Raw genomic sequence first — 57,671 nt, forward strand, 5'->3', positions numbered from 1 at the left:
GATCAGTTGCAGCCGACTTATGAGCTCTGGACGGTGCGTCGCGAGTCGTGGCTGCCGGCGTTTCCATTGGCCAGACACTATGTGGGTAATCGCGAAGGGGCGGGGAGAACCGAGGAGTAGCCGGGGGCAGGTATCGCGCCTGACCCCGGCCAATAAAATCAGCCGCGAATAAAGGCCAGCAGATCGGCGTTGATCGTCGGCGCCTCGGTAGTCGGCATGCCGTGGGGGAAGCCCGGATAAATCTTCAGCGTGCTGTTTTTCAGCAGTTTGGCCGAGAGCACACCGGAGTCTTCATACGGCACAATCTGGTCGTCATCGCCGTGCATCACCAGCACCGGAATCGAAATGCCTTTCAGGTCTTCGGTGAAGTCGGTCTGAGAGAAAGCAACGATCCCGTCATAATGCGCCTTGGCGCCGCCCATCATGCCCTGACGCCACCAGTTGAGCACGACGGGTTCCGAAGGCTTGGCCCCCGGCCGGTTGTAGCCATAGAACGGACCGGCCGGCACATCGTGATAGAACTGCGCACGATTGGCCGCCAGTTGCGCCTGAAGATCGTCGAATACCGACTTCGGCAGGCCGCCCGGATTGCTTTCGGTTTTCACCATCAGCGGCGGCACGGCACTGATGATTGCGGCTTTGGAAACCCGATCCTCGCCATGCCGGGCGATGTAATGGATGACTTCGCCGCCACCGGTGGAGTGGCCGACATGCACGGCTTTCTGTGTCCCCAGATGATTGACCACCGCCGCCACGTCATCGGCGTAGTGATCCATGTCGTGGCCGTCCCAGACCTGGCTCGAGCGACCGTGACCGCGTCGGTCGTGGGCCACGACCCGGAAACCCTGGGCAAGGAAGAACAGCATCTGCGCATCCCAATCGTCCGCGCTGAGCGGCCAGCCGTGGTGGAAGTGGATCACCTGGGCGTCTTTCGGGCCCCAGTCCTTGTAGAAGATTTCGACGCCATCTTTCGTTGTGACATATCCCATGTTCGCGACTCCAGGAAAGAGTGAAAGGGCAGGTCTTGCGATGACAACCGGGATCAACTGTAGGAGTAAAGTCGGCGCCAGGTTCGATAAACCTCCGAGCGGTAAGGCATGACCGGTGGTCGCGGCGGCTGGTCGTCGGGGCAAAATGCGCTTAGCTGAAAGGGATAAGCCGAGGCGTGCACGGCATCGAGTGCTGTCGCAACGCCCCTTCAGAACACCGTGAGTCTGAGGAAATCCCCGATGCTGACCTTGAACATCAATGGCAAGGATCAGGAGCTCGATGTCCCCGCGGACATGCCGTTGCTCTGGGTTCTGCGCGATGTCGCGCACCTGACCGGCACCAAGTTCGGTTGTGGCATGGCCCAGTGCGGGGCCTGCACCGTGCATGTCGATGGCGCGCCGCTGCGCTCCTGTATCACACCGGCCACCGCCGTCGCCCATGGCCAGAAAATCCTCACCATCGAAGGGCTTTCGACCGATGGTTCGCACCCGGTGCAACAGGCCTGGGCCGAGCTGGACGTGGTGCAGTGCGGTTACTGCCAGTCCGGGCAGATCATGTCCGCCGCCGCGTTGCTGGCGAAGATCCCCAAACCCACCGACAGCGACATCGATCAGGCGCTCTCCGGCAATATCTGCCGCTGCGGCACCTATCCGAGAATCCGCGCGGCGGTCAAACGTGCCGCCGACATCGGCTGAGCGAGGGGAGGTGAGTGATGAACAGTCCTGTATCCCGTCGCGGATTTCTCAAGGGCAGTGCCGTGCTTGGCGGTGGTCTCGTCGTGGCGTTCGTGGTGCCCGGTGGCAACCGGTTTGCCACGGCGGCGGAAAATGAAGGTAAGGCCTTTGCACCGAACGCGTTCCTGCGGATTGCACCGGACAACAGCGTCACCGTGTTGCTCGGCCATTCGGAAATGGGCCAGGGCATCTGGACCGGTCTGACCATGTTGATTGCCGAAGAGCTGGACGCCGACTGGTCGAAAATCCGCGTCGAGCACTCGCCGGCCTCGGCTGCCGATTACGGTATGCCGGCGTTTGGCGGGATGCAGATCACCGGCGGTTCGACCTCGACCTGGATGGAGTTCGACCGTTACCGGCTCGCAGGTGCCACGGCCCGGCAGATGTTGATCGAGGCAGCCGCCAAGCGTTTCAACGTGGCACCCTCGACGATCCACACCGAATCCGGCGTGGTGATTGCCGGTGACAACCGCGCCACTTACGGCGAGCTGGCGGACGCCGCCGGGCAACTGCCGGTGCCGGATCCGAAGTCAATCACCTTCAAGGAGGCCAAGGACTGGAAAGTCATCGGCAAACCCACCAGGCGCCTCGATACCCCGGAGAAAATCACTGGCCGCGCCAAGTTCGGCATGGACGTGCAGTTCGACGGGCTGATGACCGCCATGGTCGCGCGCGCCCCGGTGTTCGGCGCCAGCGTAAAGTCCTTCGAAGGCGCCCAGGCGCTGGCCATTCCCGGCGTGCGCAAAGTGGTGCAGGTGCCGACCGGCGTGGCGGTGATTGCCGATCATTACTGGGCGGCGAAGCTCGGTCGTGATGCATTGAAAGTCGATTGGGATCTTGGCCCGCACGCCGATCTGAGCAGCGAAAAACTACTGGAGAGTTTCCGCAAACTCGCCGCCACACCGGGCATTCCCGCCAGCCAGTCCGGGGATGCCAAGGGCAGTTTTGGCAAGGCGGCGAAGAAAATCGATGTCGAGTACAGCGTGCCTTATCTGGCTCATGCGCCGATGGAACCGCTCAATTGCACGGTGAAGATCACCGCCGACAAATGCGAGATCTGGACCGGCACCCAATTTCAGACGCTGGACCAAATGATCGCCGGCAAGATCACCGGACTCAAACCCGAGCAGGTGGAAATCCACACCGAATTCCTCGGCGGCGGCTTCGGACGGCGGGCCAATCCGACGTCGGATTTTGTCGCCGAAGCGGTGCAAGTAGCGAAGGCTGCCGCGATACCGGTGAAAACCGTGTGGTCGCGGGAGGATGACATTCGCGGCGGGTATTACCGCTCGATGTTCCTGCATCAGGCGCGGATCGGACTCGGCGCCGACGGCATGCCGCAGGCGTGGCAGCACGTGCTGGTCGGGCAGTCGATCATGGCCGGCACCATGCTGGAAAAAACCATGGTCAAGAACGGCGTCGATCAGACCTCGGTCGAGGGCGTGGCCGACAGTCCGTACATCCAGGGGCTGGCGGATCATCAAATTGATCTGCATTCGCCGGCCACCGGGATCAACGTGCTGTGGCTGCGCTCGGTGGGGCATAGCCACACCGCGTTTGTCATGGAGTCGCTGATCGACGAGATGGCCACGGCGGCGGGCAAGGACCCGGTGGAGTACCGGCGAACCTTGCTCAAGGATCACGCCCGGCACCTTGGCGTGCTGAATCTGGCGGTGGAGAAGGCCAACTGGAAAGCGCCGCTGCCGGACGGCCATGCGCTGGGCGTGGCGGTGCACGAGTCGTTCGGCAGCTACGTGGCGCAGGTAGCCGAGGTATCGCAGGACAACCTGAAGATCCGCGTGCATCGGGTGGTGTGTGCGGTGGATTGCGGAATTGCGGTCAACCCGCAGAGCATCGCGGCGCAGATGGAGTCATGCATCACCTTCGGCCTGGGCATGGCGCTGCACAGCAAGCTGACGCTCAAGGACGGCCAGGTCGTGCAGTCCAACTATCACGACTATCAGGTGCTGCGGCTGAACGAGATGCCGGTGGTCGAGGTGCACATTTTGCCGAGCACGGACAAACCCGGCGGGATCGGCGAGGCCGGTGTGCCGCCCACGGCGCCGGCAGTGGCCAACGCGGTGTTCGCCCTGACCGGGCAACGCCTGCGGGAATTGCCGCTGCAACTGTCGGGGGTGTGAGATGAAACGACATCTGTTGTTGGGCACGGTGATTCTGGTCGGTCTGGGCGGTTACGCTTCGGACCTGTTCGCTGACGATCAGGAAGCCCTGAAGGCCTTTGGGACGGTACAGAAAGTATTTCAGAGTCCGCGTTGCCAGAACTGCCACATTCCCGGGGATTCGCCGTTGCAGTTCGACGTCGGCACACCCCACGCGATGAACGTGGTGCGCGGCATGGACGGCAAAGGCGCCGCCGGTTTGCCTTGCGCCACCTGTCATGCCGAGAGCAATCCGCCGGCCAGTTACGGCCCCCACGCGCCACCCGGCGCACCGCACTGGAGCCTGCCGCCGGCCTCGCACAAGATGGCCTGGATCGGCCTGCCACCGGATCGCCTGTGCGCGATGATCAAGGACCGCAGCAGCAACGGCGACCGGGACTTCGCCGCGCTGATCAAGCACGTCAGCGAGGACAAACTGGTGCTCTGGGGCTGGAATCCCGGAGCAGGGCGGCAACCGGTGCCGGTGCCCCACGACATTTTCGTCAGTCAGTTCAAACTCTGGGCGGATGCCGGAGGGCCATGCCCGGTGGCCGGCGGATGAGAAGTTGAGTCATCGCCGAATCGGTCTACGCTAAAGACCATTGATGACAATGGAGTGTACTGATGCTGGTTCCAGGCAAACCCGCCAATGAGGCGGCTCGGGTTCAGGCGCTGTATGGATTGAACCTCCTTGATTCTGCCCCCGAAGAACGTTTCGACCGCCTGACCCGTCTGGCCAGGCGCCTGTTCAATGTACCGATTGCGCTGGTCACGCTGGTGGACAAGGAGCGGCAATGGTTCAAGTCCTGCGTGGGGCTGGACACTACCGAAACGCCACGTTCTGTTTCGTTCTGCGGCCACGCGATTCTCAAGGATGAACTGCTGCTGGTGCCCGATGCCCGCGAGGACGAGCGTTTTCACGACAATCCGTTGGTGACCGGTGATCCGAACATCCGCTTCTACGCCGGTTACCCGCTGACCGTGCCCAACGGCAACAAGATGGGCACCTTGTGCCTGATCGACACCAAACCCCGCGAACTCGACGACGAAGAACGCGAGTTGCTGCGCGATCTCGCCGGCATGGCCGAGCAGGAACTGATGGCCGTGCAGATGGCGAGCATGGACGAGCTGACGCTGCTATCCAACCGCCGTGGATTCAAAATGCTGGCCCAGCATGCGCTGGACGCCTGCGCACGGATGGACAAACCGGCGACGCTGCTGTTTTTCGACCTCAACGATTTCAAGCAGATCAACGATCTTTATGGGCACGCCGAGGGTGACAGTGCGCTCAAGACCTTCGCCGATGTGTTGCGCATTGCCTTTCGCGAAAGCGACGTGGTCGGGCGGTTGGGCGGCGATGAATTCGTGGCGCTGCTGACCGGCTCCAGTCACATAGAAACCACGGCGATCATGGCGCGGCTCAAGGAAATCCTTGAGGAGCGCAATGCGACGTTGCATCGGGGTTACGCGATTCGTTTCAGTGTCGGCCAGATCGAATACGACCCGCGACGGCATGAAACCGTGGACAAGCTGCTGGCGGATGCGGATGGGGCGATGTATGCCCATAAGCAGGCGTTGAAGCGCTGTTAGGGCTGGTCTCATCGTGAGCAGGCTCGCTCCCGATTTCAAAGGGTGGGAGCGAGCTGTCTGTATAGACGTTGCTATTTGGCAAACAACTGCCCGATATCCTTGAACGCCTTGAACTCCAGCGCATTGCCGCAAGGGTCGAACAGAAACATTGTCGCCTGTTCGCCCACCTGACCCTGAAAACGAATCCCCGGCTCGATCACAAATCGCGTGCCCATGGATTTCAGGCGCTCGGCCAGCGCGTGCCATTCCTCCATCCCCAGCACCACACCAAAATGCGGCACCGGCACGTCATGCCCATCCACGGCGTTGGTGTGGGCCGCTTCCTGCGAGGCGTTTTTCGGTGCCAGGTGAATCACCAGTTGATGGCCAAAGAAATTGAAGTCGACCCAGTGCTCGCTGGAACGACCTTCTTCGAGGCCAAACACTTCACGGTAAAAATGCCGGGCGGCGGCGAGGTCGTATACGGGAATGGCCAGATGGAATGGGCTGAGTGGCATGGGGCGGGTCTCGATCAACGGTTGTTGTGAGCTGAGTCTAGCGCTGTGCATTTCGATTGAAAGACGATAGTTTTTGCGCCGAGCTCAAATTTTTTCGATCAATCGAGGTGCCCATGCTGCGTGAACTCAAGACCTTTCTGGCGGTGGCGCAGCACGGCACCTTTGCCGCGGCGGGCCTGCATGTCGGCCTGACGCAATCGGCGGTCAGCGCGCAGATTCGCAATCTGGAACAGACCCTGGGCGTAAGACTGTTCGATCGCACCGGGCGGCAGGCGATCCTCAATCCGGCCGGGCAGCGCGCGGTGCCGATGGCACAGGAAATGCTCGCCACTTTCAGCCGCATGGCGATCAGTGAAGACGCCAGCGAGTTTCGCGGCGAGCTGAGAATCGGTGCCGTGGCCACTGCACAGACCGGATTGTTGCCTCAGGCCTTGCTTCGCTTGCGCCAACAGGCGCCGGGCGTGGAGCCGAAACTGGTTCCGGGTGTGTCGCTGAACCTGCTGAGCCAAGTGGATGCCGGAGAAGTCGATCTGGCGATCATGATCAAGCCACCGTTTGAATTGCCCAAGGAGCTGTCGGCGCAGGTGATTCGCCGCGAGCCATTCGTGCTGATCGTGCCGCCCGGTGTTGAGGGTGACGATCCGCTGCAACTGCTGGCCGAACATCCTCACGTGCGCTATGACCGCAACTCGTTTGGTGGACGGCTGGTGACGCGATTTTTGCGTGAACAGCGGATAGACGTCCACGTAGCGCTGGAGCTGGATGAGCTGGAAGCGATTGTGAAGATGGTCGAGTGCGGGCTCGGGGTTTCGTTGCTGCCAAGAGCCGGATTGTGGCTGGAGCATCCGTTGAAGGTGAGGGTGATCGAATTGGGAGAGCTGAAGTTTTATCGTGAGATGGTGCTGTTGCAGCGTTACAGCCAGCGCAGCCAGCCGATTCAGCAGTTGTTCGCTCGTTGCCTGGAATCGCAGGCATGAAAAAGCCCGCCAATCGGCGGGCTTTTTATCGGCAGCGTGAAGATTACTCTTCGATGTTGCCCATGGCGGTGGTGTTGAAGCCGCCGTCCACGTAGGTGATTTCACCGCTGATGCCGGACGCCAGGTCCGAGCACAGGAAGGCGCCGACGTTGCCGACTTCTTCGATGGTGACGTTGCGACGCAGCGGGGTCTGCGCTTCGTTGGCGGCCAGCATCTTGCGGAAGCTCTTGATGCCGGAAGCGGCCAGGGTGCGGATCGGGCCGGCCGATACGCAGTTGACGCGGGTGCCTTCCGGGCCCAGGGAGCCGGCCAGGTAACGTACGCCGGCTTCCAGCGAAGCCTTGGCCATGCCCATGACGTTGTAGTTCGGCATGGTGCGCTCGGCGCCCAGGTAGGACAGGGTCAGCAGGCTGCCCTTGCGGCCCTTCATCATTTCGCGACCGGCCTTGGCCAGGGCGACGAAGCTGTAGGCGCTGATGTCGTGGGAGATGCGGTAGCCTTCACGGGTGGTGACTTCGGTGAAGTCGCCGTCCAGCTGGTCGCCCGGTGCGAAGCCGACGGAGTGCACGATGCAGTCCAGGCCGTCCCACTTCTTGCTCAGTTCTTCGAAGACCTTGGCGATTTCTTCATCGCTGGCCACGTCGCACGGGAAGCACAGCTCAGGGCTCGAGCCCCAGCCCTGTGCGAACTCTTCAACGCGACCTTTCAGTTTTTCGTTCTGATAAGTGAAGGCAAGCTCAGCGCCCTCGCGATGCATGGCGGCAGCGATGCCGGATGCGATGGACAGCTTGCTGGCGACACCGACGATCAGTACGCGCTTACCGGCGAGAAAACCCATGTGTTGCTCCTCTTTCAGGTTATTGCGCAGTGGCTGGTGCCAGAAAAGCGGCTTCCAGCAACTGCTGTGTATACGGATGTTGGGGGGCGGCAAAGATACTTTGCGCGTCTCCCTGTTCGACCACTTGGCCATGCTTGACCACCATCAACTGGTGGCTCAGCGCTTTGACGACAGCCAGGTCATGGCTGATGAACAAATACGTCAGGTTGTACTTGGCTTGCAGTGAACGCAACAGCTCCACTACTTGCCGCTGTACCGTCCGGTCGAGGGCCGAAGTCGGCTCGTCCAGAAGGATCAGCGCCGGCTTGAGCACCAAAGCCCGGGCAATGGCGATACGCTGCCGCTGCCCACCGGAAAATTCGTGGGGGTAGCGGTGCCGGGTTTCCGGATCCAGACCTACCTCCTTCAATGCCGCAATGATCGCCGCTTCCTGCTCGGCGGCGGTACCCATCTTGTGGATCCGCAGGCCTTCGCCAACGATGTCGCTCACGCACATCCGCGGGCTCAGGCTGCCGAACGGGTCCTGAAACACCACCTGCATCTCCCGGCGCAACGGGCGAACCTCGTTCTGCGTCAGGCAGTCTAGCTGCTTGCCTTCAAAACGGATCGCGCCTTTGCTGCCGATCAACCGCAAGATCGCCAGACCCAGGGTGGATTTGCCGGAACCGCTTTCCCCCACGATCCCCAGAGTCTGACCCTGAGGCAGGCTGAAATTGATGCCGTCCACTGCCTTGACGTGATCCACCGTGCGTTTGAGCAGGCCTTTCTTGATCGGGAACCAGACTTTCAAGTCCTCGACCTGCAACAGCGGCGCGCCGATTTTATTGCTCGCCGGGCCTCCGCTGGGCTCCGCTGCCAGCAGCTCCCGAGTGTACGGATGCTGCGGAGAACGGAACAGCTCTGCGCACGATGCCTGTTCGACGATGCAACCGCGCTGCATGACACATACGCGATGCGCAATTCTTCGCACCAGGTTCAAATCGTGACTGATCAGTAGCAGCGCCATGCCCAATCGAGCCTGCAATTCCTTGAGCAGGTCGAGGATTTTCAGCTGAACGGTCACGTCCAGCGCGGTGGTCGGCTCGTCGGCGATCAGCAGTTCCGGCTCGTTGGCCAGGGCCATGGCGATCATCACCCTCTGGCGCTGGCCGCCGGACAACTCGTGGGGCAGGGCCTTGAGGCGTTTGTGCGGCTCGGGGATGCCGACCATTTCCAGCAGTTCCAGCGTGCGCTTGGTCGCAACCTTGCCGGTGAGGCCCTTGTGGATGCCGAGGATCTCGTTGATCTGCTTTTCGATCGAGTGGAGCGGATTGAGCGAGGTCATCGGTTCCTGGAAGATCATCGCGATCCGGTTGCCACGGATATGACGGATGGTCTTTTCGCTCAGCTCCAGCAGGTTCTGCCCGGAATAGCTGATGCTGCCGGCAGGGTGGCGAGCCAGCGGGTAGGGCAGCAGGCGCAGGATCGAGTGCGCCGTCACCGACTTGCCCGAGCCGGACTCGCCCACCAACGCCAGGGTTTCGCCACGCTTGATGTCGAAGCTGATGCCCTCGACCACCCGATGGGCGCGATCGCCCGTGCCGAATTCGACGGCGAGGTCGCGGATTTCGATCAGATTGTCCTGATTCATGTCACTTCCTCGGGTCGAAGGCATCGCGAGCGGACTCGCCGATAAACACCAGCAAACTCAGCATCAGCGCCAGTACCGCAAACGCGCTCATGCCCAGCCACGGCGCCTGCAGGTTGGATTTACCCTGGGCCACCAGCTCACCCAACGACGGGCTGCCGGCCGGCAAGCCGAAACCGAGGAAATCCAGCGCGGTGAGGGTGCCGATGGCGCCGGTCAGGATGAACGGCATGAAGGTCATGGTCGAGACCATGGCGTTGGGCAGGATGTGGCGGAACATGATCGCGCCGTTCTGCATCCCCAGCGCCCGGGCCGCGCGCACGTATTCGAGGTTGCGCCCGCGCAGGAACTCGGCGCGCACCACGTCCACCAGGCTCATCCACGAGAACAGCAGCATGATCCCCAGCAGCCACCAGAAATTCGGCTGGACGAAACTGGCGAGAATGATCAGCAGGTACAGCACCGGCAAGCCCGACCAGATCTCCAGAAAGCGCTGGCCGGCCAGATCCACCCAGCCGCCATAGAAGCCCTGCAGCGCGCCGGCGATTACGCCGATGATCGAGCTGAGCACGGTCAACGTCAGGGCGAACAACACGGAAATCCGGAAGCCGTAGATCACCCGCGCCAGCACATCGCGGCCCTGATCGTCGGTGCCCAGCAGGTTGACCGTCGACGGTGGGGCAGGGGCCGGGACTTTCAGGTCGTAGTTGATGCTCTGGTAGCTGAACGGAATCGGCGCCCACAGCACCCACGCGTCCTTGGCCTTGAGCAGTTCCTGGATGTACGGGCTCTTGTAGTTGGCTTCCAGCGGGAATTCGCCGCCGAAGGTGGTTTCCGGGTAGCGCTTGATCGCCGGGAAGTACCAGTTGTTGTCGTAGTGCACCACCAGCGGCTTGTCGTTGGCGATCAGTTCGGCGCCGAGGCTCAGACCGAACAGGATCAGAAACAGCCACAGCGACCACCAGCCACGCTTGTTGGCCTTGAACAGTTCGAAGCGTCGGCGATTGAGCGGGGACAGGTTCATCTCAATGCTCCCGGCTGGCGAAGTCGATGCGCGGATCGACCAGGGTGTAGGTGAGGTCGCCGATCAGTTTCACCACCAGCCCCAGCAGGGTGAAGATGAACAGGGTGCCGAACACCACCGGGTAATCGCGGTTGATCGCCGCTTCGAAACTCATCAGGCCGAGGCCGTCGAGGGAGAAAATCACCTCCACCAGCAGCGAGCCGGTGAAGAAGATGCCGATGAACGCCGACGGGAATCCGGCAATCACCAGCAACATCGCGTTGCGAAATACATGACCGTAGAGCACCCGGTGGCGGGTCAGGCCCTTGGCCTTGGCGGTGACCACGTATTGCTTGTTGATCTCGTCGAGAAAGCTGTTCTTGGTCAGCAGGGTCATGGTCGCGAAGTTGCCGATCACCAGCGCCGTCACCGGCAGCGCCAGGTGCCAGAAGTAGTCGAGGACCTTGCCGCCCAGGCTCAACTCGTCAAAGTTGTTCGAGGTCAGCCCGCGTAAAGGAAACCAGTCCAGATAACTGCCGCCGGCAAACACCACGATCAGCAGAATCGCAAAGAGGAACGCCGGGATCGCATAACCGACGATGATCGCCGAACTGGTCCAGACGTCGAAGTGACTGCCGTGCCGCGTGGCCTTGGCGATTCCCAGCGGGATCGACACCAGGTACATGATCAGCGTGCTCCACAGCCCCAGCGAGATCGATACCGGCATCTTTTCCTTGATCAGGTCGATGACCTTGGCGTCGCGGAAGAAACTGTCGCCGAAATCCAGCCGAGCGTAGTTCTTGACCATGATCCACAGCCGTTCGGGCGCCGACTTGTCGAAACCGTACATGTGCTCGATTTCCTTGATCAGCGCCGGGTCCAGGCCTTGCGCGCCGCGATAGGCGGAGCCGGCCACTGACACTTCGGCGCCGCCGCCGGCGATGCGGCTGGTGGCGCCTTCGAAGCCTTCGAGCTTGGCGATCATCTGTTCCACCGGCCCGCCGGGCGCGGCCTGGATGATCACGAAATTGATCAGCAGAATGCCGAACAGGGTCGGGATGATCAGCAACAGTCGCCGAAAAATATACGCCAGCATCTGATTACTCCGCGCCCACAGGGTCGGCTTGCAGTTGGGTTTGCACTTCTACCGCAGGTTTCGTGTCGGGCTTGACCCACCAGGTATTAATGCCGATGTCGTACTTGGGGGAGACTTTCGGATGGCCGATGTGGTTCCAGTAGGCTACGCGCCAGCTCTTGATGTGCCAGTTGGGGATTACGTAGTAACCCCATTGCAGCACGCGGTCCAGCGCCCGGGCGTGGGCCACCAGACTTTTGCGCGAGTCGGCATTGATCAGGCTCTCGACCAGTTGATCGACGATCGGGTCTTTCAGGCCCATGGAGTTGCGGCTGCTCGGTTTGTCGGCGGCGGCGCTCATCCAGAACTCCCGTTGTTCGTTACCCGGTGAGTTGGATTGCGGGAAACTGCCGACGATCATGTCGAAATCCCGCGAACGCACGCGGTTGATGTATTGCGAGACGTCAACGCGGCGGATCACCAGATCAATGCCAAGGTCAGCGAGGTTGCGCTTGAACGGCAGCAGCACCCGCTCGAATTCGGTCTGGGCCAGCAGAAATTCGATGACCACCGGTTTGCCGGTGGTGTCGACCATTTTGTCGTCGACGATCTTCCAGCCGGCCTCTTGCAGCAGTTGATAGGCTTCGCGTTGCTGCAGGCGGATCATGCCGCTGGCATCGGTCTTGGGGTTTTCGAAGGCTTCGCTGAACACCTGCGCCGGGAGTTGGCGGCGAAACGGGTCGAGGATTGCCAGTTGATCGGCGTCCGGCAGGCCGGTGGCGGCCATTTCCGAGTTCTCGAAATAGCTGCGGGTGCGCACGTAGGCGCTATTGAACAGTTGCTTGTTGGTCCATTCGAAGTCGAGCAGCAGACCCAGTGCCTGACGCACCCGCACGTCCTGGAACACCGGGCGGCGCAGGTTGAAGACGAAACCCTGCATGCCGGTCGGGTTGCCGTTGGGGATCAGTTCCTTGACCAGTCGGCCCTCGGTGACCGCGGGGATGTTGTACGCGTTGGCCCAGTTCTTCGCGGTCATTTCCAGCCAGTAGTCGAACTGCCCGGCCTTCAGCGCTTCGAGGGCGACGGTGTTGTCGCGGAAGTAGTCGGTGGTCATCACATCGAAATTGTAGAAGCCGCGATTGACCGGCAGGTCCTTGCCCCAGTAATCCTTGACCCGCTCGTATCGTACCGAGCGCCCGGCCTTCACTTCGGCGACCCTGTACGGGCCGCTGCCCAGCGGGATTTCCAGATTGCCCTTGTTGAAATCGCGACTGGCCCACCAGTGTTTCGGCAGCACCGGCAACTGGCCGAGAATCAGCGGCAGCTCGCGATTGTTGTTGTGCTTGAACTTGAACAGCACCGTGAGCGGATCTTCAGCGACGGCTTCTTCGACGTCGCTGTAGTAGCCGCGAAACATCGGCGAGCCTTCTTTGGTCAGGGTCTCGAAGCTGAACACCACGTCTTCGGCACGCACCGGGTGGCCGTCATGGAAGCGCGCTTCGGGGCGCAGGTAGAACCGCACCCAACTATTGTCCGGGGCCTTTTCGATCTTGCCGGCGATCAGGCCGTATTCGGTGAACGGCTCGTCGAGGCTGTGCCGGGTCAGGGTGTCGTAGATCTGCCCGACATCGTCCGCCGGCACGCCTTTGCTGATGAACGGGTTCAGACTGTCGAAGCCGCCGAAACCGGCCTGGCGGAAAACCCCGCCCTTGGGCGCATTGGGGTCGACGTAATCGAAATGCTTGAAGTCGGCGGGGTATTTCGGCGGCTCGTTGTACAGGGTCACGGCGTGTTGCGGGGCGGCGCAGGCCAGCCCGGCGAACAACAGGCCGCAAGCCTGCACGAGCAGGGTGCGAACGGCGTTCATTGACCTTTCTCCGAAGATTTCAGCCACCACGCGCTCAGGCCCAGGGTGTAGGGCGGCGTGGTGACGAAGGCGAACCGGTTGCGGTACGCCAGACGGTGATAATTGAGGTACCAGTTGGGAATGCTGTAGTGCTGCCAGAGCAGCACGCGGTCCAGCGCCTTGCCGGCGGCGACCTGTTCATCGCGGGTGCGGGCGGCGAGCAGTTGCTCGAGCAGATGGTCGACCACCGGGTTGGCGATGCCCGCGTAATTCTTGCTGCCCTTGACCCCGACCTGGCTCGAGTGGAAGTACTGCCACTGTTCCAGTCCCGGGCTGAGGGTCTGGTTGAGGGTCATGAGGATCATGTCGAAGTCGAACTGATCCAGGCGCTGCTTGTATTGGGCGCGATCTACCGTGCGCAGGCGCGCGTCGATGCCGATGCTGTTGAGGTTCTCGATGTAGGGCTGGAGGATCCGTTCAAGGTTCGGGTTGACCAGCAACAGTTCGAAGCTCAGTGGTTGCCCGGCGGCGTTCTGCAGGCGCTGGCCGTTGAGCTTCCAGCCGGCCTCGGCCAGCAGTGCCAGGGCCTTGCGCATGGTTTCCCGGGGAATGCCGCGCCCGTCGGTCTTTGGCAGCGTGAACGGCTCGGTGAACAGCCGGGCCGGAAGTTGATCCTTGTAGGGCTTGAGCATCAGCCATTCGTGACCGACCGGCAGGCCGCTGGCGCTGAACTCGCTGTTCGGGTAGTAGCTGGTGGTGCGCTGGTAGGCGTCGCTGAACAGCGCGCGGTTGGTCCACTCGAAGTCGAACATCAGGCCCAGGGCTTCGCGGGTCTTGACGTCCGAGAAGGTGGCTCGCCGGGTGTTCATGAACAGGCCCTGGCTCTGGGTCGGGATCTGGTGCGGAATCTGCGCCTTGATCACGTCGCCACGGCGCACGGCCGGGAAGTTGTAACCATTGGCCCAGTTCTTCGCCTGATGCTCGATATAGATGTCGAATTCGCCGGCCTTGAACGCTTCGAAGGCCACGTCGCTGTCGCGATAGAACTCGACTTCCATGCGATCGAAGTTGTACTTGCCGCGATTGACCGGCAAGTCCTTGCCCCAGTAATCCTTGACCCGTTCGAAAATCAGCTGCCGCCCAGGCGTCACCGAGGTGATGCGATAAGGCCCGCTGCCGAGCGGCGGCTCGAAGGTGGTGGCCTTGAAGTCGCGACTCTTCCAGTAATGCTGGGGCAGCACCGGCAACTCGCCCAGACGCAGGATCAGCAGCGGATTGCCCGAGCGTTTCATGATGAAGCGAATGCGCTGCGGGTTGAGGATGTCGACCCGCGACACTTCCTGAAGCGCCGTGCGGTACAGCGGATGACCTTCCTTGAGCAGCGTCCGATAGGAGAACGCCACGTCGTAGGCGGTGATCGGCGTGCCATCGTGGAAGCGCGCTTCCGGGCGCAGGTTGAACACCACCCAGCTGCGATCTTCGCTGTATTCCACCGATTGCGCGATCAGGCCATAGCTGGAGGCCGGCTCATCGCCGGACGGCGAATATTGGCCGGTGCCGACCATCAGCGGCTCGTTCAGCTCGTTGATGCCGTACTGCAGGAAGTTCGGGGTGGTGACCGGGCTGGTGCCCTTGAAGGTGTAAGGATTGAGCGTATCGAAGGTGCCAAACGCCATCACCCGCAACGTACCGCCCTTGGGCGCTTGCGGGTTGACCCAGTCGAAGTGGGTAAATCTGGCCGGGTACTTGAGCGTGCCGAACTGCGCATAACCGTGACTTTCGGTGATTGTCGCGCTAGCGGGGGAGCTCAAGGCCAGGCTGATCAGGAGCAGGAGGAGGGGACGCTTCAAGTCAGATCCGATCCAGGCGGCTTGGGCTTTGTGGGCCGTACAGTAACAGCTTGTATGGACAGGAAAAAGACAGGGGCTTAATGCGCGGTTAATTGTGGGGGGCGCCTGCATCGACAGCAAAAAATGACAGGCAAAAAAGAGCCCCTGAAATTCAGGGGCTCTTTGTCAGTGCGGCTGGTAGACCGTGAGCATCTGCCCAGGCTTGAGCGCCTTGCCGGCGCCCGGGTTCCAGCGCTTGAGATGCTGCATCTCGACGTTGAAACGCTTGGCAACAACATACAGCGTGTCGCCGCGCTGGACCTTGTACTGGGTCTGCTGCTTGCTGTCGTCCTTGGCTTTGCTCTTGGTGTTGGCTGCGATCACGGTGTTGATGCGCCCGCCGGTCTTGCCGGCCGGGGTGCGTTTGGTGGTGTCCTGCATGACCAGGGTCTGGCCGACCTTGAGGTTCTTGCCGGTCAGTTTGTTCCAGCGTTGCAGGTCCTTGACGTCGACCTTGTTGGCTTTGGCGATGGAGCCAAGGTTGTCGCCGCGCTTGACCCGATAGGCACGCTTGAGCTTTGCGACTTCGGTCGGGTCGGCGCCTTCGAAGACCGGCTTCAGCGAACGAGGGCTGATCAGTTCTTCAGGACGCATGGTCTGCAGGCTGGCGGTCAGCAGTTGTGCCTTCGAGGTCGGCACCAGCAGGTGCTGCGGGCCGTCGATGGTGGTGCGCTGCTTGAACGCCGGGTTGAGCTGGAACAGCTCGTCTTCGTCGATGTTGGCCACTGCGGCGACCTTGGACAGGTCCATGCGCTGGTTGATTTCGACGACCTGGAAGTAAGGTTCGTTGGCGATCGGGTTGAGGTTGACCCCGTAGGCTTCCGGCGACAGCACCACTTGCGACAGTGCCAGCAGTTTCGGCACGTAGGCCTGGGTTTCTGCCGGCAGCGGCAGGTTCCAGTAGTCGGTCGGCAGGCCGAGCTTTTCGTTGCGTTCGATGGCGCGGCTGACCGTGCCTTCGCCGGCATTGTAGGCCGCCAGGGCCAGCAGCCAGTCGCCGTTGAACATGTCATGCAGACGGGTCAGGTAATCCATCGCTGCCGTGGTCGAGGCGGTGATGTCGCGACGGCCGTCGTAGAAACGGGTCTGGCGCAGGTTGTAGTAACGCCCGGTGGAAGGGATGAATTGCCAGAGCCCCACCGCGTCGGCCCGGGAATAGGCCATCGGGTTGTAGGCACTTTCAATCACTGGCAGCAGGGCCAGTTCCAGCGGCATGTTGCGTTCTTCGAGGCGCTCGACGATGTAATGAATGTAGAGGCTGCCGCGCTCGCCGGCGTTCTCGAGAAAGGAAGGGTTACTGGCGAACCACAGGCGCTGCTGCTCGATGCGCGGGTTCACGCCCAGGCCTTCCTGAAGCTGAAAACCACCGCGCATGCGTTCCCAGATGTCCTGGGGCACCTGCGGGCTGGGCTTCTCGGACAACCAGATCGGCTTCTGCTTGGCTCGCGCAGCAATGTTCGGCGTATGGGTCGCTTCAGTCTGCGGAGCATGGCTGGAACAGCCCGCCAGCGTGGCGGACACAGCCACCGCGATGGCTTGCGCCAGGCGGGTCAATGCGTCTGAATTGACGGACTTACGTATGGATGACGACATTGGCTGGAAGTAAGTTCCGGGCAAAAATGTCGGGCGATTCTAGAAAGCGCACCCCCTGCGGTCAACCATTCAGCGTTTTTGTACCAAGTGGTGAACGACTTAGAACTTATCTTTCCAAGCCCGCAGAGCCGCAAAAACCTCACTCGGCGCCCGGTTTTGAGCGCCATTCCGTTCGTCCACTTTTTGTGTAACTAATGTTTCACTGGTACGCAGAAACGGGTTTGTGAGCTTTTCCAGGGCAATGGTCGAGGGCAGGGTCATGACCCCGTTTTGCCGTTGCTGGCTGACTTTTTCCAGACGGGCGGCAATGTCCGGGTTGCCCGGCTCCACCGCAGCGGCAAATTTCAGGTTGCTCAGAGTGTATTCGTGGGTGCAGTAGACCAGCGTGTCTTCCGGCAGGGCCGCCAGACGACCGAGCGAATGGTGCATCTGCTCCGGCGTGCCCTCGAACAAACGGCCGCAACCGGCGGCGAACAGGGTATCGCCGCAGAACAGCAGGCCGTGATGGTAATAGGCGATGTGTCCCAGGGTGTGGCCGGGAACGGCGTAGACATCGAAATCCCAGCCGAGCACGCGAACCTTGTCTTTGTCCTTGAGCGCGACGTCCCGTCCCGGAATGCTTTCGCTGGCCGGACCGTAGACAGTCGCGCCCGTGGCCTTTTTAAGCGTCTCGACACCGCCGACATGATCATGGTGATGATGAGTGATCAGAATATCGCCCAGCACCCAGCTCGGATGCGCGGCGAGCCACGCCTGCACGGGGGCGGCATCTCCCGGATCGACCACCGCGCAACGCTGGGTGGCATGATCCTGTAACAACCAGATGTAGTTGTCGGTGAAGGCGGGCAGGGCACTGATCTGTATCATCTTCGGATTCGCCAAGCGGGTAACATTGGCGCATCTTAGAGGTTCCTGGCGTGTTGGAGAATGCAATGATCGATAAAGCGTTCGCTCAGGCCGATCCTGACTGGCTTGCCCTGATCGGAGCGGCCCGTGAATGGCTGTCCGGTCCCCTCGGACAATTTCTGCTCGACGAAGAGCGGCGCATGCTCGAAGACGAGCTCGGCCGGTTCTTCGGCGGCTATCTGGTTCATTACGGGCCGTCCGCCGAAACGCCGCCGTCGGCGCCGCAAGTGCAGCGCAACGTGCGGCTCGGTGCGCCATTGCCCGGCGTCGAGATCGTCTGCGAAGAGCAGGCCTGGCCGTTGAGTGAACACGCCGCCGACGTGGTGGTGTTGCAGCACGGTCTGGATTTCTGCCTGTCGCCCCATGGCCTGCTGCGTGAAGCGGCCAGCAGCGTGCGCCCCGGCGGGCATCTGTTGATTGTCGGGATCAACCCCTGGAGCACCTGGGGCCTGCGCCATGTGTTCGCTCACGATGCGTTGCATCAGGCGCGCTGCATCTCGCCGTCGCGGGTCGCCGACTGGCTCAACCTGCTGGGCTTTGCGCTGGAGAAACGCCGCTTCGGGTGCTATCGTCCGCCGCTCGCGTCACCCAAGTGGCAGGCCCGTCTGGCCGGCTGGGAACGCAAAGCCGGCGACTGGCAACTGGCGGGCGGCGGTTTCTATCTGTTGGTCGCGCGCAAGATCGTGGTCGGCCTGCGTCCGGTGCGTCAGGAACGCCGCGAGCCGATGGGCAAGCTGATTCCGCTGCCCATGGCCAAGGTCAATCGGCGCCGCATCGAACCGTAAACCTTCTTTTATTGTGGCCGGGTCTGTCCCGGCCCGGGCCGTTGTCGATCCGTGATCGGTGAGGCCAGGCATTTTTCTGGATAGATTGGCATGAGCGAAAGCGTCGATAGCGTAGAACTGTTCACTGACGGCGCCTGCAAGGGCAACCCCGGCCCGGGCGGCTGGGGCGCCTTGCTGGTGTGCAAGGGCGTCGAAAAGGAACTGTGGGGCGGCGAAGCCAACACCACCAACAACCGCATGGAACTGCTCGGCGCGATCCGCGGCCTCGAAGCCCTCAAGCGTCCTTGCGAAGTGCTGCTGGTGACCGACTCGCAATACGTGATGAAGGGCATCAATGAGTGGATGGCCAACTGGAAGAAACGCGGCTGGAAAACCGCTGCCAAAGAGCCAGTAAAAAATGCCGACCTGTGGAAAGAGCTGGACGAGCAGGTCAACCGCCACAAGGTCACCTGGAAATGGGTCCGCGGCCACATCGGCCACCACGGCAACGAACGAGCCGACCAGTTGGCCAACCGTGGCGTGGATGAAGTGCGCGGCTACAAGCAGGACTGATCAGAACATCAGAATGGCCTTGGCCAACTGCTGGTCGGTGGCGGACAGTTCTGGCAACAGGCTGCGAATCCGCTGGAATGCCGCTTCCATCTGCGCGCCGCGAATGTCTCCGTCGCTGGCTACGAAGGCCGCCGCATCGTCCTTGGCGGCCAGCACGATCTTGTCGTCCTTGAACGACCCGCTGGTGCCTTTGCTGGAGCTGAGCGTCAGGCTCAGGGTGATGTCGGTGCTGATGACGAAACTGGTGGCGTGCGCTTCAGCCGTCAGCAGGCAGGTGCCGAGTAATAGAAACCGTGCAGTCTTCATGAGGTGTTCGAGTCCGTGAGAAACAGGCCGCGCACGCTAACAAGCCGGTTTGCCCCAGACTTTATGAACATTGCTAATGATTGTTAAAAACTGCATGAGCGCCGATCACCCGGCGGTGCGCGACTCGCGCCACCAGCGTGTTAACATCGCCGCTTTTGCACGATTGACCCGTTGAGAGCTGAACACTGATGGCCACCAGATCCGTTGTACTCGATACCGAAACCACCGGCATGCCGGTGACCGATGGTCACCGGATCATTGAAATCGGTTGCGTCGAGCTGATCGGTCGGCGCCTGACGGGGCGGCACTTTCACGTCTACCTGCAACCGGACCGCGAGAGTGACGAAGGCGCGATCGGCGTTCACGGCATCACCAACGAATTCCTGGTCGGCAAACCGCGTTTCGCCGAAGTGGCCGATGAGTTCTTCGAGTTCATCAACGGCGCGCAACTGATCATCCATAACGCGGCGTTCGACGTTGGCTTCATCAACAACGAATTCGCCCTGATGGGCCAGCAGGATCGCGCGGACATCACGCAGCATTGCACGATCCTCGACACCCTGATGATGGCCCGGGAACGTCACCCGGGTCAGCGCAACAGCCTCGATGCCTTGTGCAAACGCTACGGCGTCGACAACTCCGGCCGTGAGCTGCACGGCGCTTTGCTCGACTCGGAGATTCTCGCCGACGTCTACCTGACCATGACCGGTGGCCAGACCAGCCTGTCGCTGGCCGGCAACGCTTCCGACGGTAACGGCACGGGCGAGGGCGCGGACAACTCCGCCACTGAAATCCGTCGCTTGCCGGCGGATCGCAAGCCGGGGCGGATCATTCGCGCCACCGAAGCGGAACTGGCCGAGCACCAGGTGCGTCTGGAGATCATCGCCAAATCCGCTGGCGCGCCGGCGCTGTGGACGCAGTTGCTGGAAGCCGAAGCCCAGGCTTGAAGATAAAAGGATCGTCCGAAGGCGCTGGCCACGTCCGGACGATCCTTTGTTTTTGGCAGTACTGACAACTGGCCACCCTCGCCACATCCGCTCCGACCCTCTACCCTGAGGACAATGGCAGATCACTCTCCGCCGCCTCAGGACACTGAGCCTCATGTACAAAGATCTGAAGTTCCCGGTGTTGATTGTTCACCGCGACATCAAGGCCGACACGGTTGCCGGCGAACGCATTCGCGGCATTGCCCGTGAGCTTGAACAGGAAGGTTTCAGCATCGTTTCGGCCACGGACTACACCGAGGGCCGGCTGGTGGCGTCGACCCATCATGGTCTGGCGTGCATGTTGATTGCCGCCGAAGACGCCAGCACCAATTCCCATTTGTTACAAAACATGGCCGAACTGATCGGTCTGGCCCGGGTGCGGGCGCCGGATCTGCCGATCTTCGCCCTCGGCGAGCAGGTCACTCTGGAAAACGCCCCGGCCGATGCCATGGCCGAACTGAATCAGTTGCGCGGCATTCTGTACCTGTTCGAAGACACCGTACCGTTTCTGGCCCGGCAGGTGGCACGGGCGGCGCGCAAGTATCTGGATGGACTGCTGCCGCCGTTCTTCAAGGCCTTGGTGCAGCACACCGCCGACTCCAACTATTCCTGGCACACCCCGGGGCATGGCGGCGGGGTGGCCTATCACAAGAGCCCGGTGGGGCAGGCGTTTCACCAGTTCTTCGGCGAAAACACCCTGCGCTCGGACTTGTCCGTGTCGGTGCCGGAACTCGGTTCGCTGCTCGATCACACCGGGCCGCTGGCCGAAGCGGAAGCGCGGGCGGCGCGCAATTTCGGCGCCGATCACACCTTTTTCGTGATCAATGGCACCTCGACGGCCAACAAAATCGTCTGGCATTCGATGGTCGGGCGCGATGATCTCGTGCTGGTGGATCGCAACTGCCACAAGTCGGTGTTGCACGCGATCATCATGACCGGAGCGATTCCGCTGTACCTGTGCCCGGAGCGCAACGAGTTGGGGATCATCGGCCCGATTCCGCTGAGTGAATTCAGCCGCGAATCGATCCAGGCCAAGATCGATGCGAGCCCGCTGACCAAGGGGCGGGAGCCGAAAGTCAAACTCGCCGTGGTCACCAACTCCACGTACGACGGCCTTTGCTACAACGCCGAACTGATCAAGCAGAGCCTGGGCAACAGCGTCGAAGTCCTGCATTTCGACGAGGCCTGGTACGCCTATGCGGCGTTTCACGAATTCTTTGCCGGACGTTACGGCATGGCCACCTCGCGCAGTGCCGACAGCCCGCTGGTGTTCACCACCCATTCCACCCATAAATTATTGGCGGCATTCAGTCAGGCTTCGATGATTCATGTGCAGGACGGCGGCGCTCGGCAGCTGGACCGCGACCGTTTTAACGAAGCGTTCATGATGCACATCTCGACGTCGCCGCAGTACAGCATCATCGCTTCGCTGGACGTGGCCTCGGCGATGATGGAAGGCCCGGCCGGGCGTTCGCTGCTGCAGGAAACCTTCGATGAAGCCCTGAGCTTTCGCCGGGCGCTGGCCAATCTGCGGCAACACATCGACGCCAATGACTGGTGGTTTTCGATCTGGCAGCCGCCGGGTGTCGAGGGCATTGACCGGGTGCAGACCGAAGACTGGCTGCTGAAGCCCGAGGCGGATTGGCACGGTTTCGGCGAGGTCAGCGACGACTATGTGCTGCTCGATCCGATCAAGGTCACCCTGGTGATGCCCGGCCTGACCGCTGGTGGAGCGCTGAGCGACAAGGGGATTCCGGCGGCAGTGGTCAGTCGTTTCCTCTGGGAGCGCGGACTGGTGGTGGAGAAAACCGGGCTCTATTCGTTTTTGGTGCTGTTCTCCATGGGCATCACCAAGGGCAAATGGAGCACGCTGCTGACCGAGCTTTTGGAGTTCAAGCGCAGCTACGACGCCAACGTCAGCCTCGACACCTGCCTGAAGTGTGTCGCCCAGGAAGACCCGGCGCGTTATCGCGGCATGGGTCTGCGCGACCTGTGCGATCAGCTCCACGCCTGCTATCGCGGCAATGCCACCGCCAGACACCTCAAACGCATGTACACCGTGCTGCCGGAAATCGCCATGAAACCGGCCCACGCCTACGATCAACTGGTGCGCGGCGAAGTCGAGGCGGTGCCGATCGATGAGCTGGAGGGCCGGGTCGCGGCGGTGATGCTGGTGCCGTATCCGCCGGGAATTCCGTTGATCATGCCCGGCGAACGCTTCACCGAATCTACCCGGTCGATCATCGATTACCTGAAATTTGCCCGCACGTTCGATGCGAGTTTTCCGGGTTTCGTGGTCGATGTGCACGGACTGCAACACGAAGACGAGGGCAATGGACGGCACTACACCGTCGATTGCGTCAAGGAATGAGGGCGTTTCCCAGTATGCAACCGGTCATGAATCCAAAATACCCCGGGCTGTCGGTGCGCGTTGCCGACGACGGCTTTGCCGCTTACATCTGGGGCAGCGATTTCAGCTTCGAGGTCGCCGCCTATGGCGCCGCCGAAATCGGCAAACCCGTCGCGCAGTGGGGCGTGACGCCCATCGTGCCGTATCGTAAGTGCTACGGCATCGATCCGGAAGAGTTCAGCAGTTTTCGCGATGCCGCCGACAGTGCGATTTTCATGGCGTATCTGGAGGATCAGCCGGTAGGGCATCTGGTGATCAGCACCAACTGGAACGGTTTTGCCCATATCGATGAGCTGGCGGTGCATGCGCCGGCACGGCGCCATGGTGTGGCGAAAGCCTTGCTGGACGTCGCACAGTTCTGGAGTCGCAAGAAAAAGCTGCCGGGGATCATGCTCGAAACCCAGAACAACAACCTCGGTGCCTGTCGCCTGTATGAGCGTTGCGGTTATGTGATTGGCGGCATCGACCATCTGCGTTATCGCGGCATTGATCCGAACACCGCCGAGGTGGCGTTGTTCTGGTATCGATTGTTCGATAATCCGCTGGAAAACCCGATCAGCTCGCCAGCATCGCCTCGGCTTGTTCCGTAACGATACCCAGCAATGTCTGGACTGCCGATGTCGGCGGCGCGTGCTTGAAGGTCAATGCATAGAGGCTGATCGGCACCGCCGGTGACAACGGGCAAGTGTCGATTCCACTGGCCCGGGCACCCAGCGCGGTGAACGGGTCGACGATGGCCAGGCCTTCGCCGGCCTCGACCATGCTGCGCATCATCTGATGGGTCTGCACCCGGGTGTGGATGCTCGGTGCCGGGCGCAAGGCCTGGAGTTTATGTTCCAGCGCCGGGCTCAGGGGGTCCTGGCCTTCGAGGCCGATCATCGCTTGACCGGCCAGGTCCTGCAGGGAAATGTACTTCTGCTTCGGTTGCAGCCAGCCGTGAGGCGCGAGCAATTGCAGCTTGCCCTGGGCCAGCGGCTTGCAATGGATGTCGGGATGTTCGGGATCGTGCAGGCTCAGACCCAGATCGCTCTCGCGCAGCAACAGACTGCGAACGATGTGACGGGTGGGTTCACTGAGCAGCGTGCAGGGCACGTCCGGCAGGCGTCGGCGCAAGGCGGCGAGACTTTGCGGCAACAGCTGCTGGGCCAGCGGCGGGGTGCCGATGATTCGAAGGGGTGGGGCGAGGTATTGCTTGAGGCTGCTGGCCAGTCGTTGCACCGGCTCCAGCGCGTCATAGATGTGGGCGATTTCAACTTGCAGCGCACGAGCTTCGGCCGTGGCCTGAAGCCGCCCGCGCACGCTGGCGAACAGCATGAAACCCAACTGACTCTCGGCTTCGCGCAGTCGCTCCTCGACTTCGCCCGTTGGCAGTTGCAGCCATTCGGCGGCGGTGCCCACGTGACCCGTCTGTAAAAGCGCCTGTATCACCTCGATATGACGTAAACGCATGCGTGAAGTCCATGTCCGGCCGTTGGGGTCAGTGGCTGAATCCTACCCCAACTCGGCGCGGATGACTTCTGCTCATAACAATCGGTTATGAAGCGACAGTCGGCTCGGGTTCGCGAATCAACGTGATGCCCGACTGCACCAGCAGGAATTCGTTGTCGTCGATTTTATTGACCCGATCGCCAATCGCCAGTTTGTAGGTGGTAACAGGCTCCATGCCGGTGAAACCGTCTGCCGACGGGTTGGATTCCTGGAACTCATGCACGGAATAAACGCGGCCTTCCGCATCTCTTGCATGGAACTGACCGACGAGTACTGCTGCCATCTGCTTAGAACCTCTGGAGATAAAACGCTTGATTTGCGGCTTGGTAGACCGCCATCGAGCTTGGTAAGTTTTCCTACAGGAAAAAAATAATCCGGACGCGGGAAATATCCCTCGTCGTCTGGTGGAATCGTCGCTGGATCATCTATAACTACAGGCTCCTCCCACGGACAGTCGAGAGTCTTCCCATGAGCAATGTCTATAACGTCGCGGTAGTGGTCGGCAGCCTGCGTAAAGCTTCGATCAATCGCAAGGTCGCGCTGGCGCTGGCGGAACTGGCACCGGCCAACCTCAAGCTGAACATTGTGGAAATTGGCGATCTGCCACTCTATAACGAAGACATCGACGGCGATTCACCGCCGGCAGCCTACAGCACTTTTCGGCAAAAAGTGGCGTCATCCGACGCGGTGCTGTTTGTCACCCCGGAGTACAACCGTTCGGTGCCGGCACCCTTGAAGAATGCGATTGACGTCGGCTCGCGGCCTTATGGCAAGAGTGTCTGGGGTGGCAAACCGGGCGCGGTGATCAGCGTTTCGCCGGGTGCCATCGGCGGTTTCGGCGCCAACCAGCATTTGCGCCAGTCCTTCGTTTTCCTCAACGTGCCTTGCATGCAGCAGCCGGAGGCCTACCTGGGCGGCGCCGGTACGGCGTTCGATGAGTCGGGCAAGCTGAACGAGTCGGTCAAGCCGTTCCTGCAGAGCTTCATCAATGCCTATGGGCAATGGGTGGAGCAGCACAAGAAAGTCTGAGGCCTTCATTGCCGCTCGCGGAGCCGGCCGCTGATGGTTGCCTCGATCTCCGACAGCCAGTCAGCGGTCTGCGCCGCCGTCAGTTGCGCCGTAACGCAATAGCGGCGGCCGCCCCAGGCCATGATCAGCCAGGCCTCGATGGTTTTTGCATCGGGGCGGCGGGTGAGGTCATCGCACGCCGCGAATGCCATCTGCCATTTCTGTGACAACTCTTCAAACACGCGTCGGTGGTGCTTGGGCTCGGCGATCCGGTGCTCGATGGTCAGCAGTTCATAGTCGAACAATGGCTGATGTGCTTCATTCGGCTCGCAGGTCAGGCGTATCAGGCGCTGGATACGGGTCTGCCAATCCAGTTGTGACCGGACGACCTGTTCGTCGAGTTGTTGTAACAGTTGCTCCAGACAATACCGGACATACCCGGACAACAACGCTTCCTTGCTCGGGAAGTAGTCATACAGAGTACCGATGGCGACCCCGGCCTCCAGCGCCACGGAGCGGGTGGTCAGGCCGCTCCAGCCATCACGCTGCCAAATCCGAACAAAAGCCTCATAAATCGCCTCGACAGTGAAAATCGCCCGGGCCTGGCTCGGGCGTTTCAGCGGCTTGGCGCGGGGATCAAGGGTGGGCACGCGGCCCCTGGCGTTTCCGAACCCGCTTTTCATTGGCTGCCACTACTCTGGTGCTACCCGCCACTGACACGCAGCAGGAGTCTGAACGATGCAAAGCCCGATCACGGTAACACGACTGGTCACCCGCAAAAATGCGCTCGACCAGAACCGAGTGGAGCAAGAACAGCGCAGCCCGGTGCCGGCCGACGGCGAAGTGATCCTGAAGGTCGACCGTTGCGCCTTGACCACCAACAACATTACCTACGCCGCCTATGGCGATTCGATGAACTACTGGAAATTCTTTCCCACGGGAATCTCGGAGTGGGGCCACATTCCCGCCTGGGGTTTTGCCGATGTGATCGTCTCCAGCGTCGAAGGCGTGGCGGTCGGCGAGCGTTTTTATGGATATTTTCCGCTGGCCAGCCATGTGTGGATGCGCCCCGAGCGGATCACCGGGCGTGGCTTTTACGATGGAGCGCCACACCGCCAGGCACTGACCTCGGCGTATAACCAGTACACCCGCTGTAGCGAGGACGCGTATTACCGCCCGGAAACGGAAAACCTGCAGATTTTGCTCAAACCGCTGTTCCTGACCTCATCGATGCTGGCGGACTTCCTGCAGGACAATCAGTTCTTCGGCGCAAGCCGCGTGGTGTTTTCCAGCGCTTCAAGTAAAACCGCCTACGGCACCGCAGTGTGCCTGGCGGATCATCCGCAGCTTGAACGGGTGGCGCTGACGTCTGCCGGCAACCAGGCTTTTGTCGAGAATCTGGGCTGCTATGAGCGGACGTTGTCCTACACAGAGTTGCCGGGTCTGGCCAATGATCGACCCACGCTGTACGTGGATTTCTCCGGCGACCTCGGGTTGCGCGACCAGGTGCATCGGCACTTTGCCGGCCAACTGGTCTACAGCTGCTTTGCCGGTTCCGCACAAACCACCGATGAAGCCCGACTGACCGCTATCGAAGGGCCGCAGCCGGTGTTTTTCTTTGCGCCGATCCAGATCCGCAAGCGCAATGCCGAATGGGGGCCTGAACGAGTGAGCCAGCACATCGGAGAAGGTTTGCTGCAGTTTTACCGGCAAGTCACGGCTCCACCCGCTCCGTTGCTGCGGGTGATGGAGAGCCAGGGCCTTGAGGCGGCAGAGCAGGTGATTTCTCGCCTGTTTCATGGTCAGATCGCACCAGTGGAGGGGCACGTGATTCGACTGTGAGTTGACGGACGGGCAGGGTGCGCTTCCTCGATGCCCATTCTGTCCCTGATCGAAGGTCGCTCTGCATGCTCACGGCTTCATTGATTTTCCTGCTGACCATTACCCTGGTGATCTGGCAACCCAAAGGCCTCGGGGTCGGCTGGAGTGCGACCTTCGGAGCGATTCTGGCGCTGATTTTCGGCGTAGTGCACCTGAGCGATATTCCGCTGGTGTGGCAGATCATCTGGAACGCCACCGGCACATTTGTGGCGCTGATCATCATCAGCCTGTTGCTCGACGAAGCGGGGTTCTTTGCCTGGGCCGCGTTGCATGTGGCGCGTTGGGGGCGGGGCAGCGGGCGCAAGCTGTTCGCCTTCATGGTGTTGCTCGGCGCACTGGTGTCGGCGTTGTTCGCCAATGACGGCGCGGCGCTGATCCTCACGCCCATCGTGATTTCCATGCTGCTGGCCCTGCGTTTTTCGCCGGCGGCGACCCTGGCGTTCGTCATGGGCGCGGGGTTCATCGCCGATACCGCGAGCCTGCCGCTGGTGGTGTCGAACCTGGTCAACATCGTTTCGGCCGACTTTTTCCACATTGGTTTCAATCGTTATGCGGCGGTGATGGTGCCGGTCAACTTTGTCAGCGTCGCGGCCACGCTGGCGGTGTTGTTGTGGTTCTTTCGCCGCGACATTCCGAAAGACTACGACCCTGAACAGCTTGAACACCCGGAGACGGCGATCCACGACAAGGCCACGTTCTACGCGGGTTGGGCGGTGTTGGTGATCCTGCTGGTGGGCTGCTTTGCCCTGGAGCCGCTGGGGATTCCGATCAGCGCCATTTCGGCGGTGTGCGCGGCGTTGTTGCTGGGCATCGCAGCTCGCGGGCACAAGATTTCCACGCGCAAGGTGATGAAAGAGGCGCCGTGGCAGATCGTGATTTTCTCCCTGGGCATGTATCTGGTGGTCTACGGACTGCGCAATGCCGGTCTCACGGATCATCTGGCCGGCTGGCTGGATGCCTTTGCCGGGTATGGCGTGTGGGGCGCGGCCATGGGCACTGGCGTGCTGACGGCCTTGTTGTCGTCGATCATGAACAATCTGCCGACGGTGCTGATCGGTTTGCTGTCGATCGATGCCAGTCAGGCGACCGGTGTCGTGAAAGAGGCGATGATCTACGCCAACGTGATCGGCAGCGACCTTGGGCCGAAGATCACCCCGATCGGCAGTCTGGCGACTCTGCTCTGGCTGCATGTGCTGGAGCGCAAGGATATCCGGATCGGCTGGGGTTATTACTTCAAGGTCGGGATTGTGCTGACGGTGCCGGTGTTGCTGGTGACACTGGCGGCGCTGGCGCTGCGGTTGAGCGTCTAACTCTGCCCGGGCACGTTCGGCCACAGGTCCGAAACCAGAAACATCCGCTCGGCTTCTTCCCATTCGCCCCGGGCATTCTCGGTCAGGCGCACCATCAGTTGCGCCGGGGCGAGCGGTTCGAGCTCATTGAGCCAGGCCCGCAGCTGCTCGTGATTCCAGGCCTGATCCGCCGGGTAATGCGCCGGCGCCAGCCACGCATGGCGGGGCAGCGGTTGCCAGCGTCCGGCCGGGCGCTGGGCGATAAACGTCGGCCAGTCCTTTTGATGCAGCCAGCTGCCGCGCAAATGCTGAGGATGGGCGCCGCTCGGTGATTCGGACTGACCTGGCCATGGATACAGCAGATAACCGCCCAGCCACAACTGCGCACTGAACGACTCGATATCCAGCGCCGCCAGGGCTTCACGGCTTTCCGGGCGGGCGGAAATCGGTAACTGGTGTTCGCTCAGATGAGCCAGTTTGCGGTCCAGCCGATCATGGCAGCCGGGGCCGAGCCACGACGCCGGATCGCGGCCGTCACCGTTCTGCGGGCCGAGGTAGAGCTTGATCGCCAGTTCCAGGTGATGCACGCCGTCACGGTCGCGCAGCAGCATGTCGAGTTCGCCGAGGGTGTGGCCTTCGCGGCGGATCGGCAGGTTGGCGGCGATCAGTTCGATCCCCGGCGCATGCTCCACGGCAAACTGCCACAGCCGCTCGTAATACAGACCCAGGCGCCGGGTGCGAGCCTGGGACAGCCATTGCAGCAGGCCGTAACTGTCACGGTCGAGCTGGTGCAGCCAGTGCGCCAGCCGCTCAGGGTCGTGCACCCAGTCGCTGCCGGCCAGCGGATGACGCTGCGGCCACGGCGTGGCGGCGAGCATCGGCGGGGCGAGGATCACCCACGCCAGATCGCGCACTTCCGGGTGGCGCAACTGATGGGGCAACTGGAGCAAATCGGGAAATAGGATCATCTTGCGAGCATAGCCTTAAACGCAGGCGCACTCTCGGGCTGAAAGGGTTTTGTCTATCCGGCGCTTTCGCCCATAATCGTCGTTTTCGCCGTCGCAGCCCCAGCAGGAGTCCCATGGAGCAATTTCGTAATATCGGCATCATCGGTCGCCTGGGCAGTTCCCAGGTGCTGGATACCGTCCGCCGACTGAAACGCTTTCTGCTCGATCGTCACCTGCATGTGATCCTCGAAGACACCATCGCCGAAGTCCTGCCCGGCCATGGCCTGCAAACCTCCTCGCGCAAGATGCTCGGCGAAGTCTGCGACATGGTCATCGTCGTCGGCGGTGACGGCAGCCTGCTCGGTGCGGCCCGGGCGCTGGCCAAGCACAACATTCCGGTGCTCGGGATCAACCGTGGCAGCCTCGGCTTTCTCACCGACATCCGTCCGGACGAGCTGGAAATCAAGGTCGCCGAAGTGCTCGACGGCCACTATCTGGTGGAAAACCGCTTCCTGCTGCAGGCCGAAGTCCGCCGCCACGCCGAGGCCATCGGCCAGGGCGATGCGCTGAACGACGTGGTGCTGCACCCGGGCAAATCGACGCGGATGATCGAGTTCGAGCTGTACATCGACGGCCAGTTCGTCTGCAGCCAGAAGGCCGACGGCCTGATCGTCGCCACGCCGACCGGCTCCACCGCGTACGCACTGTCCGCCGGCGGCCCGATCATGCATCCCAAGCTCGACGCTATTGTGATTGTGCCGATGTACCCCCATACCTTGTCGGGCAGACCGATCGTGGTCGATGGCAACAGTGAGCTGAAAATCGTCGTGTCCAAAGATATGCAGATCTACCCGCAGGTCTCCTGCGACGGGCAGAACCACTTCACCTGCGCGCCGGGCGACACCATCACCGTCAGCAAGAAAGCGCAGAAGCTGCGACTGATCCATCCGCTCGACCACAACTACTACGAGGTCTGCCGCACCAAACTCGGCTGGGGCAGCAAGCTGGGTGGTGGAGGCGACTGATGCTCGATCCCGCGCGCAGTTATGACCTGATCGGTGACGTGCACGGATGCGCCCTGACCCTGGAACACCTGCTGGACCGTCTCGGTTACCACAAGCAGGGCGGAGTCTGGCGGCATCCTTCGCGCATGGCCGTGTTCGTCGGCGACATCATCGACCGTGGCCCGCGGATCCGCGAGGCGCTGCACATCGTCCACGACATGGTCGAGGCCGGCCAGGCCTTGTGCATCATGGGCAACCACGAATTCAACGCACTGGGCTGGAGTACGCCGGCGCTACCGGGCAGCGGCAAGCAGTTCGTGCGCGAGCACACGCCGCGCCACGCCCGTTTGCTGCATGAAACCCTGACCCAGTTCGAAGACCATCCCGGCGACTGGCATGACTTCCAGCGTTGGTTCTATGAGCTGCCGCTGTTTGTCGACGCCGGACGCTTCCGGGTGGTGCATGCCTGCTGGGATGCCGGACTGATCGAACCGCTGCGCGCATTGTTCCCCGATGGCTGCATCGATGAGCACTTCCTTCAGGCTTCCGCCGTACCGGGCAGCTTTGCCTGCACGGTGTTCGATCGCCTGCTGCGCGGCACCGACATGCGCCTGCCGGATGGCCTGACCATGACCAGCGGCGACGGTCTGGTGCGTTCGTTCTTCCGCACCAAGTTCTGGGAAGACGATCCGCAGACTTACGGCGACATTGTGTTCCAGCCCGATGCCTTGCCGGAGCCGGTGGCGCAGAAGCCTCTGACCTCCAGCGAAAAGAATTCCCTGCTGCGCTACGGCGTCGATGAGCCGTTGCTGTTCGTTGGTCACTACTGGCGCAGCGGCAAACCGGCGCCGATCCGCCCGAACCTCGCGTGCCTGGATTACAGCGCCGTGCTCTACGGCAAACTGGTGGCTTATCGTCTGGATCAGGAAACGCGCCTGGATCCACATAAATTTGTCTGGGTCGATGTCGAGCGGCCGGAGGTGCTGCGATGAAATCGGTTCGCACGTTCAGTTTTTTCACTCTGCAACTGGCTGTCACAAGGATTCACCATGGATGACACGACGCTGGATCAACTGGAGGCCGCGTTAAGCGCCTCACCGGGAAACGTCGCGCTGATCACGTTGTTGCTAAAGGCGTGCCTGGAGCGCGGTGAAGTCGAGCGCGGGCTCAAGCTGATTCCCGAAGAGCTCGAACAACGGGCCGAATTCGATTCGCTCAAGCCGGTGGCCGCGCAACTGTATCTGGCGGCCGGGCAGGCGCAGAAAGCCCTGTCCCTGGTCACGGGTGATGATCCTGCAGCGCAACTGCTGCGGGCGCGGGCCCTGGCTGATCTGGATCGTCTCAAGGAAGCCCAGGTCGAATACCGGGCGGCCATCAACGCCAATCCTTCGCTGGAAGACATGACGCTGTGGCGCCGCTTGAACGTCTCCGTCACCGATTTCAGGGGCGGGGAAGGGCGCCCGAAACTGCGGGTGATTTCCAACGACGACACTGACCAGACCGAAGTCCGGCGCCTGCTGGTTCCCGAGGACAAGACCGTCACGTTCAACGATATCGGCGGTCTGGATGATCTGAAAAAGACCATCCACAAGAAAATCATCCTGCCGTACCAGAAACCCGGGCTGTTCGAGCGTTTTCGCAAGCGTGTCGGCGGTGGTGTGCTGTTGTACGGGCCACCAGGCTGCGGCAAGACTTTACTGGCCCGGGCCACGGCCGGAGAGTGCAAGGCCAAGTTTTTCAACGTGGCGATTTCCGATGTGCTGGACATGTACATCGGTGAGTCCGAGCGCAAGCTCCACGCCCTGTTCGAGCAGGCGCGGGCCCAGGCGCCGGCGGTAATGTTCTTCGATGAAGTCGAGGCGCTGGGTGGCAAACGCTCCAATACCCGTGAATCGACGTCTTCGAAACTGGTCAGCACCTTCCTCTCGGAAATGGACGGTTTTGCCAAAAACAACCATGGCGTGCTGATCCTGGCCGCGACCAACGTGCCGTGGTCGGTGGATTCGGCGTTCCGCCGGCCCGGCCGGTTCGACCGGGTGCTGTTCGTGCCGCCACCGGATCGCGCGGCCCGGGAAAACATGCTGCAACTGATGGTCAAGGGCCGTCCGCTGGCGGCTGATATCGACTTCGCGTTCCTGGCCAAACACACCTCGGGATTCTCCGGGGCCGATCTCGGCGAACTGGTGGATACCGCCGCCGATGAGGCCATCGAAGAGTCGATCAGTGAAGGCGCTGAACAGCCGATCTGTGACCGCCATTTCAAGCAGGCCTTGAAAGATGTGCGCGCGACAACGCTGGAATGGCTGACCACGGCGCGCAATTACGCGCGCTACGCCAACGAAGGCAATCAGTACGACGAAGTGCTGGCCTTTCTCGACAAGCACGGCAAGGGGCGCTGATGGGAAGCAAGAGTGTGTACCGGATCGAGGACGAACCCCGTCCGGGTGGCCTCGCCAGGTTTGCCGTGGCGCCGTTCTGGCCACTGCTGGCCCTGATGATGGGCGGCCTGTGGCTGGGACTGCCGTGGTTTGTGCTGAATTCGATTGCGGTGGGCAGCCCGACGCGAATCCGTGAATGGACCTGGGTCGGCGTCGGCACGGCCGGCAGCGTGATCATCGGCCTGCTGCTGATCAGCCTGCTGAACAATGGCTACCTGACGACCCAGGCCGAGATTCAATACGCGCTGCTGGTCCTGGTGGTGTGGAAACTCACCATCGGTTACGTGCTGTACACCCTGCAGAATTCCACCATCGAGCTGTATCAGTACTACGGCGGCGAGCTCAACCGCTTTGCACCGCTGGTCGCCCTCGGCGGCGCCTTCGTGCTCAAGGGCGTGGTGGTCAAACTGGTGCCCGCAACCCTTTGGTATCTGGTGGTGAGCTGATGAATACGTCCCAACTGTTGGAACTGGCTTACCAGCGTCTGCATGCCCATCACTATGACGGCGCCGTCGACAGCCTGCGGCAATTGCTCGCCGACGACCCCGAATGTGCAGAAGCGCACGCGTTGCTGGCGCTGTGCCTGATCAGCCTGCGGCGACTGCATGCGGCGCGGCATGAAGCCTCGATGGCGCTGGCACTGGATGCTTTGCTTCCGCTGGCGCATTACGCCGCCGCAATGGCCGACATGGGTGCCCGGCGGTTCAAGAGCGCCGAACAGCACCTGTTGCAACTGCTCGAACTGGAGCCGGACGAGCCGAGTTATTACCGCAGCCTCGCCGATCTGTTCCAGATCACCGGGCGCTTGAGCCAGAGCCAGGCGCTGCTGGAAAAGGCTCTCGAACTCGACCCGGATGGTGCGGCCAACCTGGTGGCCATGGCCGAATACCACAAGGCCTGCGGTCACTGGGAACAGGCCGAAGGTTTTGCCCGACAGGCGTTGCAGGCCGATCCCGGGCATACAGCAGCCGTGGTGGTGCTGGGCCATTTGCTGTTGCGCCAGGGCAATATCAACGGCGCGCGCGAACACGCGATCTGGGCCCTGCAGGAAAACGCCAACAACGTCGCGGCGCTGGGCCTGTTGACTGCCGTGAAAGCGCGCAGCAATCCGTTCATGGGGCTGTGGTGGCGCTTCAACAGCTGGATGACCGAGCGCAGCAACACCCGAGCCATTGTTCTATTACTGGCCATGTTCGTGGTCTACCGGGTCACGGTCATCACCGTCACGGCACAGGGTTATCCCGCTGCCGCCGAGGTCATCGACTGGGTCTGGCTGGGCTTTGCCCTCTATACCTTCACTGCGCCGCAGATCTTCCGGCGGGCGCTGGAGAAGGAACTGACTCAGGTAAAACTTTCAAGGGAGTTCTAGGACGACGGGCGTGACGCCCGTCGATCCGCTCGCCCATCTGATGCCCGGCAGTGTGCCGGGGCATCGGCACCGTTAAACTAGCGACATTTTTTGGAGAGTGTTCAACATGTCGTCTTTTTCCGAACTGATCAAAAACATTACCCCCGACATCTACCAGAGCCTGAAACTGGCCGTGGAAATCGGCAAATGGTCCGACGGTGGCAAGCTCACCGCCGAACAGCGCGAGCTGTCGCTGCAGGCGATGATCGCCTGGGAAATCCAGAACCTGCCCGAAGAAGAGCGCACCGGTTACATGGGCCCGCAGGAGTGTGCATCGAAGTCGATCGAAGTGCCGAACATCCTGTTCAAGTCGGACGCCATCCATTGATCGAGATTGGCCGCGGTGCAATCAGCAAAATGTCGGCGCGCCTGGACGGGCCGAACGTGCAATACGCGTTTCGTCTGGATGACGTCGAGGTGCCGGTCAACCCGTTGATCGGCACCACGGTGCGCCTGGAATACCTGGGGGCGATTCACTGCACCCATTGCGGACGCAAGACCAAGACCAGCTTCAGTCAGGGTTACTGCTACCCGTGTATGACCAAGCTGGCCCAGTGCGACGTGTGCATCATGAGCCCGGAGCGCTGCCACTTCGACGCCGGCACCTGCCGGGAACCGGAGTGGGGCGAGAAGTTCTGCATGACCGATCACGTCGTCTACCTGGCCAATTCGTCGGGGATCAAGGTCGGCATCACTCGCGCCACCCAGCTGCCGACCCGCTGGCTCGACCAGGGCGCCAGTCAGGCGCTGCCGATCATGCGCGTCGCCACGCGCCAACAGTCCGGTTTCGTCGAAGACCTGTTCCGCAGTCAGGTGGCGGACAAGACCAACTGGCGCGCGCTGCTCAAGGGCGACGCGGCGGCGGTGGATCTGACGCAGGTGCGCGATCAGTTGTTCGACAGCTGCGCCGAAGGCCTGCAAGGCTTGCAGGAGCGTTTCGGCCTGCAGGCGATTCAGCCGGTCACCGACGTCGAGCCGCTGGAAATCCGTTACCCGGTCGAGCAGTACCCGGCCAAGATCGTCAGCTTCAACCTGGACAAGAACCCGATTGCCGAAGGCACGCTGCTGGGGATCAAGGGCCAGTACCTGATCTTCGACACCGGCGTGATCAACATTCGCAAGTACACGGCCTATCAGCTCGCCGTGCATCAATAAGGACTTCAGCATGCGCACCGAACAACCGAAGATGATTTACCTGAAGGACTATCAGGCGCCCGAGTACCTGATCGATGAAACACACCTGACCTTCGAGTTGTTCGAGGACCACAGTCTGGTCCACGCGCAACTGGTGATGCGCCGCAACCCGGCCCGTGGCCCGGGCCTGCCGCCGCTGGTGCTCGATGGCCAGCAGCTGGAATTGCTCTCGGTGACCCTGGCCGACCAGGAACTGAGCGCTGCCGACTACCAGTTGACCGAGAATCACCTGACCCTGCAGCCGAAGAGTGAAACCTTCACGGTCGACACCAGCGTCAAAATCCACCCGGAAACCAACACCGCGCTGGAAGGCCTGTACAAGTCCGGCACGATGTTCTGCACCCAGTGCGAGGCCGAAGGCTTCCGCAAAATTACCTATTACCTCGACCGCCCGGATGTGATGAGCAAGTTCACCACCACGGTGGTCGCCGAGCAGCACAGCTATCCGGTGCTGCTGTCCAACGGCAACCCGATCGCCAGCGGTCCCGGCGAAGACGGCCGGCACTGGGCGACCTGGGAAGACCCGTTCATGAAGCCGGCGTACCTGTTTGCGCTGGTGGCCGGTGACCTGTGGTGCGTTGAAGACTCTTTCACCACCATGACCAATCGCAACGTGGCGCTGCGCATTTACGTCGAGCCGGAAAACATCGACAAGTGCCAGCACGCCATGAACAGCCTGAAGAAATCCATGCGCTGGGACGAAGAGGTCTACGGTCGCGAGTACGATCTGGACATCTTCATGATCGTCGCCGTGAACGACTTCAACATGGGTGCGATGGAGAACAAGGGCCTCAACATCTTCAACTCCAGCGCCGTGCTGGCCCGCGCCGAAACCGCCACCGACGCTGCGCACCAGCGGGTCGAGGCGATTGTTGCCCACGAATACTTCCACAACTGGTCGGGCAACCGCGTGACCTGCCGCGACTGGTTCCAGCTGTCGCTCAAGGAAGGCTTTACCGTGTTCCGTGACGCCGGTTTCTCCTCCGACATGAACTCGGCCACGGTCAAGCGCATTCAGGACGTGGCGTACCTGCGTACCCACCAGTTCGCCGAAGATGCAGGTCCCATGGCCCATGCCGTGCGCCCGGACAGCTTCATCGAGATTTCCAACTTCTACACCCTGACCGTGTACGAAAAGGGCTCGGAAGTGGTCGGCATGATCCACACCCTGCTGGGCGCCGAAGGCTTCCGCAAGGGCAGCGACCTGTACTTCGAACGCCACGACGGCCAGGCCGTGACCTGCGATGACTTCATCAAGGCCATGGAAGATGCCAATGGCGTCGACCTGACCCAGTTCAAGCGCTGGTACAGCCAGGCTGGTACGCCGCGACTGGCGGTGAGCGAGTCTTACGATGCCGCCGCGAAAACCTACAGCCTGACCTTCCGTCAGAGCTGCCCGGAAACCCCGGACAAGGTTGAAAAGCTGCCGTTCGTGATTCCTGTGGAGCTGGGCCTGCTCGACAGCCAGGGTAACGAGATCGCCCTGCGTCTGGCCGGCGAAGCCGCTGCGCAAGGCACTACCCGAGTGATCTCGGTGACTGAAACCGAGCAGACCTTCACCTTCGTCGATATCGCCGAACAACCGCTGCCGTCCTTGCTGCGTGGTTTCTCGGCACCGGTGAAACTGAGCTTCCCGTACAACCGCGATCAGTTGATGTTCCTGATGCAGCACGACACTGACGGTTTCAACCGCTGGGATGCCGGCCAGCAACTGTCGGTACAGGTGCTGCAAGAGTTGATCGGCCAACAGCAGAAGGGCGAAAGCCTGGTGCTCGATCCACGTCTGATTTCCGCTCTGCGCACTGTGCTGGCTGATCAGACGCTGGATCAGGCGATGGTCGCGGAAATGCTCTCGCTGCCGAGCGAAGCCTACCTGACCGAAATCAGCGAAGTGGCTGACGTGGACTCGATCCACACGGCCCGCGAATTCGCCCGTCAGCAACTGGCGGACAGCCTGTTCGAGGCCCTGTGGCAGCGTTATCAGGCCAACCGCGAGCTGTCGAAAAAGACCCCGTACGTGGCCGAAGCCGAGCATTTCGCCCGTCGCGCACTGCAGAACATCGCGCTGTCGTATCTGATGCTCAGCGGCAAGCCTGAAGTGCTGGCGGCAACGCTGGAGCAGTTCGACAGTTGCGACAACATGACCGAGCGCCTCACCGCGCTGGCGGTGCTGGTCAACTCGCCATTCGAAGACGAGAAGGCCAAGGCCCTGGCCAGTTTCGCCGAGCACTTCAAGGACAATCCGCTGGTTATGGATCAGTGGTTCAGCGTGCAGGCCGGCAGCACCTTGCCGGGCGGTCTGGAACGTGTGAAAGCGCTGATGCAGCACCCGGCGTTCAACATCAAGAACCCGAACAAGGTGCGTGCACTGGTCGGCGCTTTTGCCGGGCAGAACCTGATCAACTTCCACGCGGCGGATGGCTCGGGCTACCGCTTCCTCGCGGACCTGGTGATCGAACTGAACGGCTTCAACCCACAGATCGCTTCGCGCCAACTGGCGCCGCTGACTCGCTGGCGCAAATACGACAGTGCTCGTCAGGCGCTGATGAAGGCGGAGCTGGAGCGGATTCTGGCATCCGGTCAGCTGTCCAGTGATGTCTATGAAGTGGTCAGCAAGAGCCTTGCCTGAAGCTGTTTCAGGGCAATAAAAAACGCCGCTCGATGAGCGGCGTTTTTGTGGGTGGATGAAAAACTATTGGCGCAAATCAAACCGATCCAGATCCATCACCTTCGCCCACGCAGCCACGAAGTCGTTGACGAACTGCTCCTTCGCATCGGAACTGGCATACACCTCGGCCAGCGCCCGCAGTATCGCATTGGAGCCGAACACCAGATCGACGCGCGTTCCTGTCCATTTCACATTGCCGGTCTTGCGGTCGCGGCCTTCGAACTCATCCGCTGCCTTGGACGTCGGTTTCCATTCCACACCCATGTCCAGCAGGTTGCGGAAGAAGTCGTTGGTCAGGGCGCCGGGCTTGTCCGTGAAGACGCCGTGTCTGGTCTTGCCGACGTTGGTGTCCAGCACGCGCAGACCGCCAACCAGCACGGTGAGTTCTGGCGCCGAGAGCGTCAGCAGCTGCGCCTTGTCGATCAGCAACGCTTCGGCCGGCACGCGATAGGTGCTGGCGGCGTAGTTGCGGAATCCGTCGGTGTGCGGTTCAAGGAAGCCGAACGACTCGACGTCGGTCTGCTCTTGAGTCGCATCGGTACGGCCGGGCGAGAAGGGCACCGTGACCGAATGGCCGGCGTTTTTCGCCGCCTGTTCGACCCCGGCATTGCCGGCCAGCACGATCAGATCCGCCAGCGAGACTTTCTTGCCCGACGCCCCGGCGTTGAACTCGTTCTGAATGCTTTCGAGGGCTTTGAGCACCTTGTCCAGTTGTTCGGGCTGGTTGGCCTGCCAGAACCGTTGTGGTGCCAGACGCAGACGTCCGCCGTTGGCGCCGCCGCGTTTGTCCGAGCCCCGGAAGGTCGAGGCGGCAGCCCAGGCGGTGGAGACCAGTTCCGAAACGGACAGCCCCGACGCCAGTACTTTGCCTTTCAGCGCCCTGATATCGCTGTCGTCCACCAGTGGATGCTTAGACTCGGGAATCGGGTCTTGCCACAGCAGTTCTTCCTGCGGCATTTCCGGGCCGAGATAGCGCGACAGCGGGCCCATGTCCCGGTGGATCAGCTTGTACCAGGCGCGGGCGAAGGCGTCGGCCAGTTGATCGGGATTGGCCAGGAAGCGCCGCGAGATCTTCTCGTAGGCCGGGTCGAAGCGCAGGGCCAGGTCGGAGGTGAGCATGGTCGGGTCGATGCGTTTGTTCGGGTCGTGGGCATGGGGAATCGTGCCGGCCCCGGCGCCGTTTTTTGGTTTCCACTGATGGGCGCCGGCCGGGCTCTTGGTCAGTTCCCACTCGAAGCCGAACAGGTTTTCCAGGTAGTTGTTGCTCCATTTGGTCGGGGTGGTGGTCCAGGTCACTTCCAGACCGCTGGTGATGGTGTCCGCACCTTTGCCGCTGCCGAAGCTGTTTTTCCAGCCCAGGCCCTGAAGCTCGAGGCCGGCGGCTTCCGGTTCCGGACCAACGTTATCGGCCGGGCCGGCACCGTGGGTCTTGCCGAAGGCGTGGCCGCCAGCGATCAGGGCGACGGTTTCTTCGTCGTTCATGGCCATGCGGCCGAAGGTTTCACGGATGTCCCGGGCCGAGGCCACCGGATCGGGATTGCCCTCGGGGCCTTCCGGGTTCACGTAGATCAGGCCCATCTGCACGGCGGCGAGCGGGTTTTCCAGATTGCGTTCACCCTGATTGGTGCGGCTTTGTTCATGGCCGTGCTCGGCAGGTTCGGCCACCAGCGTGCCGTCGCCCGGTTCCTGCATGGCTTCGGGGTGTTTGCCGTAACGGGTGTCGCCACCCAGCCAGGTGTTTTCCGAACCCCAGTACACATCTTCATCCGGCTCCCACACATCGGGACGTCCGCCGGAAAATCCGAAAGTCTTGAAGCCCATGGATTCCAGCGCGACGTTACCGGTGAGGACGATCAGGTCGGCCCAGGAAATGTTGCGGCCATATTTCTGCTTGATCGGCCACAACAGGCGCCGGGCCTTGTCGAGGCTGACGTTGTCCGGCCAGCTGTTGAGCGGGGCGAAGCGTTGCTGGCCGGAGCCGGCGCCGCCACGGCCGTCAGCGGTGCGATAGGTGCCGGCGCTGTGCCAGGCCATGCGGATGAAGAGCGGGCCGTAGTGGCCGAAGTCGGCGGGCCACCAGTCCTGGGAGTCGGTCATCAGCGCCGTCAGATCGCGTTTCAGGGCCTGGAAATCCAGGCTCTTGAAGGCCTTGGCGTAGTCGAAGTCCTTGCCCAGCGGATCGGAGGCGGGCGAGTGCTGGCTCAGGATTTTCAGGTTCAGTTGATTCGGCCACCAATCGCGGTTCGTCGTGCCACCGCCGGCGGCGTGATTGAACGGGCATTTCGATTCATTTGCCATGTTCGGATCCTTATCAGGTCTTCTGCGGCCGGCTCGTGCCGACTTCGGATTAGTAAGGCTAGACCCGACTGGGCAGGTCAGCTAATAGGCCGACTATTGGTGGCTGATAGGCAAAGTCTTTTACCGCTGTCTGTTCAGGAATTTTCGGAAGAAACGCAAGACGTGCTTGCGCACGCGACGATACCGCGTGCTGAAAGACCCGTCCTTGAGCGGTTGTTGTAAACATCGGGCAAGAATCATGATGGCCATTGGAAATGTTATTGTATAACATAAAAATGATTTCATCTGATCGATGTCACTGACATGTCCGTGTGGCAGTGGCATCGGTCCCTTCCTTTCTGCCTTACGGAATACTAGAAATGTCTGCCCGTTTTCCCTCCTTCCCGCCAAGCCTGCTGGCCTCTGCGCTGCTGATCGCGTCCCCCGCATTCGCTGCCGAACCCCTTGAGCTGCAACCCCAAGTCATCACTGCCAATCCACTGGGCAGCCAGACCCTGGCTTCGCCCGCGACCGTATTGAGCGGTGATGACCTGACGCAGCAGCAAAAGGGCAGCCTCGGCGAAACCCTGAACAAGCAGCCGGGCGTGTCGTCGTCCTACTTCGGGCCGGGTGCCAGTCGCCCGATCATTCGCGGGCAGGATGGCGATCGCATCCGCATCCTGCGCAACGGCGTCGGTGCTCTGGACGCCTCGTCGCTGTCCTACGACCACGCCGTGCCGCTGGACCCGATCAACGTTGACCGCATCGAAATCGTCCGTGGCCCGGCCGCGTTGCTCTACGGCGGCAGTGCTATCGGCGGGGTCGTGAACACCTTCGACAACCGCATCCCGACCGAAGCCATCGACGGCATCCATGGTGCCGGCGAGCTGCGTTATGGCGGCGCCGACACCACCCGCAGCAGCGCGGGCAAACTCGAGGCCGGCAACGGTCAGTTCGCCCTGCACCTGGACGCCAGCGCTCGCGAGTTCAACGACCTTAAAATCCCCGGCTACGCCAAAAGCAGCCGCGAACGGGCGGGGGATGATGGCGATTCCAGCAAGCATCGCCTGGCCAACAGCGACGGTCGTCAGGACGGCGGCGCAGTGGGCGGTTCGTACACTTGGGATGACGGTTACGCGGGGCTGTCCTACAGCAACTACGACTCCAACTACGGCTCGCCGGCCGAAGACGACGTGCGGATTCGCATGCAGCAGGAGCACTACGCGTTCGCCTCGGAAATCCGCAACCTCCAAGGGCCGTTCAGCTCGGTCAAGTTCGACGCCGGTTACACCGATTACCAGCACCGCGAAATCGAGGACGGCGAGGTCGGCACTACGTTCAAGAACAAGGGTTACGAAGCGCGGGTCGAGGCTCGTCACCAGCCGTTGGGGCCGTTCAACGGGGTGATCGGTGCGCAGGTCAGCCGTAATGAATTCTCGGCACTGGGCGAAGAAGCCTTCGTGCCGCAGACCGATACCAACGCCGGTGCACTGTTCATTCTGGAAGAGCTGCAAGCCACGGATCGCCTGCTGTTCACCCTCGGCGGACGCCTGGAACACACCACGGTCGACCCGGACGCCAAAGGCAACGAGCGCTTCGCCAATGCCGACCGCTCCAGCATTTTCACCGCCGGCAGTCTGTCGTCCGGCGCGGTGTACACGCTGACGCCGGTCTGGTCGGTTGCCGCCACGCTGGGCTACACCGAGCGGGCGCCGACGTTCTACGAGCTGTACGCCAATGGCGCCCACGTCGCGACCGGCACTTTCGAAGTCGGGGATGCGGGTCTGTCGAAAGAGAAAGCCGTCTCCAGCGATCTGGCCCTGCGTTTCGACAATGGCACGCACAAGGGCAGCGTCGGCGTGTTCTACAGCCACTTCTCCAATTACATCGGACTGCTCGGCACCGGGCGCACCCTCAATGATGAAGGTGAAGAAGACGCAGGCGGCATTCCCGAATATGCGTACTCCGGTGTCCGTGCACGTTTCAGCGGCATCGAAGCCCAGGATCGCTGGCAGCTCGGCGAGAGCGCCTATGGCAAGTTCGCGCTGGAATTGTCGGGCGACTACACCCGTGCCAAGAACCTCGACAACGGTCAGGATCTGCCGCGCATTGCACCGCTGCGCTTGAATACCGGGTTGCTGTGGGAGCTGGATCGCTGGCAGGCACGGATCGATGTGGAGCACGCCAGTTCCCAGCATCGGGTGCCGGACAATGAAAGCAGCACCGATGGCTACACCACGCTGGGTGCGAATGTGGGGTATCACTTCGACGTCGGCCAGAGCAAATGGCTGGCCTTCGTCAATGCCGAGAACCTGACCAACCAGACCGTGCGCTATGCCAGCTCGATCCTGCGCGACATTGCGCCGGCAGAAGGGCGAAGCATTCAGGTGGGATTGCGCACTACCTTCTGATCGTCCCAGCGCCAGCGCCAGCGTCCCGCGAACCGCGTGACGCTGGCGTCGACATCAGCTCGACTGAGCGGTGTCGTCTTCCGGGAGTTCCTCCCGCAGATCCTGTTGCCCCGGCAGCTCGGTGATCACGCTGAAATCCGTGACTTCCACCGCCCCCAAGCCATAACCCAGCAAGTGGAACGAGAAGGCCTTGCGCGGTTGCGGGTTGTCGAAGCTGAAATCCATTTCCAGCGGCTGATCCGCCGTGGCGACCATTTCCGATGGCAGGCCCAGTTGCACGTCCTGTTCGAACTCCTTGGCCTTGAGCTGGATGTACGCCGCCTGTTGCGGGTCCATCGAGCGCACGGTCAGGCGCACGCGGGTGTGCGAGCCCTTGGGCATTTCCAGGTACTGCGCGCCGATCAGGTTGTCGGCCCAGTCATCCTTGATCTGCGCTTGCAGCGGGATGACGTTGTCGCTGCCGAACTGATAGCGCTGGTTCAGCGGGGTGCGCAGCAACGACAGGTCCAGCGCATCGGCGCGGGCCGCAATCTGCCGCGCATTCTGGCCGCTGGCATTGCCCTTGAACGTCGCGCTTTCGGCGATGAAGCCTTCACTGGCGTAGGCGCGGCAGCGGCGTGGCATGTCGCATTCGGTCAGGATGCCGTGGCCGTCGTGGTAGCGCAGTTTGCCGTTGGTGAACGACATGATTTCGCGCCCGGTGTCGTAGTCGCGAAACAGTGAGCGGCCGCTGAGAGCGGCGGGCACCGGCAGGTCAAAATAATCGAGGATCGACGCGCTCAGATCGACATGTCCGTAGACCCCGGCGTTCAGGTGCGGCAACTGCGCCTGTTCAGGTGCCAGGGTCAGGTTGAAGCCCCAGGACGACGCCAGCCGCACGCCGTCGATGCCATGGGATTCGTCCGAGGTGATCACCACCAGTGTGTCTTTCAGCACGCCCTGACGCTCGAGGCCGCTGAGGAACTGGTCCAAAGCGTCGTCCAGATAACCGACGGCGGCCTGTTTCGGCGTGTCGTAGCGTTGCAGGTAGTCTTCCGGCGCGGAGTAGGGCTGATGGGTGCCGACGGTCAGCAGGGTCAGCATCCACGGTTTTTTCTGTTTCTTCAGTTGGCCGACGTAATTCAGCGCGCCCTCGAAGAACGCCTTGTCGTCCTTGCCCCACGGGAATTCCAGGTAGTTGGCGTTGGTGAACCACTCAAGGCCATGGGTCGCATCGAAGCCGATGTGCGGCATGATCTTGTCTTTGGCCATGAAGCGCAGGCCGGCGCCTTGCAGGTAGTGGGTGGTGAAACCGTTCTGACGCAATTGGGCCGGCAGGCAGGCCTGGTTGCGTTCGTTCTGGGTCAGCATTTCCACGCCTTTGGGCGTGCCGTTGTTCAGTTTGTCGTAATCGCCGCAAAGCATGGCGTACAGGCCGCGAATGGTCTGGTGCGTGTGCAGCACGTAGTCCGGCGTGTTCATGCCGCGCTCGGCCCAGCGGCTGAGCTTGGGCATCAGGTCTTCCTGATAATGGCTGCCAATGGCCTCGCGATTGGCGCGGATGTAGGCGCCGGGAATGCCTTCTACGGCAACGATCAGTACGTTGCGCGCCTGGCCTTTTGCTGCCAGTAACGAGTGGCCGTTCAAGTCGAGGTCGGTGAGCCCGGCCATCGAGGGTGGAGGTATTTCGCTGCCGCCTTCCAGCCATTCTTCGGCCTGCATCTGCGCGTCGGCCACTTGCGCGGCGAGCAACTGATGCGGCAGGTTGTACAGACGCCATGGGTCGGCGTCGCTCGGCGAAAGATTCTGTGCGCCCCAATGGGCGGCGAACAGCAACACCGGTGCCGACCACACGGCGCGGGGCAGGGCCGGCGCTAGCGTTCCGCGGTTTGCCCACTGCGTCGCCAGCCACAGCAAAAGGCCCAGCAGCAATGCACCGGCCACTCCCGGATGGGCGAAACCGCCGCCGGTGGAGTTCTCGACGAATTGCGGGTCGATCAGGTAATGCAGGTCCTGGGGGTTGGGCAGGCGCCCGACCGCGCTGACCAGTTCAGCCGTCGCCACCGCCAGCAAACCCCAGAACACCAGCACCGGCAGGGCCAGCCACCACGGCCGGCGATGCAGCAGGACCACCAGCAGGCTGCCGATGGCCAGGTCCGACAGATAACCGAACAGACTCGACCAGCCGAGTGCCGCACGCAGGCACACCGGTACGATCAGGACCAGAAAAACCAGAGAAAGAAGACGGGCGTCGGGGTGCCGAAGCCGTTGAAAAAGAGCGCTCACAAAAAGACCTTCCAGCCATCAAACCGTCATAAAAGTGTGCGCGATGATACCAAGGGTGGGCTGTCTGATCGCCTTTTTAAACGCATGGCTGATCCGTTGTCGAACGCGTGTGCGATCCGGTCGAATTGCCTGAAGCCTTGACCTGCGTTCGTATCAGCGGAGAGGGAGGCGGTTTTCGGCGCCGGCGAAACAGGGGATTAATTGTTTCAGGCTGTTTATTGCGCCTTTCACACGCGTTACCTGACGCTATGAAGTCTGATGGAAACGGCTAAGCGCTGGTCATCGAACGCCATGATGAAGGCCGCTCTTTATGGACAGGGTGATGGCCACTCAGTAGCATTCGCGCCTTCGGGATCTGCTTTATTCACGTGGTCCGGCGTGAACCCTCAAGGAATCGACATGCGTAAACGTGCCAATGGTGACAATCCCACAGTGGTGACGCTGGTGAACGGTGAAATCCGCCGCGAAACCCACATCAGCTTCAGCTCGGCTTCGATCATCAATGGCGAGATTCGGGTCCAGTCTGTGGAAGGCAACCAGATCCAGGTGCAAATGCCGGGTATGGATGTCGCCTTGCGTTTTGATCTGGATGGCGTTCAGCAAGTGCCAAATGTTGAACCTGAACCGATCGAAGACAAACAGACGCCTGCCGGCAAGTCCTTGTCGGTGTTCAACTGGAAGACGTTGCTGATCACCTTTTTTCTGTGGGTTTTTGTGGGTTTGTTTTCAGGCGCGCTGGGATTCTTCGTGGCCGCGAGTTATTTCGGTTACCAGTGGCGGCAGGTGGTCAAGCGCAAGAAGCTTCTGGTGAATGGGCCGTCAATGCAGTCAGCCTCCATTCATTCGCAAGATCGCTCTCAAGCCAATCCTTCAAAGCTATCCAGACAGAACGTGCGGGATGCGTTGGCGCGTCATCGCTGAATTCGATTATCTGAAGTACTGCCCATCACCGAAAATCCGGATGCCTTTCGCCACCATCTCGAATTGAACTGACTTGGCAACCAGACGCAAACGGGGCGGCATGATCGTCGATCATGCCGCCCCGTTTGTTTTTTGAAGCCGTAATGCCGTCAGCCGGCGATCAATGCATCTTGCTGTGATCGTGGCCTTCCATGTTGGTCAACGAGCGCACCGGCGCCTGGACTTCAATGGATTGTTTTTCGCCTTTGGCATTTTCCACGGTCAGGGTCAGCGGCACGGTGTCGCCTTCCTTCAGTTGACCGTTCAGGCCCATCAGCATCACGTGGTAGCCGTTCGGATCGAATTTCACAGCCTTGCCGGCCGGCAGGTCGACCGAGTTGACCGGGCCCATGCTCATCACGTCGTTCTTCATGGTCATTTCATGAATCTGTACGTCCTTGGCCACCGGCGATGCAACGCTGAGCAGTTTGCTGTCGCTGTCGGCGGTGACGGTCATGAACGCGCCGCTGGCCGACTGGTTTGGCACGGTTGCACGGACCCAGGCGTCATCGACCCTGGTCTGCGCCGAAACCTGGAAAGCCAGGCCCAGCAGGGACAGGCCCAGTGCGGCACGTTTGATGTTGTTCAGGAAAGGGTTCATCAGCAGACCTCCATGACGGTTTGCAAATCTTCCGTACACTCTTGTGCAGAAAGCGATTGGGACAGACCCACGCGCAGGTTGCCGCGGGTGTCGTAGACATAACTGGTGGACGTGTGCGACAGGGTGTAAGTGTCGCCGGCAGGGACTTTTTCGTAGAAGACGTCGAATTCCTTGGCGGTGGCCTTGGTTTCCTCGAGGGTGCCGTACAGGGCGACGAAGCTCGGGTCGAAGGTCTTGACGTAGGCGTCGAGGATTTCGGGCGTGTCGCGTTCCGGGTCGAGGGTGATGAACACCACTTGCAGGATGTCGCCATCCTTGCCCATCAGCTTCTTGATTTTCGCCGCGCGGGCCAGGGTCGTCGGGCAGACGGCCGGGCACTGGGTGAAACCGAAGAAAATCATCGGCATCAGGCCGCGAAAGCTCGACAGCGTCACGGTGTTGCCTTCGGTGTCCTTGAGCTTGAAGGTGCGTCCGAGGATCTTGTCGCTCAGATCCTTGCCGTACTTGTACGACAGTTGGCCACGGGTGTCGCAGCCGGCGAGCAGGCCCAGACCGAGCACGCCCATTCCCGCAAGCACCTTGCGGCGAGTCAACAAAGCCGTCATCTAATACCGCCTTTTGCAGCCCGCCGGTCAGCAAGACGGGCGGGGGGTTAACCGTAAAAGCGGCGCATGATACCAAAATGAACCGGCAGGTCGGTTTTTGATCACCGACGGATGTCAGATCTGGCGACAAAAGGTGTAAGAAAACATGACCTGCGGTTATTGCGGCGACGGTTCCGCAGGGCTCCAGCTACCGCCCAGTGCGGTGTACAGGTTCACTTGCGCCACCAGTTGCGCCAACCGGTCGGAAATCAGACCTTGCTGCGAACTGAACAGCGAACGCTGGGCATCGAGAAACGTCAGGCTGCTGTCGACACCGGTCCGGTAGCGGTGCTGCGCCATGTCGTAATAGTCCTGAGTCGCCTGCACCAGATCGCGCTGGGCCTGTAGCTGTTGCTGATAGGTCTCCCGTGCGGCGAGACCGTCGGACACTTCCTGAAAGGCGGTCTGAATGGTCTTTTCGTATTCGGCGACGGTGATGTCCTTCTGCAGCTTCGCGTAATCTAGGCTGGCGCGCAGGCTGCCGGCGTTGAAGATCGGCAGGTTGATCTGCGGCTGGAAGGTCCAGGCGCCGGAGCCGCCCTTGAACAATCCCGACAGGTCCCGACTCGATGTGCCGGCATTGGCCGTCAGGCTGACACTGGGAAAAAACGCCGCCCGGGCTGCGCCGATATTGGCGTTGGCAGCTTTCAGCTTGTATTCGGCCTGGAGAATGTCCGGCCGGCGTTGCAGCAGATCCGACGGCAACCCGGCCGGGACTTGGGCCACCAGATCACTGGCCAGTGGTCGTGCCGGCAATGTCTCCGGAACCGGCGCCCCGACCAGCAACGTCAGGCTGTTCAAGTCCTGGGCCACCTGGCGTTGATAGCGGGCGAGGCTGGCACGGGTGCTGTCGACGCTGGTCTGCGCCTGGATCTGATCCAGTGCCGAAGATTTTCCGGCCTCGCGGTTGCGGGTGGTCAGGCGCAGGCTTTGCTCGTCGGCGGCCAGGGTTTCCTGGGCCAGGGCCAGCAATTCCTGATCGGCGCGCCAGGTCAGGTAGGCGTTGGCGACGTTGGCCACCAGGCTCAATTGCGCACTGCGCCGGGCTTCTTCGGTGGCCAGCCAGCTCATCAAGGCCTGTTCGCTGAGGCTGCGGACGCGGCCAAAGAAATCCAGTTCGTAGGCGCTGATGCCGAGGTTCGCCGAGTAGGTCGAGGTGATCGCCGCTTTGGTTTTGGTCACGCTTGCCGGCACCCGTTGGCGCAGCTCATTGGCATTGGCTGAAACCGCCGGCAGCAGATCGGCGCGCTGAATGCGGTACTGCGCCTGGAAGGCCTCAACGTTCAGCGCGGCCACCCGCAAATCGCGGTTATTGACCAGTGCGCTTTCAATCAACTGCTGCAACGCCGGGTCATTGAACAGCCCGCGCCAGTCCTCGACAGCGGTCGTGGTCCGGGTTGACGCAGAGTAGGCGGGGCCGTTTGAATACTGCGCCGCGCTGGGTGACGCCGGACGCTGGTAATCGGGAATCAGCGAGCAGCCGCCCATCAGCAACGCCATGGACAGCAGGGAGATCGGCAACCTGGACATCAAACAGCCTCGTTCACAAATAGGAGTGGGCGCGAAGGCCCGTGATGAGAAAACGCCGGATCAGGCCCCGGCCATCCATTTCGCCAGACCGTGACGCCCGCTGACTCCGAGTTTGGCCGCCGCGCGCTTGAGGTAGGTCTCGATCGAGCTGTTCTTGACCCGCAACCGCTCGGCCATCTGCGGCACGGTGCCGCCGGTCAGCAGGCCGAGGCAGACTTCTTTCTCGCGCACTGACAGGGTGATGTCGCCCAGTGCCAGGCGCTCGTCGAACACCTGTTGCAACGGTGTCTGCTCCTGATCGGCCTGAAGTGGGCGCGGTTGCCGGGCGATGATTTGCCGACGGATCTGCGCATGACGCTCGATCAACGGCAGCAGGGTGTCGGACAGGCTTTTGAGAAACGACAGCTCCGGCAGGGAAAACACCCGGTGCGTGTGAGGGCGATAGAACGAGATGACACAGCGGCGGTTGGAGGTGCGTGACACCAGATTGCACTGATGGACGCTGTGGTGCGGGTGTCGTTGCTGCAGCGAGGCCTTGAGTTGAATCAGCAGCGAGTCATTCATCTCGATCATCTTTTGCAACAGCGGATGATCGTCCTGGCATTGCAGCGGGTCCGGGGGCGGGAAGGTATCCGGCAAACCGGCGCTGCCCAGGGCCTTGATCTCGACCACGCTGGCCTCGCGCTCGTCGAGTGTCCATTCGCTGAGATCGACCCGGTTGACCGGCACCAGGGTGTCGACCAACTGAAACATGTTGGAGGCGAATCGTTCGTTCCCCGTACTGGCGATCAACTCGCCCAGTTGCCAGTAGAAGTGCGGGTTTTCCGTGTTGCGAAGACTGCCGGTCAGATTCATATCCTTGTCATCCCTGATTTAAAGCCATTGCCGAATCATCTGCCGTGCATACACCTGTGAAGCCGCCAACCCAGCGTTTCTCCTTGAAATCGATCTGGAGCGGGATTTAAGCCTATGCATTTGTCCTACGTCTGTAGGGGAAAACGGGGACACAAAGTGCCACTAATTCCGAAAAAATGGCGTCACGTTTCTGTCAGATCTATGTGTAAGGACTCGTAGTCCGTGACTGTACGGTCTAGTGGGAACCCCGAAATCCGGGGCTCGGACCGCCGCGTCCCACATTTGCGAGGCGCTGGTCGGTAGCAGCGTGTGGCGATTGTCCTACAGGATTTTCAGCCATTTCTTTCCGAACTTTTGAGGGAATAACTGACTTGTCCGGGGCTGACGACCCTCAGGGCGGGGCAAAGAGGGGGGAGTTGTCCGGGTTTCACGTGTCATGCGGGTTTCGGGGCCGATGCTTGAATACGCGCCAAATCACATGAGACGGATCTTATGAACCAATTTGCTGCCGATGCGGCGGACGGTCTGTCCGCGATTTCCGAAGCCTTCCCGCTGACCGCTGCCCAGCGTGACATCTGGCTCGATCAACTGCGTCAGGGGGATTCGCCGGTGTACAACATCGGTGGTTATGTCGAGATGACCGGTGTCCTTGATCCTGCGTTGATGCACGCGTCCCTTGAAGGCCTCGTGGCCCGGCATGACGCCCTGCGCACCAGTCTGTTGCTGGGTGCCGGTGAGCACGGTCTGCCGTTGCAGCGTTTTGCGCCCTCGATGCCGGTGCCGATGCCGTTCCATGACTTCAGTGCCCATCCCGAGCCGGAGGCTGCGGCGCGCCGATTGACTCAGGAGCGCATCGAACAGCCGTTCACGCTGGACGGCGGGCCGTTGTTCCGTTTCTGCCTGATCCGTCTCGATGATCGCTGCCATTGGTTTTCGCTCCAGGCCCATCACCTGATTGTCGATGGCTGGGGCTTTGGCGAGATGCTCAAGTCCCTCGACGAGATCTATAACGCCCTGGCGCTCGGGCAACGGCCGCCGGATTCGGCGCCGTCCTATATCGACTTCATTCATGACGACGCACGGTATTACGAGTCCGCCCGCTATGCGCGTGACCGTGCGTACTGGCTGGACAAATATCGGCATCTTCCCGAGCCGCTGTTGTTGCCGCGCTACCAGGAACGCTTTGCCGGCGCGACGGCACCGACGCGGATTTACTCGCAGGTGTTTCCGGCACGCCTTCACGACCGTATGAAGCAGGTGGCCGCAGAATACGGGGCTTCGGCGCTGCATTTCCTGCTGGCGGCAATGCATGTGTACTTCAGCCGTATCGGCCAGCGTGATGAATGGGTGGTGGGCTTGCCGTTGCTCAATCGTTCCGGGGCCCGTTTCAAGTCGACCCTGGGGCTGTTCACCCAGGTCAGCGCCGTGCGCATGGGGTTCGGGCGCGAGCTGGCGTTCGGTGCACTGGTCAAGGCCGTTCGCGATGAGCTGAAACAGGATTTCCGCCATCAGCGTTTTCCCCTGAGTGAGATGAACCGCGCGCTGGGTCTGCTGCGCGAGGATCGATCACAGCTGTTCGAAGTGACCGTCTCCTACGAGCGGGACGCCCATGAATACCGGTACGGAGAGGCCCGGGGGCGGGTGGTCAAAGTGTCCAACCACGAGGAGGGCACACCGCTGTCCGTGCACCTGTTGAGCAGCCGTGGCGACGAAGAGGACAGTTTGTACCTGGTGTACAACGAGGCTTACTTTGACGCGGATGAAATCGCGGCGCTGTGCGGCCGATTGCTGTGGGTGCTGGAGCAGGGGCTTGAAGATACTTCGCTGGCGGTTGGCGATTTCAGTCTGAATCTGCCGGCCGAGTCGACCTTGCTGCAAGAGTGGAATGACACCCGCGCCGATTACTCCGACGGGCAGACCATTCATCAGCGAATCGAAGCGCAAGCGGCGATACGACCGGATGCGGTGGCTGCAGAATCCCAGGGGCAACGGCTGACCTATGCCGAACTGAACCGAAAGGCCAACGCCCTGGCCCATCATTTGATCGGGCTCGGTGTGCAACCCGATGACCGCGTGGCGCTGGTCGCCCGCCGTGGGCTGGATACCTTGGTCGCGATGTTGGCGATCCTCAAGTCCGGCGCCGGTTATGTGCCGGTCGATCCGGCCCATCCTGCGGAACGTTTGAGCTATTTATTGAGCGACAGTGCGCCGGTCGTGGTCCTGACCCAGCGCAATCTGCGTGAACGTCTGCCGGCGCTGAATGTGCCGGTGATCGACATCGACTCGCGTTCCTGGCCGGTCAACGATCTCAACCCCGACGTCTCGGGCCTGACCACCGAACATCTGGCCTACGTGATCTACACCTCCGGTTCCACCGGCCAGCCCAAAGGCGTGATGGTCGAACATCGGACCCTGTCGAATCTGGTGGACTGGCATTGCACGGCTTTCGACCTGGGTGCGGGTGGCCACACCTCGAGCCTGGCTGGCTTCGGCTTTGACGCGATGGCCTGGGAAGTCTGGCCCGCATTGTGTGCCGGCGCGACCCTGCACCTGGCGCCGTCCCGTGACAGCGGTGAAGACATCGACGCGCTGCTCGACTGGTGGCGTGCGCAACCACTGGACGTGAGTTTCCTGCCAACGCCGATTGCCGAGTACGCCTTCAGTCGCCACCTCGAACACCCGACCCTGCGCACACTGCTGATCGGCGGTGATCGCCTGCGCCAGTTCAATCGCGAGCAAACGTTCGAGGTGATCAACAACTACGGCCCGACCGAAGCGACGGTGGTTGCCACCTCGGGTCGCATCGAACCGGGCCGGACGCTGCACATCGGCAAACCCGTGAGCAATGCCACGACCTATCTGCTGGATGACCGACAGCGTCCGGTGCCGATTGGCGTGGCCGGTGAGCTCTACGTCGGCGGTGCCGGGGTGGCGCGGGGTTACTTCAACCGCCCGGAACTGACCGCCGAACGCTTTCTCGACGATCCGTTCAGCGGCCAGCCCAACGCGCGGATGTACCGCACCGGCGACCTGGCACGCTGGCGCCCGGACGGCAATATCGAGTATCTGGGCCGCAACGACGATCAGGTGAAAATCCGTGGCGTACGCATCGAACCCGGCGAAATCGAAGCGGCGTTGAGCAGTCATGAATCCGTGCGTGATGCGGTGGTGCAGGTGCGCGACGGGCAGTTGCTGGCCTGGTTCACCGAACACCAGCCGCTGGACATCACGCAGCTGCATGCCCATCTGCAAACCCGTCTGCCGAGCGCGATGCTGCCATCGGCCTACGTGCGCTTGACGGCGTTGCCCCTGACCGCCAACGGCAAACTGGATCGCCAGGCGTTGCCGGCACCGGGGCCGGAGGCGTTGATCCGCCGCGAGTACGAGGCCCCGCAAGGCGACGTCGAAATCCTCCTGGCGCAGATCTGGGCCGAGGTGCTGCAAGTCGAAAAGGTCGGGCGTCACGATCATTTCTTCGAGCTGGGCGGCCATTCGTTGCTGGCGGTCAACCTGATCGAGCGCATGCGACAGCTTGGCATGAGCAGCGACGTGCGCGTGCTGTTCGGCCAGCCGACCCTGGCGGCACTGGCTGCGTCGGTGGGCAGTGGTCGCGAGGTCGAAGTGCCGGCCAACCGCATTCCGCAGGGTTGCACGCAGATCACCCCGGACCTGTTGCCGTTGGTCGAGCTGGATCAAACTACCCTCGACCGGATCATCGCCACCGTGCCGGGTGGCGCAGCCAACGTGCAGGACATTTACCCGCTGGCGCCGTTGCAGGAAGGCATCCTTTATCACCACATCACCGCCGCCCAGGGCGATCCGTATCTGCTGCAATCGCAACTGGCGTTCGACAGCGTCGAGCGGGTCGAGGCCTATGCGGCGGCGTTGCGTCAAGTCATGGCGCGGCACGATATCCTGCGCACTGCGGTGGTCTGGGAAGGTTTGACCACGCCGGTGCAGGTGGTCTGGCGCGAAGCCGAACTGCCGGTGCAGGAAATCATGCTCGACCCGGCCGAGGGCGATGTCCTCGCGCAACTGCATGAGCGTTTCGATGCCCGTCGTTATCGCATCGACGTCAGTCAGGCGCCGCTGATCCGGCTGATGTATGCCCGCGATCCGGCCCATCGGCGGATCGTGGCGATTCTGTTGTTCCATCACCTGGCACTGGATCACATCGCCCTGGAAGTCCTGCGCCATGAAATGCGCGCCAACCTGCTGGGGCAGGGTGAGCCGTTGCCGCCAGCGGTGCCGTATCGCAATTACGTGGCCCAGACCCGGCTCGGTGTCAGCGAGCAGGAACACGAAGCGTTCTTCCGCGAAATGCTTGCCGACATCGACGAGCCGACCCTGCCGTTCGGTTTGCAGGACGTGCAGGGCGACGGGCGCGGCATCGACGAAGCCGTGCGAACCCTTGCGCCTGAACTGGACCGCCGCTTGCGCCTGCAAGCGCGGCAGGCAGGCGTCAGCGTGGCCAGCCTGATTCACCTGGCCTGGGCGCAGGTACTGGCAGCGACCTCGGGGCAGGAACGTGTAGTGTTCGGCAGCGTTTTCATGGGCCGCATGCAGGGCGGCGAGGGCGCGGACCGGGCGCTCGGGGTGTTCATCAACACCTTGCCTTTGCGAGTGGACATGGACCGGGGCGCGCGTGATGCCGTGTTGCTCACCCACGCCCGACTCACCGACCTGCTCGGGCATGAGCATGCATCGCTGGCGTTGGCCCAGCGGTGCAGCGGTGTTGCGTCACCGGCACCGCTATTCAGTGCGCTGCTCAACTATCGGCACACCGATCTTGAGGTGCAGGAATCGACGGCGGATCCGGCCTGGCAAGGCATCCAGACCCTGGATAACGAAGAACGCACCAACTACCCGCTGACCTTGAGCGTCGATGACCTGGGCAGCGCCTTGCAGATCACCACGCGAACCCTGATCAGCATCGGCGCCCGGCGCATCGGCGACTACGTGCAAACCGCGTTGCAGGCGCTGGTCGATGCGCTGGAGCAAACCCCGCAACAGCCGCTGAATCGCTTGCCGATCCTGCCGGCGGCGGAGCTTGAACAACTGCTGGTCGAGTTCAATGCCAGCGAAGTCGATTGCCCGATGGATCAACCGCTGCAGACCTTGTTCGAGCAGCAGGCGCAACGCCGTCCTGACGCCATCGCCTTGCAGGCCGGTGAACAACAGCTGACGTATCGCCAGTTGAATGAGCAGGCCAACCGCTTGGCGCATCATCTACGGGAGCAAGGTGTGCAACCGGATTCCCGGGTGGCGATCTGCGTCGAGCGCAGCCCGGATCTGATCATCGGTCTGCTCGGCATTCTCAAGGCGGGCGGAGCGTATGTGCCGTTGGATCCGGACTATCCGCTGGACCGCCTGCATTACATGTTGCAGGACAGCGCGCCGGTTGCGGTGCTGGTCCATGACGCCACCCGCAATCTGTTGGCCGATCCGGGAGTGCCGGTCATCGATTTGGACCGCTGCACCTGGCAGGGCGCATCGACTGAAAACCTGCAAGTACCGGGTCTGAGCGCTTCAAACCTGGCTTACATGATCTACACCTCCGGTTCCACCGGCACGCCGAAGGGCGTGATGATCGAACACCGCAGTGCCTGCAACATGGTGCACTGGGGTTCGCAGATCAGCCCGCCGACCGGGCAAGGTGCGCTGTTGCAGAAGGCGCCGTTCAGCTTCGACAGTTCGGTGTGGGAGATCTTCTGGCCGCTGTGTTCAGGCCTGCGTCTGGTGCTGGCGCGTCCCGACGGCAACCGCGATTCGGCCTATGTGACCCAGGTGATTCGCGAACGGCAGATCACCGTGGTCAAGTTCGTGCCGGCGCTGCTGCAACAGTTCATCGAGCAGGACGATGTCAGCCAGTGCACCAGCCTGACCGACGTGCTCAACGGTGGCGGTGAACTGACTGCCGCACTGGCCCGGCGCGTCCGCGAGCGCCTGCCGTGGGTGCGTCTGCATAACGTTTACGGCCCGACCGAAACCACGGTCGACAGCACCGGCTGGACGCTGGAACCGGATCAATCGGTGCCGGAAGCCGTGGTGCCAATCGGCAAGGCGTTGAGCAACACCCGGCTCTACGTGCTGGATGCCCATGACCAACCGGTGCCATTCGGGGTGAGCGGTCACTTGCACATCGGCGGGCTCGGGGTCGCGCGGGGTTATCTGGGACTCCCGGACATGCAGGCCGAGCGCTTCATCGACAGCCCGTTCGTGGCCGGTGATCGCCTGTATCGCACCGGCGATCTGGTGCGCTACCGGGCGGACGGTAACCTCGAATTCCTCGGGCGCAACGACTTCCAGGTCAAGCTGCGTGGCCTGCGTCTGGAACCGGGGGAAATCGAGGCGCGGCTGATCGAGCATCCGGCCGTTAGTGAAGCCGTGGTGCTGGTGCGCGACGAACGCCTGGTGGCGTATTTCACCGTGCGCGAAGGCTTCGACGCGCCACGCATCGAAAGCTTGCGCGCCCACGTGCTGGAGCGCTTGCCGGAGTACATGGCGCCGGGCGCCTACGTGAAGCTCGATGCTTTGCCCCTGACCCCCAACGACAAGGTCGACCGCAAGGCCTTGCCGGCACCGGGGGCGGAGGCGGTGCTCAGTCGTCGCTACGAGGCGCCCGAGGGCGAAGTCGAAATCCGGCTGGCGCAGATCTGGGCCGAGGTGCTGCAACTGGAGCAGGTCGGGCGCAACGACCACTTCTTCGAACTCGGCGGGCATTCGTTGCTGGCGGTCAGTCTGGTGGCGCGCATGCGTCAGGCCGGGCTGCACGTCGATGCCCGCACGCTGTTCAGCCAACCGACCCTGGCCGCGCTGGCGGCTCAGACTTCGGCGCAGGCCAGACAGGTTGAAGTCCCGCAAACCACCATACCGACCCTCAACCGCAAACGCCGGCTCTGAGCCGACATCGGCGTCGATTCGCGGTTCCCGCGAATCGACGCCATGACTGGCCGGTCACGGGGCTTGTCCCCGCTTCCCATGTCAGACACCCAAGCCCCGATGTTTTAGCTTTTCCGGGCTGCGCGTGGCCGCACGGATTCGCCGCTGCGCGCTCCTTTTTTCCCGAATTTACAGCAGGTTACCCCCATGCAATTTCGCGAGCTGATGGCTGTTATTTCCACCCATGCGATCCGCCTTCAACAGGACGATGAAGACCTGGTCATTCTGGGCGATGACGAGGCGCTGGACGACGCGCTTTGGGACAGCCTCGCCAAACACAAGGCGCAGTTGCTGGAGCTGGTGGCGAGCCATGGCGGCGACTGGTCGAGCCCGGCGCTGCGCATCACCCCGGACATGCTGCCGCTGGTGAAACTGGATCAGCCGGCCATCGACCGCATCGTCGCCACCGTGCCGGGTGGCGTGGCGAATGTGCAGGACATCTATCCGCTGGCGCCGTTGCAGGAGGGCATGCTGTATCTGCACCTCGCCGCCGGTGAAGGTGATCTGTATGTGCAACAGGCGCAGTTTACGTTCGACAGTCACGAGCGCCTCGACGCGTTTGCCCAGGCCTTGCAATGGGTGATCGACCGTCACGACATTCTGCGCACCTCGTTTGTCTGGGAGCGCCTGGACGAACCGGTGCAGGTGGTCTGGCGCCAGGCGCCGCTGGTCTGCGAAGAGGTGCAGCTCGACACGTCGAAGGACGTGTTCAGTCAGTTGCAGGCGCGCTACGACGCCCGGCACTTGCGCCTTGATCTGCAACAGGCGCCGCTGCTGCGTTTGGTGTATGCACGGGATCCGGCGCAGGGACGGATCGTCGCGCTGCTGCTGTTCCATCACATGATCATCGACCACGTCGCGCTGGACGTGGTGCGCCGGGAAATCCAGGCCTGGCTGCAAGGGCAGACCGAGCTGGTGGCGCCGGCGGTGCCGTTTCGCAATCACCTGGCGCGGGCACGCATGGCCCTCGATGAACAGGCCCACGAAGCGTTCTTCCGCGAGATGCTCGGCGATATCGACGAGCCGACGCTGCCGTGGGGCCTGCAGGATGTTCACGGCGGCGGACACGCTTTCGAAGACGCACAACTAACGCTCAGC

The 57,671-nt window shown here is 61.8% G+C and carries 47 protein-coding genes (2 of these 47 cut by a window edge); 26 read left to right on the top strand and 21 right to left on the bottom strand.

Annotated features, from left to right (window positions below; all coding sequences use genetic code 11):
- On the top strand, positions 1 to 120 hold the 3' portion of the coding sequence (locus M5B98_RS17820; RefSeq protein WP_192553292.1) for a GFA family protein. Its footprint begins 273 nt before the window's first position; the window shows 120 of its 393 coding nt (coding positions 274-393); the start codon falls outside the window, past its left edge; the stop codon is at positions 118 to 120.
- 38 nt (positions 121 to 158) lie between these two features.
- Here the strand turns inward: M5B98_RS17820 and M5B98_RS17825 are convergent, their stop codons facing one another.
- Complete coding sequence (locus M5B98_RS17825) at positions 159 to 989, bottom strand: alpha/beta fold hydrolase (RefSeq protein ID WP_248743466.1); 831 nt, start codon at positions 987 to 989, stop codon at positions 159 to 161.
- 240 nt (positions 990 to 1,229) lie between these two features.
- Between M5B98_RS17825 and M5B98_RS17830 the strand changes: the two genes are divergently transcribed.
- From M5B98_RS17830 to M5B98_RS17845, 4 genes are all read left to right on the top strand, one after another.
- Positions 1,230 to 1,685: a (2Fe-2S)-binding protein gene (locus M5B98_RS17830; protein ID WP_085708608.1), complete on the top strand. Its 456-nt coding sequence runs from the start codon at positions 1,230 to 1,232 to the stop codon at positions 1,683 to 1,685.
- A 17-nt stretch (positions 1,686 to 1,702) separates the two neighbouring features.
- Positions 1,703 to 3,865 carry a xanthine dehydrogenase family protein molybdopterin-binding subunit gene (locus M5B98_RS17835; RefSeq protein ID WP_248743467.1) on the top strand — a complete coding sequence of 721 codons (2,163 nt, stop codon included), beginning with the start codon at positions 1,703 to 1,705 and terminating at the stop codon, positions 3,863 to 3,865.
- 1 nt (position 3,866) lies between these two features.
- Entirely contained in the window at positions 3,867 to 4,445 is a 579-nt protein-coding gene (locus M5B98_RS17840) for a hypothetical protein (RefSeq protein WP_248743468.1), read from the top strand.
- Positions 4,446 to 4,507: 62 nt separating this feature from the next.
- Positions 4,508 to 5,473 (top strand): sensor domain-containing diguanylate cyclase, encoded by a 966-nt coding sequence (locus tag M5B98_RS17845; protein ID WP_134827263.1) that lies wholly within the window; start codon positions 4,508 to 4,510, stop codon positions 5,471 to 5,473.
- A gap of 71 nt (positions 5,474 to 5,544) precedes the next feature.
- On the opposite strand, the gene M5B98_RS17850 is transcribed toward M5B98_RS17845, so the two are convergent.
- Positions 5,545 to 5,970 (bottom strand): VOC family protein, encoded by a 426-nt coding sequence (locus tag M5B98_RS17850; RefSeq protein ID WP_248743469.1) that lies wholly within the window; start codon positions 5,968 to 5,970, stop codon positions 5,545 to 5,547.
- A 113-nt stretch (positions 5,971 to 6,083) separates the two neighbouring features.
- Between M5B98_RS17850 and M5B98_RS17855 the strand changes: the two genes are divergently transcribed.
- Entirely contained in the window at positions 6,084 to 6,947 is an 864-nt protein-coding gene (locus M5B98_RS17855; RefSeq protein WP_248743470.1) for a LysR family transcriptional regulator, read from the top strand.
- Between the two features lie 43 nt (positions 6,948 to 6,990).
- Here M5B98_RS17855 and fabI read toward each other — a convergent pair whose 3' ends face one another.
- The 8 genes from fabI to gloB form a co-directional block, all read right to left on the bottom strand.
- A complete protein-coding gene (fabI, locus tag M5B98_RS17860) occupies positions 6,991 to 7,785 on the bottom strand; it encodes an enoyl-ACP reductase FabI (protein WP_248743471.1) in 795 nt (264 codons plus the stop codon).
- 19 nt (positions 7,786 to 7,804) lie between these two features.
- Complete coding sequence (locus tag M5B98_RS17865; RefSeq protein WP_248743472.1) at positions 7,805 to 9,415, bottom strand: ABC transporter ATP-binding protein; 1,611 nt, start codon at positions 9,413 to 9,415, stop codon at positions 7,805 to 7,807.
- Position 9,416: 1 nt separating this feature from the next.
- Positions 9,417 to 10,436, bottom strand: a complete 1,020-nt coding sequence (locus tag M5B98_RS17870) for an ABC transporter permease (protein WP_085708601.1) — start codon at positions 10,434 to 10,436, stop codon at positions 9,417 to 9,419.
- Position 10,437: 1 nt separating this feature from the next.
- A complete protein-coding gene (locus M5B98_RS17875) occupies positions 10,438 to 11,511 on the bottom strand; it encodes a microcin C ABC transporter permease YejB (protein ID WP_085708600.1) in 1,074 nt (357 codons plus the stop codon).
- Between the two features lie 4 nt (positions 11,512 to 11,515).
- Positions 11,516 to 13,357 (bottom strand): extracellular solute-binding protein, encoded by a 1,842-nt coding sequence (locus tag M5B98_RS17880; protein WP_248743473.1) that lies wholly within the window; start codon positions 13,355 to 13,357, stop codon positions 11,516 to 11,518.
- Positions 13,354 to 15,186, bottom strand: coding sequence for an extracellular solute-binding protein (locus M5B98_RS17885; RefSeq protein WP_248743474.1), 1,833 nt, complete (start codon positions 15,184 to 15,186; stop codon positions 13,354 to 13,356). Before M5B98_RS17885 ends, M5B98_RS17880 begins: the two co-directional genes overlap by 4 nt.
- Positions 15,187 to 15,351: 165 nt before the next feature.
- Positions 15,352 to 16,818: a transglycosylase SLT domain-containing protein gene (locus M5B98_RS17890; protein ID WP_248743475.1), complete on the bottom strand. Its 1,467-nt coding sequence runs from the start codon at positions 16,816 to 16,818 to the stop codon at positions 15,352 to 15,354.
- 99 nt (positions 16,819 to 16,917) lie between these two features.
- Positions 16,918 to 17,685: a hydroxyacylglutathione hydrolase gene (gene gloB, locus M5B98_RS17895; protein WP_248743607.1), complete on the bottom strand. Its 768-nt coding sequence runs from the start codon at positions 17,683 to 17,685 to the stop codon at positions 16,918 to 16,920.
- 65 nt (positions 17,686 to 17,750) lie between these two features.
- On the opposite strand from gloB, the gene M5B98_RS17900 reads away from it, so the two are divergent.
- Both M5B98_RS17900 and rnhA read left to right on the top strand, forming a co-directional pair.
- Entirely contained in the window at positions 17,751 to 18,509 is a 759-nt protein-coding gene (locus M5B98_RS17900) for a methyltransferase domain-containing protein (RefSeq protein WP_085708596.1), read from the top strand.
- Between the two features lie 90 nt (positions 18,510 to 18,599).
- Positions 18,600 to 19,061, top strand: a complete 462-nt coding sequence (gene rnhA, locus M5B98_RS17905) for a ribonuclease HI (protein ID WP_039770807.1) — start codon at positions 18,600 to 18,602, stop codon at positions 19,059 to 19,061.
- Here the strand turns inward: rnhA and M5B98_RS17910 are convergent, their stop codons facing one another.
- Positions 19,062 to 19,367 carry a DUF2388 domain-containing protein gene (locus tag M5B98_RS17910; protein ID WP_248743476.1) on the bottom strand — a complete coding sequence of 102 codons (306 nt, stop codon included), beginning with the start codon at positions 19,365 to 19,367 and terminating at the stop codon, positions 19,062 to 19,064.
- A 188-nt stretch (positions 19,368 to 19,555) separates the two neighbouring features.
- Here M5B98_RS17910 and dnaQ point away from each other — a divergent pair, with 188 nt between their 5' ends.
- From dnaQ to M5B98_RS17925, 3 genes are all read left to right on the top strand, one after another.
- A complete protein-coding gene (dnaQ, locus tag M5B98_RS17915) occupies positions 19,556 to 20,314 on the top strand; it encodes a DNA polymerase III subunit epsilon (protein WP_085708594.1) in 759 nt (252 codons plus the stop codon).
- Between the two features lie 154 nt (positions 20,315 to 20,468).
- On the top strand, positions 20,469 to 22,724 hold the full coding sequence (locus M5B98_RS17920) for an Orn/Lys/Arg decarboxylase N-terminal domain-containing protein (protein ID WP_248743477.1): 2,256 nt from the start codon (positions 20,469 to 20,471) through the stop codon (positions 22,722 to 22,724).
- Between the two features lie 14 nt (positions 22,725 to 22,738).
- Positions 22,739 to 23,353 (top strand): GNAT family N-acetyltransferase, encoded by a 615-nt coding sequence (locus tag M5B98_RS17925; protein WP_085708592.1) that lies wholly within the window; start codon positions 22,739 to 22,741, stop codon positions 23,351 to 23,353.
- On the opposite strand, the gene M5B98_RS17930 is transcribed toward M5B98_RS17925, so the two are convergent.
- Together M5B98_RS17930 and M5B98_RS17935 are read right to left on the bottom strand one after the other, a co-directional pair.
- Entirely contained in the window at positions 23,319 to 24,212 is an 894-nt protein-coding gene (locus tag M5B98_RS17930) for a LysR family transcriptional regulator (RefSeq protein WP_248743478.1), read from the bottom strand. The genes M5B98_RS17925 and M5B98_RS17930 overlap by 35 nt on opposite strands.
- An 85-nt stretch (positions 24,213 to 24,297) precedes the next feature.
- Positions 24,298 to 24,534 (bottom strand): hypothetical protein, encoded by a 237-nt coding sequence (locus M5B98_RS17935; RefSeq protein ID WP_085708590.1) that lies wholly within the window; start codon positions 24,532 to 24,534, stop codon positions 24,298 to 24,300.
- Between the two features lie 185 nt (positions 24,535 to 24,719).
- Here M5B98_RS17935 and M5B98_RS17940 point away from each other — a divergent pair, with 185 nt between their 5' ends.
- Positions 24,720 to 25,280, top strand: coding sequence for an NADPH-dependent FMN reductase (locus M5B98_RS17940; protein ID WP_248743479.1), 561 nt, complete (start codon positions 24,720 to 24,722; stop codon positions 25,278 to 25,280).
- Between the two features lie 5 nt (positions 25,281 to 25,285).
- On the opposite strand, the gene M5B98_RS17945 is transcribed toward M5B98_RS17940, so the two are convergent.
- Positions 25,286 to 25,942, bottom strand: coding sequence for a TetR/AcrR family transcriptional regulator (locus M5B98_RS17945; protein WP_248743480.1), 657 nt, complete (start codon positions 25,940 to 25,942; stop codon positions 25,286 to 25,288).
- A gap of 55 nt (positions 25,943 to 25,997) precedes the next feature.
- On the opposite strand from M5B98_RS17945, the gene M5B98_RS17950 reads away from it, so the two are divergent.
- Both M5B98_RS17950 and M5B98_RS17955 read left to right on the top strand, forming a co-directional pair.
- On the top strand, positions 25,998 to 27,101 hold the full coding sequence (locus M5B98_RS17950; protein ID WP_248743481.1) for a DUF2855 family protein: 1,104 nt from the start codon (positions 25,998 to 26,000) through the stop codon (positions 27,099 to 27,101).
- A gap of 65 nt (positions 27,102 to 27,166) precedes the next feature.
- Positions 27,167 to 28,450, top strand: a complete 1,284-nt coding sequence (locus M5B98_RS17955; protein ID WP_248743482.1) for an arsenic transporter — start codon at positions 27,167 to 27,169, stop codon at positions 28,448 to 28,450.
- Here the strand turns inward: M5B98_RS17955 and M5B98_RS17960 are convergent.
- The gene (locus tag M5B98_RS17960; protein ID WP_248743483.1) at positions 28,447 to 29,397 is read right to left on the bottom strand and encodes a DUF1853 family protein; all 951 of its coding nucleotides are present in this window, start codon (positions 29,395 to 29,397) and stop codon (positions 28,447 to 28,449) included. The two genes, M5B98_RS17955 and M5B98_RS17960, sit on opposite strands and share 4 nt — an antisense overlap.
- A 113-nt stretch (positions 29,398 to 29,510) precedes the next feature.
- Between M5B98_RS17960 and M5B98_RS17965 the strand changes: the two genes are divergently transcribed.
- From M5B98_RS17965 to pepN, 8 genes are all read left to right on the top strand, one after another.
- Positions 29,511 to 30,401 carry an NAD(+) kinase gene (locus M5B98_RS17965; protein WP_011333623.1) on the top strand — a complete coding sequence of 297 codons (891 nt, stop codon included), beginning with the start codon at positions 29,511 to 29,513 and terminating at the stop codon, positions 30,399 to 30,401.
- Positions 30,398 to 31,372, top strand: coding sequence for a metallophosphoesterase (locus tag M5B98_RS17970; RefSeq protein ID WP_412548544.1), 975 nt, complete (start codon positions 30,398 to 30,400; stop codon positions 31,370 to 31,372). Before M5B98_RS17965 ends, M5B98_RS17970 begins: the two co-directional genes overlap by 4 nt.
- Positions 31,373 to 31,429: 57 nt before the next feature.
- A complete protein-coding gene (locus M5B98_RS17975) occupies positions 31,430 to 32,779 on the top strand; it encodes an ATP-binding protein (RefSeq protein WP_248743485.1) in 1,350 nt (449 codons plus the stop codon).
- Positions 32,779 to 33,264, top strand: coding sequence for a hypothetical protein (locus tag M5B98_RS17980; protein ID WP_248743486.1), 486 nt, complete (start codon positions 32,779 to 32,781; stop codon positions 33,262 to 33,264). The genes M5B98_RS17975 and M5B98_RS17980 overlap by 1 nt, the downstream gene beginning before the upstream one ends.
- Positions 33,264 to 34,187, top strand: coding sequence for a tetratricopeptide repeat protein (locus M5B98_RS17985; RefSeq protein ID WP_134827250.1), 924 nt, complete (start codon positions 33,264 to 33,266; stop codon positions 34,185 to 34,187). The genes M5B98_RS17980 and M5B98_RS17985 overlap by 1 nt, the downstream gene beginning before the upstream one ends.
- 106 nt (positions 34,188 to 34,293) lie before the next feature.
- Positions 34,294 to 34,554 (top strand): YeaC family protein, encoded by a 261-nt coding sequence (locus M5B98_RS17990; protein ID WP_114882298.1) that lies wholly within the window; start codon positions 34,294 to 34,296, stop codon positions 34,552 to 34,554.
- Positions 34,551 to 35,381, top strand: a complete 831-nt coding sequence (locus M5B98_RS17995) for a DUF2797 domain-containing protein (protein WP_248743487.1) — start codon at positions 34,551 to 34,553, stop codon at positions 35,379 to 35,381. The genes M5B98_RS17990 and M5B98_RS17995 overlap by 4 nt, the downstream gene beginning before the upstream one ends.
- Before the next feature lie 10 nt (positions 35,382 to 35,391).
- A complete protein-coding gene (gene pepN, locus M5B98_RS18000) occupies positions 35,392 to 38,049 on the top strand; it encodes an aminopeptidase N (RefSeq protein WP_248743488.1) in 2,658 nt (885 codons plus the stop codon).
- Positions 38,050 to 38,112: 63 nt separating this feature from the next.
- Here pepN and katG read toward each other — a convergent pair whose 3' ends face one another.
- Positions 38,113 to 40,386, bottom strand: a complete 2,274-nt coding sequence (gene katG, locus M5B98_RS18005; protein WP_248743489.1) for a catalase/peroxidase HPI — start codon at positions 40,384 to 40,386, stop codon at positions 38,113 to 38,115.
- Between the two features lie 359 nt (positions 40,387 to 40,745).
- Between katG and M5B98_RS18010 the strand changes: the two genes are divergently transcribed.
- On the top strand, positions 40,746 to 42,776 hold the full coding sequence (locus M5B98_RS18010; RefSeq protein WP_248743490.1) for a TonB-dependent receptor: 2,031 nt from the start codon (positions 40,746 to 40,748) through the stop codon (positions 42,774 to 42,776).
- A gap of 54 nt (positions 42,777 to 42,830) precedes the next feature.
- Here M5B98_RS18010 and M5B98_RS18015 read toward each other — a convergent pair whose 3' ends face one another.
- Positions 42,831 to 45,041: an LTA synthase family protein gene (locus M5B98_RS18015; RefSeq protein ID WP_248743491.1), complete on the bottom strand. Its 2,211-nt coding sequence runs from the start codon at positions 45,039 to 45,041 to the stop codon at positions 42,831 to 42,833.
- 399 nt (positions 45,042 to 45,440) lie between these two features.
- On the opposite strand from M5B98_RS18015, the gene M5B98_RS18020 reads away from it, so the two are divergent.
- Positions 45,441 to 45,962, top strand: a complete 522-nt coding sequence (locus M5B98_RS18020) for a hypothetical protein (RefSeq protein WP_248743492.1) — start codon at positions 45,441 to 45,443, stop codon at positions 45,960 to 45,962.
- Between the two features lie 160 nt (positions 45,963 to 46,122).
- Here the strand turns inward: M5B98_RS18020 and M5B98_RS18025 are convergent, their stop codons facing one another.
- The 4 genes from M5B98_RS18025 to M5B98_RS18040 all read right to left on the bottom strand — a co-directional run bounded on the left by M5B98_RS18025 (position 46,123) and on the right by M5B98_RS18040 (position 49,631).
- The gene (locus tag M5B98_RS18025) at positions 46,123 to 46,602 is read right to left on the bottom strand and encodes a copper chaperone PCu(A)C (protein WP_248743493.1); all 480 of its coding nucleotides are present in this window, start codon (positions 46,600 to 46,602) and stop codon (positions 46,123 to 46,125) included.
- Positions 46,602 to 47,207, bottom strand: a complete 606-nt coding sequence (locus M5B98_RS18030; protein ID WP_119426602.1) for an SCO family protein — start codon at positions 47,205 to 47,207, stop codon at positions 46,602 to 46,604. Before M5B98_RS18030 ends, M5B98_RS18025 begins: the two co-directional genes overlap by 1 nt.
- Before the next feature lie 156 nt (positions 47,208 to 47,363).
- Positions 47,364 to 48,776, bottom strand: coding sequence for an efflux transporter outer membrane subunit (locus M5B98_RS18035; protein WP_248743494.1), 1,413 nt, complete (start codon positions 48,774 to 48,776; stop codon positions 47,364 to 47,366).
- Between the two features lie 60 nt (positions 48,777 to 48,836).
- Entirely contained in the window at positions 48,837 to 49,631 is a 795-nt protein-coding gene (locus M5B98_RS18040) for a helix-turn-helix transcriptional regulator (RefSeq protein ID WP_248743495.1), read from the bottom strand.
- Positions 49,632 to 50,123: 492 nt separating this feature from the next.
- Between M5B98_RS18040 and M5B98_RS18045 the strand changes: the two genes are divergently transcribed.
- Positions 50,124 to 56,534, top strand: a complete 6,411-nt coding sequence (locus M5B98_RS18045) for a non-ribosomal peptide synthetase (RefSeq protein ID WP_248743496.1) — start codon at positions 50,124 to 50,126, stop codon at positions 56,532 to 56,534.
- A 186-nt stretch (positions 56,535 to 56,720) separates the two neighbouring features.
- Positions 56,721 to 57,671 carry the beginning of a non-ribosomal peptide synthetase gene (locus tag M5B98_RS18050; RefSeq protein WP_248743497.1) on the top strand. The gene runs 15,318 nt beyond the window's last position, so 951 of the gene's 16,269 nt are visible here — the first part of the coding sequence; it begins with the start codon at positions 56,721 to 56,723; its stop codon lies beyond the right edge, outside the window.

The organism is Pseudomonas sp. MWU12-3088 (genome assembly GCF_023242405.1).
Classification (GTDB): domain Bacteria; phylum Pseudomonadota; class Gammaproteobacteria; order Pseudomonadales; family Pseudomonadaceae; genus Aquipseudomonas; species Aquipseudomonas kribbensis.

What these genes read in the sequence shown, in the direction of transcription:
- M5B98_RS17825 (WP_248743466.1), bottom strand. Translation starts at nt 989, where the DNA reads ATGGGATATGTCACAACGAAAGATGGCGTCGAAATCTTCTACAAGGAC.
- M5B98_RS17830 (WP_085708608.1), top strand. Translation starts at nt 1,230, where the DNA reads ATGCTGACCTTGAACATCAATGGCAAGGATCAGGAGCTCGATGTCCCC.
- M5B98_RS17835 (WP_248743467.1), top strand. Translation starts at nt 1,703, where the DNA reads ATGAACAGTCCTGTATCCCGTCGCGGATTTCTCAAGGGCAGTGCCGTG.
- M5B98_RS17840 (WP_248743468.1), top strand. Translation starts at nt 3,867, where the DNA reads ATGAAACGACATCTGTTGTTGGGCACGGTGATTCTGGTCGGTCTGGGC.
- M5B98_RS17845 (WP_134827263.1), top strand. Translation starts at nt 4,508, where the DNA reads ATGCTGGTTCCAGGCAAACCCGCCAATGAGGCGGCTCGGGTTCAGGCG.
- M5B98_RS17850 (WP_248743469.1), bottom strand. Translation starts at nt 5,970, where the DNA reads ATGCCACTCAGCCCATTCCATCTGGCCATTCCCGTATACGACCTCGCC.
- M5B98_RS17855 (WP_248743470.1), top strand. Translation starts at nt 6,084, where the DNA reads ATGCTGCGTGAACTCAAGACCTTTCTGGCGGTGGCGCAGCACGGCACC.
- fabI (WP_248743471.1), bottom strand. Translation starts at nt 7,785, where the DNA reads ATGGGTTTTCTCGCCGGTAAGCGCGTACTGATCGTCGGTGTCGCCAGC.
- M5B98_RS17865 (WP_248743472.1), bottom strand. Translation starts at nt 9,415, where the DNA reads ATGAATCAGGACAATCTGATCGAAATCCGCGACCTCGCCGTCGAATTC.
- M5B98_RS17870 (WP_085708601.1), bottom strand. Translation starts at nt 10,436, where the DNA reads ATGAACCTGTCCCCGCTCAATCGCCGACGCTTCGAACTGTTCAAGGCC.
- M5B98_RS17875 (WP_085708600.1), bottom strand. Translation starts at nt 11,511, where the DNA reads ATGCTGGCGTATATTTTTCGGCGACTGTTGCTGATCATCCCGACCCTG.
- M5B98_RS17880 (WP_248743473.1), bottom strand. Translation starts at nt 13,357, where the DNA reads ATGAACGCCGTTCGCACCCTGCTCGTGCAGGCTTGCGGCCTGTTGTTC.
- M5B98_RS17890 (WP_248743475.1), bottom strand. Translation starts at nt 16,818, where the DNA reads ATGTCGTCATCCATACGTAAGTCCGTCAATTCAGACGCATTGACCCGC.
- gloB (WP_248743607.1), bottom strand. Translation starts at nt 17,685, where the DNA reads ATGATACAGATCAGTGCCCTGCCCGCCTTCACCGACAACTACATCTGG.
- M5B98_RS17900 (WP_085708596.1), top strand. Translation starts at nt 17,751, where the DNA reads ATGATCGATAAAGCGTTCGCTCAGGCCGATCCTGACTGGCTTGCCCTG.
- rnhA (WP_039770807.1), top strand. Translation starts at nt 18,600, where the DNA reads ATGAGCGAAAGCGTCGATAGCGTAGAACTGTTCACTGACGGCGCCTGC.
- M5B98_RS17910 (WP_248743476.1), bottom strand. Translation starts at nt 19,367, where the DNA reads ATGAAGACTGCACGGTTTCTATTACTCGGCACCTGCCTGCTGACGGCT.
- dnaQ (WP_085708594.1), top strand. Translation starts at nt 19,556, where the DNA reads ATGGCCACCAGATCCGTTGTACTCGATACCGAAACCACCGGCATGCCG.
- M5B98_RS17920 (WP_248743477.1), top strand. Translation starts at nt 20,469, where the DNA reads ATGTACAAAGATCTGAAGTTCCCGGTGTTGATTGTTCACCGCGACATC.
- M5B98_RS17925 (WP_085708592.1), top strand. Translation starts at nt 22,739, where the DNA reads ATGCAACCGGTCATGAATCCAAAATACCCCGGGCTGTCGGTGCGCGTT.
- M5B98_RS17930 (WP_248743478.1), bottom strand. Translation starts at nt 24,212, where the DNA reads ATGCGTTTACGTCATATCGAGGTGATACAGGCGCTTTTACAGACGGGT.
- M5B98_RS17935 (WP_085708590.1), bottom strand. Translation starts at nt 24,534, where the DNA reads ATGGCAGCAGTACTCGTCGGTCAGTTCCATGCAAGAGATGCGGAAGGC.
- M5B98_RS17940 (WP_248743479.1), top strand. Translation starts at nt 24,720, where the DNA reads ATGAGCAATGTCTATAACGTCGCGGTAGTGGTCGGCAGCCTGCGTAAA.
- M5B98_RS17945 (WP_248743480.1), bottom strand. Translation starts at nt 25,942, where the DNA reads ATGAAAAGCGGGTTCGGAAACGCCAGGGGCCGCGTGCCCACCCTTGAT.
- M5B98_RS17950 (WP_248743481.1), top strand. Translation starts at nt 25,998, where the DNA reads ATGCAAAGCCCGATCACGGTAACACGACTGGTCACCCGCAAAAATGCG.
- M5B98_RS17955 (WP_248743482.1), top strand. Translation starts at nt 27,167, where the DNA reads ATGCTCACGGCTTCATTGATTTTCCTGCTGACCATTACCCTGGTGATC.
- M5B98_RS17960 (WP_248743483.1), bottom strand. Translation starts at nt 29,397, where the DNA reads ATGATCCTATTTCCCGATTTGCTCCAGTTGCCCCATCAGTTGCGCCAC.
- M5B98_RS17965 (WP_011333623.1), top strand. Translation starts at nt 29,511, where the DNA reads ATGGAGCAATTTCGTAATATCGGCATCATCGGTCGCCTGGGCAGTTCC.
- M5B98_RS17975 (WP_248743485.1), top strand. Translation starts at nt 31,430, where the DNA reads ATGGATGACACGACGCTGGATCAACTGGAGGCCGCGTTAAGCGCCTCA.
- M5B98_RS17980 (WP_248743486.1), top strand. Translation starts at nt 32,779, where the DNA reads ATGGGAAGCAAGAGTGTGTACCGGATCGAGGACGAACCCCGTCCGGGT.
- M5B98_RS17985 (WP_134827250.1), top strand. Translation starts at nt 33,264, where the DNA reads ATGAATACGTCCCAACTGTTGGAACTGGCTTACCAGCGTCTGCATGCC.
- M5B98_RS17990 (WP_114882298.1), top strand. Translation starts at nt 34,294, where the DNA reads ATGTCGTCTTTTTCCGAACTGATCAAAAACATTACCCCCGACATCTAC.
- pepN (WP_248743488.1), top strand. Translation starts at nt 35,392, where the DNA reads ATGCGCACCGAACAACCGAAGATGATTTACCTGAAGGACTATCAGGCG.
- katG (WP_248743489.1), bottom strand. Translation starts at nt 40,386, where the DNA reads ATGGCAAATGAATCGAAATGCCCGTTCAATCACGCCGCCGGCGGTGGC.
- M5B98_RS18010 (WP_248743490.1), top strand. Translation starts at nt 40,746, where the DNA reads ATGTCTGCCCGTTTTCCCTCCTTCCCGCCAAGCCTGCTGGCCTCTGCG.
- M5B98_RS18020 (WP_248743492.1), top strand. Translation starts at nt 45,441, where the DNA reads ATGCGTAAACGTGCCAATGGTGACAATCCCACAGTGGTGACGCTGGTG.
- M5B98_RS18025 (WP_248743493.1), bottom strand. Translation starts at nt 46,602, where the DNA reads ATGAACCCTTTCCTGAACAACATCAAACGTGCCGCACTGGGCCTGTCC.
- M5B98_RS18030 (WP_119426602.1), bottom strand. Translation starts at nt 47,207, where the DNA reads ATGACGGCTTTGTTGACTCGCCGCAAGGTGCTTGCGGGAATGGGCGTG.
- M5B98_RS18035 (WP_248743494.1), bottom strand. Translation starts at nt 48,776, where the DNA reads ATGTCCAGGTTGCCGATCTCCCTGCTGTCCATGGCGTTGCTGATGGGC.
- M5B98_RS18040 (WP_248743495.1), bottom strand. Translation starts at nt 49,631, where the DNA reads ATGAATCTGACCGGCAGTCTTCGCAACACGGAAAACCCGCACTTCTAC.
- M5B98_RS18045 (WP_248743496.1), top strand. Translation starts at nt 50,124, where the DNA reads ATGAACCAATTTGCTGCCGATGCGGCGGACGGTCTGTCCGCGATTTCC.